Below are 54,973 nucleotides of genomic sequence, written 5' to 3'. Positions count from 1 at the left end.
CGCCCGCTCCGTGCCCTGCTCCCTGATCAACGCATCCAAAGACTCAACCCACTCGGCAGTCTCTTCCGGATCACGATCAGGCAGCTGGGAAGTCAACCCGCTAAGGATGTGTGAGGTCTCTTCTCCTGCAGCCACGTCCAACCTCTCTTTTGGCGCATTCATCGTCGCCTCAGGTCCGGCAGGGTAACTGCCCGTCATGAACGCGGCGTGTGCGACATATCGGTTACAACAGCCCGGTCATGTGCGCCGGGCAGGTTCTCTTGAGCTCAAGCTGCGCTATTCGCGGCGGGCGGTTGCCCTGCAGCCAAAGTCTTCACTGGCCACTGTAGCTTCGTAGGAGCCGCGATGCGTAGCCGCGCGGTCGTGAAGGCGTTGTATGTCACACTCAAGCTGTTACATCGTAGGCAGTTGTGGCTGCAGTCATGGCTATGGCCCCGAATGTAGCCATGGCTTTAACCGTGGCTGGGGCGCGGATTATGGTGGAACGCGGGACAATGGCTTGAAGCACACGCCCAAAGGGTGTTGGCTTGTAGTAATCGAAATCACTTCAAGAGGAGGAAACGTGAGCGAGGCCGACGCCGCCACATCGGTAAATGTGGCGGAAAGATTGGGTTTCAAAGATGGGGATCTAATTCAGGAACTCGGTTACGACGATGATGTCGATTTCGATTTGCGTGATGACATTGAGGAACTCACGGGTTCCGAGCTGCTTGACGAAGACGATCACGAGGTAGTGGATGCGGTCATTTTCTGGTGGCGCGATGGTGATGGAGACCTTGTCGACGCACTAGTTGATTCACTGACCACCTTGGGTGAAGGCGGCGTGGTCTGGGTGCTGACCCCTAAGTCGGGCCGCGACAACTATGTCTCGCCCTCGGATATTCAGGACGCTGCTCCCACCGCCGGCCTGCATTGCACTACCTCCGCAGGCGTCTCCAAGGACTGGAGCGCCACGCGGCTTGTAGCGCGCAAGAAGAACAAGTGACACACACGAGGTTGAACCCTCCCGGACTGCATCCGGGAGTTGCCGTTGCGGGCCAGGAAGCCCCGGATTTTGAGCTCGTGAACCAGTTTGGGGAGCCGGTTCGCTTGTCCGAGCTTCGCGGCCGCAACGTGGTGGTGGTCTTCTATCCCTTCGCCTTCTCTGGAATCTGCACCGGGGAGCTGTGCGAGATCCGCGACAACCTGGGTATTTTCGAACACGCCAACGCCACAGTCCTCGGGGTGTCGGTGGACAGCAAGTTCGCTTTGCGGGCTTACGCGGAGAAGGAAGGCTACGAGTTCGATCTCTTGGCCGACTTCTGGCCGCACGGGGAAGTAGCCAAGAAGTATGGCGTGTTTGATCCAGCTACCGGCATGTCCTTGAGGGGCACTTTCATCATCGATGCCGCGGGCATCATCCGCTATGTCGTCGTCAATCCGCGCGGCCAAGCACGCGACCTGGCGGAATATCGCGAGGCATTGTCCGCACTTGGCCAGGCCTAGCGGCGATGAGCGCCCAACGGCCCGGCGTCGGAATGACTGGCTTCGCCATACTTCCGCCGGCCCTCACAGTTGAGTTGGATGCCGACGACCTGGACCTTCTCCGCCAAGCCGCCGCGATTCTCAGCGGCAAGCGGCTTGCTGTCTTGACAGGAGCCGGCCTGAGCACGGACTCCGGAATCCCTGACTACCGCGGCCCGGGGGCCGCGCCGCGGAATCCCATGACCTACCAGGAATTCATCGGAAGTCCTGCCAACCGGCGCCGGTACTGGGCGAGGAACCACCTTGGATGGTCGCACCTCCGGCACGCGGACCCCAATGCCGGGCATGCCGCCGTCGCGCTCCTTGAGCGGCGCGGGCTGATCACGGGGCTCATCACGCAGAACGTGGACCGTCTACACGAGGACGCTGGCAGCATCAATGTGGTGGACCTGCACGGTCGCTACGATCGCGTGATCTGCCTTGACGAGGGACACGTCTTCACCCGGCGGCTCGTGGCGTCGATTCTCGAGGAAATCAATCCCGGCTTCCTTGAAGCCGCGCAGGCTTCCGGCGTCGTGGAAATGGCGCCCGACGCGGATGCCTCGGTGGAGGATCCCGAACTCATCCGATCGTTCGTCGTCGCTGTTTGTCCCGTTTGCGGGGGAACGCTCAAGCCCGACTTCGTGTACTTCGGTGAAAATGTGCCCAGGGACCGGGTGCAGCGCGCCTATTCCATGGTGGACGAAGCCGGAGCGTTGCTGGTGGCAGGTTCTTCGTTGACCGTAATGAGCGGGCTGAGGTTCGTGCGGCACGCAGCCAAACTCGGCAAGCCGGTGGTGATCATCAACCGTGGACCGACCCGCGGCGACGGGTTCGCGAACCTCAAGGTGGAAGCCGGAGTCAGCGGCGCGCTGGCCTGGCTTGCCGCTGAACTTCCCGATTTGCCGCCTCCAGGCCAGTCGATTGGTGTTCCAGGCGATTGATCCGGTAGAGTACATGTTCGTTGGTTGAAGCGCTGAGGGCGCTGAAATCAGTGTTTGGGTCTTTAGCTCAGCTGGTAGAGCGCCACGTTTACACCGTGGATGTCATCGGTTCGATCCCGGTAGGACCCACAGGCAAAAAGAGCCCCTGAACTGCGAAAACGCAGCTCGGGGGCTCTTTTCTTTTGATCTGGGGCGTATAGCCCGAACGTTGCCAGTCCGCTTATCCTTGGCTTGAAAGAGGGGATACGATGTGCCTGCGAGCGACGCTGATCCGCTGACCGTGATCGTTGCTGCCGTGCGGCGGTATTGGTCGGAACAGGTCGAACTTGTTGGGCTCTGGCGAGTAGGGGAGATCCGAACAATATCGGCATCGTTTACCGGCGGCGCCTCGATGAGACTCAGCAGCTTTTTGGGCGTCGTGTGAAGTTCTCAGCGCATGAGGCCGACGGAACCGTCGTAGGCATTGCTGCCGACCAGGCCATCAACATGGCGGAGCCCCCCGGTGCGCTCATGAGTACCGCACGCGTGGACGACCACGGAATCATGTGGTTCGGCTACCAAGCAGACGCGGCGTTGCCCGTTGTTCCCCGGCATGTGTATGAGGCCCTTCATCCAGGTGGTCCTTACTCATAGCTACTGTTGCGTAGGGCGGCTCGTGCGACCGCTTTGGAGTTGTCCCCGCGATGCTAATATGCATCGCGGGATGGATTCGGAAATGGACGCAGGTGACGTTGTGAGGGTGGCTGCCGCGCGTCCGAACGCCCGTTCCACGATGAAGGACGTCGCACGGGTCGCCGGAGTCGGTGTCGGCACGGTCTCCCGGGTCGTCAACGGCAAGTCGAACGTGAGCGAAGAGAGCGTCGCCGCGGTCAACGCTGCGATCGAGAGGCTCGGATTCCGTCGCAACGACAGTGCCAGGATGCTCAGAACCGGGGCGACGGCCAGCATTGGGTTACTGGTCGAGGATGTCGCTGACCCGTTCTTCTCCCTGCTGAACCGCTCCGTGGAGGAGGAGGTCCTGCGCCGCGATTCCGTGCTCCTGACCGCCTCCTCGGACAAAGACCCGGAGCGCGCCCGCAAGATGATCCTCACCTTCTGCGCCCGCAGGGTCGACGGCCTGGTGATTACCCTCCCCGAAGGCGGCGACGAGGAATACCTGCGTGCGGAGCTCGACGCCGGTACGAGCATGGTCTTCGTCGACCGCCCGCCGCGGGTGCTGGATGTCGACGCCGTGATCGTGGACAACCGCGGCGGCGCGCGCACCGGCGTCGCTCATCTCATCGGCTACGGGCATAGGCGGATCGCGTGCTTCACCGATCGGCCGGACCTCTACACCGCGAGCGAGCGCATCGCCGGCTACCGGGCCGCACTCGAGGAAGCGGGCATCCCCTTCGACCCCGAACTCGTCTACTCCAGCGCGACGACACGCGAACCGGTAGACGAGCCCCTCGGGCGGATGCTGGCGTCGGACGACCCGCCGACCGCGGTCTTCGCCGGCAACAACCGCACGAGCGTTAACGTGATCGGCGCGCTGCGCATCCACAACACCTCGCTGGCGATCGTGGGTTTCGACGACTTCGAACTTGCCGATGTCGTCGTGCCCGGGATCACAGTAGTGGCGCAGGACCCGAAGGCGATGGGACAGATCGCGATGAGGATGCTCTACAAGCGTCTGGATGGCGATGTCTCGCCCTCGCAGACGATCACGCTGAACACTCGTCTCATCGTGCGGGGCTCGGGAGAGCTGAGCCGCGACGCGGTGCTCGCCGCGCGCTGACGCCAGTTCAGAGTCCCCTGTAAATCCCCTTGACCGGTATTCATCTCGGTCACTATTTACTTCTCCGGCGTTGACTCGGTCGAGGTGTGCTGAGTAGACTCGGCCGCGTGGAAACGTTTCCACACATTGCATTGCTGTCCGTCATCGCTCGGCAACGGACAGCGGTGACGAGCGATGATGCTCGATACCCGTGAGCCAGGTCAAGGAGGACACCCCACGATGTCAAGCCCACACGACAGTCCGGCTGTACGCCCACGGAGCCTGGGAAGGCCTCGGCGATCGCGGCTCGCGCCAGCCATGGCGGTTGCGGCCGCGCTCGCAATCGGAACTCCGGCCGAGGCATCCGCAGGTCCGGCCGTCACCGACCTCTCCAGCGAGGTCAACCCGTTCGTCGGCACCGAGAGTGAGGGCAACGCCTTTCCGGGGGCGACGCTCCCGTTCGGAATGGTGCAGCTCAGCCCTGACAACACCAACACCTACGGTTCCACGTCGTACAGCAACAACGCCGGTCGCGTGTGGGGATTCAGCCACCGGCACGTCAACAGTGCGGGTTGCGCGGCCGCCGGTGAGCTCCTGGTCTCGCCCAGCACCACCGCCACACCCACCACCTCGCGGCGGTACACCAGCATCCAGTCCGGAAGCGAATCCGCCACAGCCGGCTACTACGCTGTCACTCTCGACAACGACGTCAAGGTCGATCTCTCGGCCACCACCCGAGTGGGCGCGCACCGGTACACGTTCCCGGCCGGCACGACCTCCAATCTCTCGTTCAACACTGGTCAGACGCTGCGCACCGCCGGTGCGAGTTCGGTCTCCTGGGTCGATGGGACCACCCTCGAGGGCTGGATCGACAACGGTGGGTTCTGCAGTGGAAGCGAGAAGAAGTCCCGCTACTTCTTCAGCGCCACCTTCGACCGCGCTCCGCTTTCGACGGGCACCTGGGGCACCAACGCCCAGTTCTTCGTCGACCGGAACTCCAGCGAGGTCACCGACGGCAACAACGGTTTCGTCGCCACGTTCGATACCACTACCGATCGCGATGTCGAGGTAAGCGTCGGGGTCTCGTACGTGAGCGTCGAAGGCGCCCGCGGCAACCGGATCGCAGAGGCGACCGCCGACGGCGCCCGGGTGCCGTTTGATCAGATCCGCGCGAAAGCCCGCGACGCCTGGAACGCGGAACTCGGCCGGTTCGACATCACGGCATCCGCTGAGCAGCGCAAGATCTACCCAGCTGTATAAGACGCTGCTGTCGCCAACCATCGGAAGCGACGTCGACGGCCGGTACACGGGAATGGACGCCAAAACGCACACCGCCAACGGGTGGAACTACTACCAGACGTTCTCGCTGTGGGACACCTACCGCACGCAAGCGACGTTCCACGCGCTGTTCGCAAAGAACCGCGCCGCCGACATCGTCAGGTCGATGTACCAGGCCCGGGTCGAGGGCGGCTGGTTCCCGCGCTGGTCGCTCGGTTCGGTCGAGACGAACATCATGGCCGGCGACCCGGTCTCGCCCTGGATCGCTGAGAACTTCACGCTCGGCACCGTGCCAGATGACATCGCCGGCCGGATGTGGGACTACCTCGTCGAGAACGCGACAACCGCGCCCCCCGTGGGCGTCGCATCCGTCGGCCGTCAGAGCGCCGCGTTCTACCTGGCCAACGGCCACATCCCCTACTACCCGGAGGGGGGCGGTGGCCTCGGCGCCCAGTTCGAAGAGTACCGTCACGGCGGCTCGGCCACGATGGAGTTCGCAGCTGCGGACGCCAGCATCGGCTCGGCCGCGCAGCGGCTTGGGAAGACGGGCCAAGCGGCAGAGTTTCTGGCCCGTGGCACCAACTGGTCGAAGCTCTGGAACCCGGATGTCACACTCAGCGGCGGCTTCAAGGGCATCGTCAACGCCGTCACTCCCGAGGGCCAGTTCGTCTCGGTTCCCGAACGCACGGATGTGACCAGGTCCGGTTTCCACGAGGGAACTCCGTGGCACTACCAGTGGATGGCGACGCAGGATGTGGTCGGTCTGCAGCAGAAGATGGGCGGTCGCGAGGAGTTCGTCAAGCGACTCGACTACTACTTCAACCAGCCAGCCCTCCAGTCCGCTCCGGGGGTCTCTCCGAGCAGCTGGGCGGCGGGTGGCAGCACGTACTACACGAGCATCGGGTACAACCCGGGCAACGAACCGATGCTGATGAACCCCTGGCTGTACGGCTTCGTCGGTGAGCCGGCCAAGACCAACGACGTGCTCGCGGCCAACCTCAACCGCTTCCCGAACACTCCCGGCGGCGGGGTCGGCAATGATGACCTCGGCACTCTCGCCGCTTGGTATGTGATGGCCTCGCTCGGCATCCAGCCGGTGATGCCCGGCTCGGGGATCATGGCTCTCAACGCTCCCAAGGTTCAGGCCGCCACGATTACCCTCGAGAGCGGTGAAAAACTGCGGATCACTGCTGCAGGCGCGAAAGAGAAGCTTCCGAGTTACATTGCTGGTGTGACCGTGAACGACAAAGTGCACACGGCTGCCTGGGTCGATGTGGACGAGCTCCGGAACGGCGGTCGGCTCGACTTCGCACTGTCCGGCACTAACGCAGGCCTCGACTGGGCCACGGCCCAGAAGGACTGGATCCCGAGCGTCTCCGCTCCGCGCAAGGCCACTCCGGTGATCGTGCCGGGTGCGGACCTGACCGCGATCGCGGGCCAGGAGAAGACCATCGAGGTCGCGCGGGTCACGTTAGCCGGCGCCGTCGAACCCATCACGGCAACGGTGTCGTGGGCAGGGGGAGACCCGGTCGCGGCAACTGTGACGGAGGACAACGGAGCCTGGGTCATCCGTTCCACGTCGACGTTCGCAGCGGCCGCATCCGTGAGCTGCGTGGTGAGCATCGCCAGCGCGGCGAACACGCCGAGGTTCTCGCCGCCCCTGTTCGCGCCGACCTCGACCAACCTCACGGTCTTGGTCACTGCCGCACCCGTCGATCCTCCGGTGGATCCGCCCGTCAATCCGCCCGTCGACCGGCCGGTCGATCCGCCCGTCGACTCTGGAGTTACCGTGGTTCCCCCAACCACCGGAACCGTTAAGGCAGTGAGCGGACTGGCCGACACCGGGATGGCCCCGACCATGTTCTCCCTGTTGTTCGCGGCTCTCGGCGCCATTGCACTCGGCTCGGCCTTCGTGATTCGCCGCAAGCGAGCGCACTCCTAGGAGGAGCCCCTGAACTGCGAAAACGCAGCTCAGGGGCTCTTTTCATTTATTCCGGGTTCGTTCGCCTCCATTGGTTGTCGCCAATCGTTTGGCGGTTCAGAATGGCAGCATGACAGCGTCCGGAGATGCAGCGCGCGACAAAAAGCTGGCGGAGATAGGTACGGCCGTGTTCGCCGCCGCCCCGGCAACCGTCGCCGGCCTGTTGCCTTGGGTGGTGACCCGCTGGAAAGTGCAGCAGCCCGTGCCAGGCGGACTGGCGGCCCAGTGCGCAGGTGTTCTCCTGATCGGCGTCGGCACGGCGGTGATCACCAATTCTTTTGCGCGGTTCGCCCTTGAAGGATTAGGCACGCCGGCGCCCTTTGCGCCGCCGAAGAACCTTGTGGTCAGCGGTTTCTACAGGTTCGTAAGGAACCCCATCTACGTGGGCATTGGCGCCGCGATCACCGGACAGGGCCTCCTGCTGGGACAGCCGAAACTGTTCGGCCTGGCGGCTTTGGGCGCAGTTCCCGTGGTGGCCTTCGTCAGGTTGTATGAGGAGCCGACGCTGGCACGCAAGTTCGGCGCCGAGTATGAGGACTACCGTGCCAACGTCCCGCGCTGGCTGCCACGGCTCACTCCTTGGCAGCAGCAGAGCTAGCGTCGAGCCTGATCCGCTGCCGGAAATTGGAAGAGTTCTCCACCGCGACTATTGGGGGATGCCGCGGTGGAGAACTCATAGATGAATATACAGAGAATTTTTGGATATGGAAAGGAAGCCGTTCTCCGTCCGGCGCGTCCCATCCCAGAACAAAGCCACTATGATGGTGGTTGTTCAGTGGATTGAACAAGCGTGATTGCCTCGGATCGGAGTTCCGCTGCCCCCGGGTAGTGTTTCTTCCTGGCACGCGCCCACTCTGCGCCAGACGCACGATTGCGAAGGAGAATCATGGCCGATTCCCGCACCCCCCGTTCCGCCGAAGGACTGGGGAGCTCCTCGCCGGCGCCTGCCGTGACCCGCGCGGCCGCGGTCCTGGATGCCTTGGCCGAGGCACCTTCCGGTCGCCTGACACTCAGCGATCTTGCGAGGGAGCTCGGGATTCCGAAGTCTTCCACGTCAAACCTGCTGATGGCTCTTGAAGAAGCCCGGCTTATTACCCGCGAAGGTGCCGACTTTTCACTCGGTCGGAAGCTGGTCGAACTTGGTGCCGCCTATCTCAGCCGGCTCGATGAAGTCCAGGAGTTCTACAAGTTCTGCGAGCAGGCACCAACGCTCTCCGGCGAAACAGTGCGGATTGCGATGATCGACGGCGATCACATCATTTACCTGGCGCGCTACGAAGGGCACCCGGCCGTCCGGCTCACGTCGAACATTGGCGACAAAATGCCGCTTTCCCTGAGCGCCGTCGGGAAGGTCCTCCTGGCCCAGCTTCACGACCATGACATCGAGGCGATGTTCCCGGACGACGTGGAGCTCCCTGTCATGACCCCGAAGTCCCTCCGGAGTGCCGCTGAGCTCAAGGCCCAGGTGGCCGCGATCCGCAAGCAAGGCTATGCCCTGGAGGACGAGGAATCCACGCTCGGCGTGGTTTGCCTTGCCGTGCCCGTGCCTACCCACGGGGCACATGGCCCCAGCCTCGGTCTTTCGGTGACAGCCCTGAAGGCCACCTTTTCCGAGGAGCAGGCTGCCCTGATGGTGAAGGAACTCAAGGAGCTCGCCCACTCGCTGGGCAACCCGATGGGCTAACTGATTTTGCCGCACGAGGGGTCATAAACCCGCCGTTCGGTGGGGTCATAATTAAATCTGATTACACCACTTGAAACTTGTACAACGTGCTGTACTCTGTTCACTATAGTGATTCACGCCATGGCGGCTGACACTATCTCGCCAGGCCAACGGGGGTCTGGAGTGTTCTTGAGGGAGTGCTTGTGACAACTCGTACTAAGACAAAGATTGCTGATATGGACGGCGCGGTAGTTGAGCCGGAACAGCTGCGAAGGGCAACTCTTGCCAGCTCCGTAGGATCCGCCCTGGAGTACTACGACTTCTACATTTATGGCCTGGCTTCGGCCCTGATCTTCGGACCGCTGTTCTTCAAGCCCTTGGGTGAAAGCGGCGCCCTGATCGCGTCGTTCGCAACCTATGGCGTTGGATTCGCGGCGCGGCCCTTCGGCGGTATCTTCTTCGGATTCATCGGAGACCGCTTCGGCCGCAAGATGGTCCTCCTGATGACCATCGGCATGATGGGCCTTGCCAGCTTCGCGATCGGCTTGCTGCCGACGTTCGACCAGGCGGGCATGCTCGGGGCTGTCCTGCTGGTGACGCTCCGCATTGTCCAGGGCCTGGGCGCTGGAGCCGAACAAGCAGGCGCAACCACGCTGATCTCCGAAGTCGCTCCGCCCAAGCGCCGTGGCTACTTCGCTTCACTTCCGTTCGTTGGCATTCAACTTGGAACCCTCCTCGGCGCCGGCACCTTCGCACTGATTGGCATGGCCAACAAGAGCGTGCTCGAAGGCTGGCTGTGGCGTGTGCCTTTCCTTGCCAGCATCATTTTGATCGTCGTGGCAGTCTTCATCCGTCTGAAGCTGAAGGAAACCCCGGTGTTCCAGGAGCTTGAGAAGCACAAGAACGTGGTGAAGAACCCCGTTGGCGAGCTCTGGAAGCACTCCAAAAAGAATGTGCTGGTGGGCATCGGTCTCCGCATGGGTGAGAACGGCAACTCCTCGATCTACTCGGCATTGCTCATCTCCTTCATGTCCGTCAAGGAAGGCGTCTTCCCTGGTGACAAGTTCATCGGCCCGGTCGGTCTGCTGATCGCTGCCGGATTTGCCGCCGTCATGGTGGTCACCTTCGGCGCCTTGTCTGACCGGATTGGTCGAGTCAAGGTCTACCGCTACGGGGCCCTGTTCCAGGCGATCTTCGCGATTCCCGCCTTCTACCTGGTGACCCTCGGCAACGTGACCCTTGTCTGGGCCGTCATGGTTGTCGGCATCGCCCTTGGCGTACAGTCCATGCTTGGCCCGCAGTGCCCGCTGCTGCCCGAGCTCTTCGGCTCGCAGTACCGGTTCACCGGTGTGGCATTGAGCCGCGAGCTGTCTGCTGTCCTGGCCGGCGGACTCGTGCCCCTGGTTGGCGTCGCGCTCCTTGCCGCTACGGGCAACTCCTGGGTGGTCCTGGCGGTCTACTCGCTGGTCCTGGCGCTGATTTCATACATCACCACGTTCTTCACCCCGGAAACAGCCGGCCGCGACCTCCTTTCCCTGGAGGACGCGAAGTAGGCTCCCCGTACCACGACGTACGCAAGCAGCGGCGGCCCCTTCCGAAATTCGGACGGGGCCGTCGCTTTTCGTGCCCCCGCCCGGCGCAACAAACCCGCCACACACAGCAAAGCGGCCCCTCCGGAAAACCGGAGAGGCCGCCTGGATGGCGCTGGGTTGTTGGCGGTTTAGTAGAAGTGCACCGTGTCCACGAGGTGTGGGAGTTCCCCGCCGTCGAGGAACGTACGCAGGTTGCTGGCGAAGCGCTCGGCGATGAGGCGGTTCTCAGCGGCACTGAGCGCCGAGGTGTGGGGAGAGACCATGACCTTCGGGTGGTTCCACAGCGGGCTGTCCTGGGGCAGGGGCTCGACGGCGAAGACGTCCAGGCAGGCGTATGACACCTGGCCGTTGTCCAGGGCTTCGAGGAGCGCTTCTTCGTCGACCACGGTTCCGCGGCCGACGTTGGCAAAAACCGTTCCGGGCTTCATTGCCGAGAAGACCTCGTGGTTGAAGAGTTTCTCCGTGTATGGCGTGCCGGGGAGGGTGTTGACGACGGCGTCTGCCGTAGCCAGGAGTCCCGCAAGGCCATCGTTGTCCGCGACCTCGTCGATTCCTTCGATGGCTTCGACGTTCCGCTTGGTTCCGCTCACCTTCATCCCAAGTGCGCGGGCGATGCGGGCGGTCTCGAGGCCGATTTCGCCGAGACCCGTGATGACCAGCTTGGAGCCGTTCACAAGTTTGGTGGGGGTGCGCAGCTCGGGCCAGACCTTGGCGGCCTGGTCCTGTGCAAGCTCCGCGCTGCGCTTGAATCCGTTGAGGATGCCCAGGGCTGCGAACTCGGCGAGTGGAAGGGCGTGCACGCCTGCGGAGGTGGTGACCTTGAACTTCTGCAAGGTCTCGCTGTCGAGGCCGGAGGCCTTCACGGCGCCACCGGCACCTGCGGCCATGGCGTGGATCCACTGCAGGTGCGGGTTGCTCCGCGCGATGCGGGCCAGGCCGGCCGGATTCTCATTGGGGAAACCGTAGAGGATCTGGGATTTGTTCAACATCGACCAGTAGCGTTCTTCTTGTTCGGGAGTCCGCTTGAAGTCCGGATCGCCCGAGTGGTCGGCCGGGAAGCGTTCCGGAGGAAGCAGCTCGGGTTCGTAGAGCACCGTAATGCTCGGATCTACGGCGCGGATACGCTCCACATGCTCAGCTTCGAGCGGGACTGCGATCGCGATGGTGAGTTCATCAGTCGTCATGGTGTTCATCATACTGAATTGAGGCTAGGATATTGAACAGTTTTTGAAAGATGAACCACAAAGAAGTGAGGTGCAAGCGAAAGATGACTTCCAAGACCGCAGGTTTTGTGGGACTCGGGCTCATGGGCTTCCCCATGGCAGCCAATCTGCTCGGCAACGGCTGGGAGGTGACTGCATGGAACCGTTCTGCCGAAGCGCTCGCCGAGCTGGAGAAGCTCGGCGGAAAACGTTCGGCGTCGGTTGCCGGACTCCGGGACCAACCCGTCATCATCTTCATGCTTCCGGATCTCTCCTACATCCAGGATGCGGCCGCGCCGCTCCTCGACTCCTGGCGCTCGGACGCGCCGCTTCAGGGAACCCTGGTCGTCATCATGAGCAGCGTGTCCCCGACCGCCGTGCAGGAATTCGGCCGGACGGTCCACAGGGCAAGTGGCGGGAACGCCGTCGTCGTCGATGCTCCGGTGAGCGGGGGCACCAAGGGTGCCCAGGACGGCACCCTGGCCATCATGGTGGGAGCCAGCGAAGAAGATTTCCAACGATCGCTTCCGGTGCTCCAATCCATGGGCACCACAGTTCGCCGCATGGGCAACCTGGGTTCCGGTTCGCTGGCCAAGGCCTGCAACCAGCTGATCGTCGGGACCACGACGGCGGCGCTCGCGGAAGCCGCCGAACTCGCCGAACGCTCGGGCATGGATGCTTCTGCCCTCTTCGACGTCCTGGCCGGCGGACTCGCCGGAAGCCGGGTCCTGGAGATTGTCGGCCCACGACTGGCAGCCAAGGATTACGCGCCCACAGGTCCCGCGAAGTTCATGCACAAGGACCTCAAGTTCGTGCTCGAAAGCGCCGAAGCGGCCGGTGCCGCTGTCCCGATGGCGACTGCCGGCGTCGAACTCTACCGCGAACTGATTGATCAGGGCCTGGGCGATCAGGACCTCGCAGTTGTCCGCCAGGCCATCGCCAACCTCAGCGACTCTTCCCTAAGCCCTCTGAACTAAGTAAGGAAACAACCATGAGTGGACTCTTCGATCTCACCGGGCGCGTTGCGCTCGTGACCGGATCCAGCCGCGGCATCGGCAACGCGCTGGCCCGCGGATTGGCCGACGCCGGTGCCACCGTTGTCCTCAACGGCATCAACACGGAACGGCTCAAGGACGCCGAAGCCGCCATGGCGGCGGACTTCGGGCCCGGCCGCATCCACAGCTGTGCGTTCGACGTCACCAGCGATGCTGAGGCGGCCCGCGGCGTTGCCTGGGTCGAGGAGAACGTCGGCCCCCTCGATATCCTCGTCAACAACGCGGGAATCCAGCACCGAGTCCCGATGTTGGACCTGGATGTGAAGGACTGGGAGCGGGTCATCACCACCGACCTGACGAGCGCCTTCCTCGTAGGACGTGAAGCCGCCCGCCACATGATCCCGCGGGGCCGCGGCAAGATCATCAACATCTGCTCCGTGCAGACGGACCTGGCGCGCCCCACGATCGCCCCCTATGTCGCGGCCAAGGGAGGACTGCGGAACCTGACGCGCGCCATGACCGCCGAATGGGCGGCCTCCGGCCTTCAGATCAACGGCATCGCTCCGGGTTACATCCACACCGAAATGACCCAGAACCTCGTGGACGATCCGGATTTCAACTCCTGGATCCTGGGCCGGACGCCGGCCCACCGATGGGGCACCGTAGCGGATCTTGCCGGTCCGGCGGTCTGGCTTGCCTCCGAGGCGTCGAACTTCGTCAACGGCCAGACGATCTTCGTCGACGGCGGAATGACGGTGGTCGTCTAATGAGCGGCTTTCAGCTTCCCCAGTCTTCACCCGCGGTTGTGGCCCACGCCGCCGGCGACCTTCGCATCGAGGACATAGCCCTCGTTGTGCCCACCCCTGAGCAGGCCGTCGTCGAGATCGCCTACGGTGGCATTTGTGGCTCGGACCTGCACTATTGGCTCCACGGCGCGGCGGGGGAATCGATCCTCAAGGCTCCCATGGTGCTCGGCCACGAAATCGTGGGCACCGTTGTCCAGCAGGCCGCCGATGGCAGCGGCCCGGCAGCCGGAACCGCCGTCGCGGTCCACCCGGCAACCCCGGCTCCGGGTGCCGCCAGGTATCCGGAAGACCGGCCCAACCTCTCCCCGGGCTGCACCTACCTCGGCAGTGCGGCAAGGTACCCGCACACTGACGGTGCTTTCAGCCGCTACGCGACCCTGCCGTCCCGCATGCTCCGGGCCCTTCCGGCCACGCTGGACTTGCGCACGGCGGCGCTTGTGGAGCCTGCGAGCGTTGCCTGGCACGCCGTCGCGCGAGCAGGAGACGTGGCCGGAAAGACAGCGCTGGTAATCGGTAGCGGTCCGATCGGCGCACTCGCAATTGCTGTCCTCAAGCGCGCGGGGGCAACCCGGATCGTGGCCGTCGACATGCACGACAAGCCTCTTGAGATCGCGCGTGCAGTGGGCGCCGATGAGGTTCTCAAGGGCGATGACGCCGAGGCAATCGCCGCAGTGGAAGCCGACGTCGTCATCGAGTCCTCGGGCAGCCACTTCGGACTGGCATCGGCCATCAAAGGCGCGGTACGCGGCGGGAAGGTGGTCATGGTCGGGCTGCTGCCCTCGGGACCGCAGCCCGTCTTGATTTCGCTGGCCATCACCCGCGAGCTCGAACTGCTCGGTTCCTTCCGTTTCAACAACGAGATCGACGAGGTCATTGCGGCGCTCGCAGACGGTTCGCTCTACGTGGACCCTGTAGTGACGCACGAATTCACGCTGGATCGCGGCCTGGAGGCCTTCGAGGTGGCAAGGAACTCTGCCGAATCGGGGAAGGTCCTGCTGAACTTCCAGCCTGTGGCCTAGGCCTTCAGGCGATCAGTCGATCAGTCGGGCGGCGCCGGCTCTCAGCCGTTAGCGCGCTCGACTGGAACAAATACCCGTGGCTGGCCCTCCCAGCCCGGTGACAGGTCCGCGATGGTCTCCCGCATGATGTTGTAGGAGGCCTCGCGGGCCTTGTCGCCGTCTCCGTCCCTGATGCCTTGGGCTACATCCAGATGCCATTGCAGGGCCGCTTCCTTCGGATGTTCCGGCATGAGGCCGTGAACTGTCCGGCCGGTGAGTGTCTCCGTAACCTGCCCAATCAGGTTCGCGAACATTTCATTGCCGGAACCGGAAAGCACCAGGGCGTGAAAGCGGATGTCGAGATCCAGGAAGGTGGGCATGTCGCCCGCACGGCCTGCTTCACGCATGGCCAGGGAGATGTCCACCAGTTCGCTGCGCAGGGACTCCGGGGCGTTTTCCGCGGCCAGTTCCGCGGCTACGGGCTCGACGGCGGAGCGGAGTTCGGCGAGGGAGCGCAACTGTGCGCCGCGGCCTTCTCCGGCCAGCCGCCAGCGGATGACCAGCGGATCGAAGGGATTCCAGCGGTGCGCGGGGAGGACCCGGATGCCAACTCGCTTGATGGTTTCCACCAGTCCCAGAGACTGCAGTACCCTGACGGCCTCACGTACCACCGACCGCGACACTTTGAGTTCCTCCTCAAGATGCTCAGCCAACATGACGTGACCGGTGGGGAGCTTACCGCCGACGATCCGGGTACCCAGGTGCTCGACAGCGCGGTAGTGGAGACTGGTTGACATAGTCGTAAGCATAGTGGCGTTGACCGCTCCGCCACCGGAAGCTCCGAGCGCTAGGGAACTCCCCACAGTACGAGCTCGCAACATAGACTCTTTTGTGACGCGGACGTTTCCAAAACGTGGGCGCAACTTTCCCCGACGTGGTCCAAATACGTATGGTTTATTGCAGCTACTGCTCTAGAAAGCGTTTCCTCGCTCCTAGCAGGACTCAATGCACAAGAATGAATTGGAGTTTTGATGTCAGCACACATCGGTGTCACCGGCCTCGCGGTGATGGGCGCCAATCTGGCCCGCAACCTGGCCCGCAACGGCTTCACCGTTGCCCTCCACAACCGCTCCGTCGAAAAAACCGACGCCCTGCTGGCCAAGCACGGCACGGACGGCGACTTCATCCGCACGGAAACCCTCCAGGAACTCGTGGACTCCCTCGAGAAGCCCCGCCGTGTCCTGATCATGGTGAAGGCCGGCAAGCCGGTTGACGCCGTCATCGACCAGCTCGTTCCCTTGCTGGAGCCCGGCGACATCGTGATCGACGCCGGTAACTCGCACTACGAGGACACCCGCCGTCGCGAATCCGCGCTGGCCGAGAAGGACCTGCACTTCGTGGGCGTCGGTGTTTCCGGCGGCGAAGAGGGCGCCCTCAACGGCCCTTCCATCATGCCCGGTGGTTCCAAGGAGTCCTACGACGCCTTGGGCCCGCTGCTCGAAAAGATCTCAGCCAAGGTTGACGGCAAGCCGTGCTGCGCCTGGATCGGGACCGACGGCGCCGGACACTTCGTCAAGATGGTCCACAACGGCATCGAATACGCCGACATGCAGGTCATCGGTGAAGCCTTTGATCTCCTGCGCTCCGGCGCGGGCATCGAGCCGGCCGATCAGTCCAAGATCTTCGCCGAATGGAACAAGGGCGAACTCGCTTCCTTCCTGATCGAAATCTCCGCAGAGGTCCTTGGGCACGTTGACGCCAAGACGGGCAAGCCGTTCGTCGACGTCGTCGTCGACGCTGCCGGCCAGAAGGGCACCGGCCGCTGGACGGTCATCTCCGCCCTCGAGCTGGGCTCCCCGGTTTCGGGCATCGCAGAGTCCGTCTTCGCGCGGGCCCTGTCTTCCCAGGCAGAGCAGCGCAAGCTTGGCCAGGAGCTGCTCGCCGGCGAGGAAATCGACGTCGAGGTCCCCGAGAACTTCGTCGAGGATGTCCGCCAGGCGCTCTACGCCTCCAAGCTGGTTTCGTACGCCCAGGGCCTGGACATGCTGACCTCCGCCGCGAAGGAATACGGCTGGGACCTCAAGCTCGATGAAATCGCTTCGCTGTGGCGCGGCGGCTGCATCATCCGCGCCGAGCTGCTCAAGGAAATCACCAACGCCTACGCAGCCGAGGAGAAGCCGGCCAACCTGCTGTTCGCCCCGGCCTTCACCAAGGCGATCGCCGGTGCGCTGCCGGCATGGCGCCGCGTGGTGGCAACGGCTGTCCAGCTGGGCATCCCGGTTCCCGTGTTCTCCTCCTCGCTGGCCTACTACGACGGACTTCGCCGCAAGCGCCTCGCTGCAGCAGTCATCCAGGGCCAGCGTGACCTCTTCGGTGCGCACACCTACGGCCGCGTCGACGCCGAGGGCACGTTCCACACCCTGTGGGGCGAAGACAAGTCCGAGATCTCGGCAGTCGACACCCACTAAGAACCCCACTGCCCCGCAGATTGGGGCAGGCCCTTTCGTGTCGACTCCGTCGCCACGTAGGGACCCTGCTGCCCCACTCTTCGGGCAGGCCCTTTCGTGTCGACTCCGTCGCCACGTAGGGACCCTGCTGCCCCACTCTTGGGGCAGGCTCGATTCGGTTCAAGTCAAAGGCCGGTGCTTCCGCGTTACTGTGGAGGCGCCGGCCTTTGCCGTAGGTACGTCCTGAAGGAAGACACCACCCGTAACACGAGGAGCAGTCCATGCCGCAACGCGTCGCATTTGTCACAGGTGCGTCAACCGGAATCGGTTTCGAAGCCGCCATCAAGCTCAGCAAGGCAGGAATGGTCGTGTACGCGGGGGCGCGGCGGGTCGAGAAGATGGAGCCGCTCAAAGCCCACGGAATCAAGGTGTTGTCCCTGGACGTCACCGAGGATGACTCGATGAAGGCCGCGGTGGAGCTTGTCCTGGCCGAGCAAGGACGGATCGACATACTGGTCAACAACGCCGGATACGGGTCCTACGGTTCTTTGGAAGAGGTTCCGCTGGATGAGGGCCGGCGCCAGTTCGAGGTCAACGTCTTCGGTCTCGCCCGGATGTCCCAACTGGTGATTCCCGTGATGCGTGCTGCGGCTTCCGGCAGGATCATCAACGTTTCCTCGATCGGCGGCAAAATGTATGAGCCCTTGGGCGTTTGGTACCACGCGACAAAATTCGCCGTCGAGGGCCTCAGCGACTCCCTCCGCCTGGAACTGAAGCCCCATGGCATCGATGTGGCAATCATCGAGCCCGCGGGCACGGACACGGAATGGGGAACCATCGCGGGGGAGAGCCTGCTGACGGTCTCGGGACATGGACCGTATCGCGAGCAGGCCGGGATCGTGGCGGCTGCCCTGGCGTCGACGTCGGGAACCGCTCTTTCGACGCACCCGCGTACCGTGGCGGGCGCCATAATCCATGCGGCGACTTCGCGAAGGCCCAGGACCCGATACCCGGTGGGCAGGGGAGCCTGGACCATTCTGGCCATGCGGAGGGTGCTTCCCGACCGGGCCTTCGACACAGTTTTCTGGAACGCCTACAAACGCTTTTCCAGCTAGATCCGGTACTCGATGTAGTACTCGGCGGGATCGACGGCGGGTTTCGTTTCGCTCTTGGCATCGCGGTGCCGCCACGTTGCGGGAACGCCGGTGATGATCGACTCAGGCGGTGCGTCCTTGACCACGACGGCGTTGGCCCCGATGGCACTGTCCGCGCCGATGGTGATGGGGCCAAGGACCTTGGCCCCGGCCCCGATGGTGACCCGATCCCCGATGGTGGGGTGGCGCTTGACCTTGGCCAAGGAACGGCCACCCAACGTCACGCCGTGGTAGATCATGACGTCTTCACCGATCTCGGCGGTCTCACCGATGACCACACCCATGCCGTGGTCAATGAAGAACCTGCGGCCGATGGTCGCGCCGGGGTGGATCTCGATGCCGGTCAGGAAGCGGGCAAGCTGCGAAATGAGCCGTGCCGGGAACCGCAGCTCAGGGTTTTGCCACAGTTTGTGGGTCACTCGATGCGCCCAGATGGCATGCAGGCCGGAGTAGGCAAAAAAGTTCTCAAAGGAGCCTCGGGCCGCCGGGTCGTGTGACCGGGCGGCCTCGAGGTCCTCCATAAGTCTTGCGAAGAAGCTCACAAAGACCTTTCTACAGGAAATGAAAGAAAGCGGTTGCGCGGGGTCCGCAATCAGCCGCGAATGTCGTCAAAAAGCACCGTGGAGATGTAACGTTCGCCGAAGTCGGGAACGATTGCCACGATGAGCTTGTCCTTGTTCTCCGGACGCTTCGCGAGCTCCAGTGCGCCCCAGACGGCCGCGCCGGCCGAGATGCCGCCCAGGATGCCTTCCTTGGTGCCGAGGGCACGTGCGGTGGCCACGGAGTCCTCAAGGGTTGCGTCGAGAACCTCGTCGTAGACGTTGGTGTCCAGGATCTCCGGAATGAAGTTCGCGCCAAGGCCCTGGATCTTGTGCGGGCCGGGGGCGCCGCCGTTCAGGATGGGGGAGTCCTTGGGCTCGACGGCCACGATCTGGATCTCCGGCTTGCGCTCCTTCAGGACCTGCCCGACGCCGGTGATGGTGCCGCCCGTGCCGACGCCGCCGACGAAGATGTCCACGCCGCCGTCGGTGTCTGCCCAGATTTCCTCGGCCGTGGTGGTGCGGTGGATCTCCGGGTTTGCCTCGTTGGCGAACTGCTGGGCCCAGACGGAGTTCTCGGTGTTGGCCACGATTTCCTGGGCCTTCTCGACGGCTCCGCGCATGCCTTCCGAGCCGGGGGTCAGGACAATCTCAGCACCGTAGGCGCGCAGCATGACGCGGCGCTCGGTGGACATGGTTTCCGGCATGGTCAGGATGACCTTGTAACCACGCGCCGCGCCGACCAGGGCCAGTGCGATTCCGGTGTTGCCGGAGGTTCCCTCGACGATGGTGCCGCCCGGCTTCAGCGCACCGGACTTCTCGGCGGCGTCGACGATCGCGACGCCGATACGGTCTTTGACGCTATTGGCGGGGTTGTAGAACTCCAGCTTCACGGCAACCGTGGCGCCCAAGCCTTCGGTGAGCCTGTTCAAGCGGACCAGGGGGGTCCCGCCGATCAGCTGGGTGACGTCGTCGTAGATCCGTGCCATGTAATCATGCCTATTCTCTGAATTCGCTGAAATAGCTACTGCTGAGGTCAGCCTAACGAGCGGTGCTACACGCTGCTACGCGCGGAGCCACGAAGAGTAATATTTCCGGGCCTTGGCGAGCTTGGGGTTGATGATCACCTGGCAATAGCCCTGCTCCGGGAACTTGGCGTAGTAGTCCTGGTGGATGGACTCCGCTTCGTAGAATTCCGGCAGCCTGCTGACTTCGGTCACAATCGGCTTGGACCACAGTTCCTGGTTCCGCAGGATGGCTTCCTCGAAGAGGATCTTTTCTTCCGTGGTGGTGTAGAACATCGAGGAACGGTACTGGGTCCCGACGTCGTAGCCCTGGCGGTTGAGAGTGGTGGGATCATGCAGCGCAAAGAACATGTCGAGGATGATGTCCGCCGGAATGATGTCCTCCTCGAAAGTCACGGCGACGACCTCCGCGTGGCCCGTCATTCCGGAGCAGACATCGTAATAGTCAGGGTTGCGGATGTGGCCGCCCGTGTAGCCGGAAACCACGGAACTGACGCCCTTGGTCTTCTGATAGACAGCGTCGAGGCACCAGAAGCAGCCTCCACCAAGTACAAAAGTTTTCATGATCTCTTCAATGGCTGGGAGTTCCGGATGATTCCCGCACAACCTTACGGGACTGTGACGGAGCAGACCCGGCCAGTGGCGACAATCTTGAACAGTCCGGTTGCCTCAAGCGCGATTTGGCCGTCGGATGCGTAAGAATGTAGTGCATGGAAGCTGTGAACACCGCGGTTGCAGGTACAGGATCCGGCGAGGAACCGGAGAATGGTGCGGCCGGGAGGCCAGGTACCCCAACACTCGGTCAGGTCTTATTGGCAGTGGAGGAGCTCTGGCCCGAATCGCTCGCCGAGGAATGGGACGAGGTCGGACTGGTGGTCGGACGGCCAACCGCCACAGTCACCAAGGTCATGTTCGCCGTGGATCCGACCCTCGCCGCGATCGAAGAAGCCATTGAATGGGGTGCCGAGCTCCTCGTGACGCACCATCCTTTGCTGCTCAAGGGCGTCACCTCCGTTGCCGCCACCACAGCCAAGGGCCTCGCGGTCCATCGGCTAATTGAGTCGGGTACCGGGCTGCTCACCGTACACACGAACGGGGACTCCGCCGTCGGAGGCGTTTCCGATGTCCTCGCCGACGCGTTCGGGCTGGACAACGTTGTGCCCCTGGCTCCCGCGGCCCACGGCTTGCCGGAAGAGGGGATCGGCCGGGTTGGCGACCTGCCCGAACTCATGACCTTGGGAGATTTCGCCGCGCGGGTGTTTGAGATCCTGCCCTCAGTGGCCGGCGGCGTGCGGGTTGCCGGGGACAAGGATGGACTCGTGCGCCGCGTGGCTGTTTGCGGCGGAGCCGGAGACAGTCTCTTCGAGGCCGTCCGCGCCAGCCAGGCGGACATCTACGTCACCGCGGATATGCGGCACCACCCTGCGTCCGAGGCCCGCGAAGCTGCCGTCGACGGCAGGCCGTACCTCGTTGACGTATCGCACTTCGCGAGCGAGTGGCTGTGGCTGCCCGCCGCGGCCGAAGCGCTCGGCAACGTGCTCGCGGACCAGGGTCACGACGTCGAGATCCGGGTGGCTTCCACCAACAGTGACCCGTGGGACTTCATTCTGACTCCCGGCTAAGCCCTGCGTGCGAGGTCCTTCGCCGGGCCCACACCGGCGAGGGACCCACCCCGGGCGCAGCGAGGTTTGGGGGCCGGTGGGGACGTAGCGAGGCAGGGGAGCGCCCTAGGCGATAGAGTCGAGACAAACAGGCCCAAGGCCTGGCTGGGGCTGAATATCATCCCCGGCACGATCAAGCGGAGGTAAGCGTGGCCAAGGCAGCACCGGCGGAACAGTTGAAATTGCTCGAACTGCAGGGGTTGGATGCGAAGCTCAAATCCTTGGCGAACCGCCGTCGCACTTTGGAGACCGACCCCCGCATCACCGATCTTCAGGACGCCCTCAGCGTGGCCAACGGTGCGCTCGGGACCGCGAAACTTGCTGTCCACGACGCCGAAGCCGAGCTGCGCAGATCAGAGGCCGACGTCGAGCAAGTGGCTAGTCGCATTGCGCGGGACGAAGCAAGGTTGAACAGCGGCACCGGACTTTCCAAGGATCTCGTTGCGCTGCAAAGCGATATCGCCTCGCTGAACAAGCGACGTTCGGACCTTGAAGATGTCGAGCTGGAAATCCTGGAACGACTGGACGGACTCAGGGAGCGTCAAGCCGCGCAACAGCAGATCGTCGATGACATCCAGGGTTCCTTCTCCGGGATCCGTGCCGAGCTGGACACCGCGATCGCCGAGATTGTTGGCGAAGAGACGCAAGTACGCGCCCAGCGGACCGCCTTCGCCGAAGGGCTCGACGCCGGGATGCTGGCTATCTACGAAAAGACCCTTGCCAAGCGCGGGGTGGGGGCCGCCAGGCTTTTCCACGGGAAGTCTGAAGGCTCGGGAATGACGCTCAGCCCCGGCGACCTTGCCGAAGTCAAAGCCGCGGCCGAAGACGAGATCGTGTTCTGCCCCGATTCCGGCTGCATCCTGGTGCGCTCCGCCGAGTGGAACTAACCATCTGTTCCCCACCCAACTAACTCGCATTTGATGTCGTTTTCAGCCCTCAGAACGACATTAACTGCTAGTCAGTTGGGGAGGATGATGCTGAGGGTATGCGGCTTGCGCGCCGTGCCTTCCGTCAACTCCGCAGTCCACAGTTCCGAGGCTGCCTTGAGCAGCTGTTCGGGCGTGCCGGGCGCCTTGCCTCGACGGCTCAGCAAGTGCCGGGCCAGTTCGCCGCGGGTGTGCTTGGCGAAGTGACTGACGACGGTGCGTTTGCCATTGGACTCGGAAAAGACGTTGACGGCGACAGTCTGCGCCGGGGGCGGTGCCCAAGCCGCGGCGTAGGTGCTTGAGCGGCAGTCCACGAGCAGCTCGGCCTCCACCCGCGCGGCGAGGGCCTGCGTAAGCTGCGGCTTCCAGAACGACGCGAGGCGCCCGACGTCGGGCAGTGCCGTCCCCATCGACAGGCGGTAGGCGGGCACTCGGTCGCCGAAGCCGATGGCGCCCCACAGGGCGGACAACACGAGGACCGACTCCACCGCCTTGCGGCGCTGCGCCGGTGTCAGGGACTTGTAGCCGAGCGCGTCGTAGAGAACACCGGAATACACCTGGTGCGCCGGGGCTGCGGGTTCGGCGTGGAGCCGGGTATTGCGCTCGACGTCGTCCTTCAACGACGCGCCCACCCCCAACAAGGCGAGGGCGTCCTCGTGCGCGCTGACCAGGCCGAGCGCGTCGAGCACTTTGGCCCGGTAGCTGTTGAGTTGCGGAAAGCTCAGGGACTCCCAATCGACGGCGGAGCCCTTGGCAGCGGGGGTCTTGCCTTCGGAAGGTGGCAGCAGAATCAGCACCAGTCGATATTAGCGGTATTGCTGCCGCTGGTTGTCCGGGCAGAACGATTCGGCAGTGCTGTCTGAAAATGCGGGGGGCCCGACGCCGGTAGACTATAGGGCGGATGGGTTGACTAGGCGGCCGCGCGCCACGCGAGTGGCTCGAGGAACGTCCGGGCTCCACAGGGCAGGGTGGTGGGTAACGCCCACTCGGGGTAACCCGCAGGCCAGTGCCACAGAGAACAGACCGCCCGCGTCTGCTTGTGCCAGCACAGGCAGGCAGCAGGTAAGGGTGAAACGGTGGTGTAAGAGACCACCAGCTCCTTGGGTGACCAGGGAGGCTAGGTAAACCCCACCCGGAGCAAGGCCAGACAGGGCACGATCGAGGGCTGCTCGCCCGAGTGTCCGGGTAGGCCGCTGGAGGGCGTCGGCAACGGCGTTCGTAGATGGATGGTCGCCACTCCTTCGCCGGCAACGGCGGGGGAGGACAGAACCCGGCGTATCGGTCAACCCATCCCACAGCCTTGTGTGAGTGATTTCACGCGTTCCGGCGGCCAAGAGGTCCCGCGCCAGACCTTAGAATGGACAGTGAACGTAGAAGTTCCACCGCCGGTTCTGCGTTCGCAGCCGGCGGTTTTTCTTTGCAACGTTCGTGGTGTCCGGGCAGACCGAAGTCCCGCCGATGCCAGTGCCGCAGGATTACTCCGGGCGGCCACCATCTACGTACGAGGACGTATGTAGCTGACCCTAGGAAGGTAGTTCTGTGAGCCAGTCATCAGATTCTTGTCTTGATACGTGGATGGGCCGCGAAGCGCTGGCCGAGGCCATGATTCCGGTGATCGGCCGGCTGTACCGTGAAAACAATGTGGTGACGAGCATCCACGGGCGCAGCCTCATCAACAAGTCGTCGATGAACATCTTGAAAGCCCACCGTTTCGCGCGGCGGATGAGCAAGGACGAACTCAGGCTCGAGGAAACCGCGCCGCTACTGAACACACTGGCCGAACTTGAACTCGGGGCCGCTGCGATCGACATCGCCCGCCTGAACGAGAAGTACAAGGCCGAAGCCCCCGGAACGCCCCTGGAAGACTTCCTCCGCGCCGAGCTTGCCGAGGTTGTCGGGCGCCGCGGCGCGGACGACCGGACCAGCACCGACGTCGTGCTCTACGGTTTCGGCCGCATCGGCCGCCTGCTGGCGCGCCTCCTGATCGAAAAGGCCGGCGGGGGCCACGGCCTGCGCCTGCGCGCGATCGTGGTCCGCAAGGGGGCCGAAAACGACCTTGTCAAGCGCGCCAGCCTGCTGCGGCGTGACTCGGTACATGGTTCCTTCGAGGGCACCATCCGCGTGGACGAGGCCGCCAACACGATCACGGCCAACGGTGTCCAGGTCCAGGTCATCTACTCGGACAACCCCTCCACCGTGGACTACACGGCCTACGGCATCAAGGATGCCCTCGTGGTCGACAACACGGGCCGCTGGCGCGACGCCGAGGGCCTGTCCCAGCACCTGCAGAGCAAAGGTGTCGCGCGCGTGCTGCTCACGGCTCCGGGCAAGGGCGAGCTGAAGAACATCGTCCACGGCATCAACCACTCCTCCATCGAGGACACGGACACGATCGTCACTGCGGCCTCGTGCACCACGAACGCCATCACCCCGGTGCTCAAGGCACTCAACGACAAGTTCGGCGTCATCCACGGCCACGTGGAAACCGTGCACTCGTTCACGAACGACCAGAACCTGATCGACAACTTCCACAAGGGCGACCGCCGCGGCCGCTCGGCCGCCCTGAACATGGTCATCACCGAAACGGGTGCGGCCAAGGCAGTGGCGAAGGCTCTTCCGGAACTGCAGGGCAAGCTGACCGGCAACGCGATCCGCGTTCCCACGCCGGACGTGTCGATGGCCATCCTGAACCTGAACCTTGAAAAGGGAACCACGAAGGAGGAAGTCAACAACTACCTTCGCGAAATGTCCCTGCACTCGGAGCTGCGGAAGCAGATCGACTTTATCGACTCACCCGAGGTCGTCTCCACGGACTTCGTCGGCTCCCGCCGTGCCGGCATCGTGGACGGCCTGGCCACCATCGCCACCGACAAGCACCTCGTGGTCTACGTCTGGTACGACAACGAATTCGGTTACTCCTGCCAGGTAGTGCGCGTCATGGAAGAAATGGCCGGCGTGAACCCGCCGTCGTTCCCGGCACGCGGCGTCGCTGTGAACCTTGAACCTAAGGCAACCTTGGAGCCAGCCGGCGTCTAGCCGGCTCCGGCCAACGCGAGGAAAGACACAGGGTATTCCCGGCTGATGCGCTGGTATCAGCCGGGAAACCTGACCAGAATGGACGCATGGAAAGCGAAAAGATTCTGGATCACGAAACAACCCTTGAACACGCACTGGACGTAGCGCGCGCCAACCTCAAGGAAGCCCAGCGGCTGCTCGACGAAGCCAAGGCCGCACACGCGGCGGGGGATATCTCCGAGGACAGGGTCATCCAATTGGGGTCCCTTCTTGAGCTGGCGGTCGAAGACCTGAAACGCGTCACCAAGGAGCAGTAGGCCGCCGCTGCAGCTTGCGCTGTAATTGTTCCGACATTCTGACCTGTCCTCCACACTGTGGATATCAGCGTCGGCGAACAGCGCCTCAACTAGTCTCAAGGGACGTATTCCTGCCCGAAAGGACGCAATCCCTTGAGCACCACCTGGGCCGCCTATCGACGCGCCCGCCGCCAGTCCCGACAGGCCTGGGTGCTGCTGATTCTCATCCTCGCCGGTGGACTTACGGGCATCGGGTGGTTCTTCACCAACGGCCAGTTCGCAGTTGGCCAGGACCCGATCAATGGACCAACGGAAGCTCCTGTCTTCGACCCGAACTGGATGAAGCCGGTAGAAGCTGTTCAGCCGGTACCGGCCGGTTCGGCCGCTGATGCCTTGGAGGCGCTTCCTGTGAAGGGGCGCGCAGCCAAGGACACCTACGACCGCAACGAATTCGGCCAGGCCTGGCTCGACCTCGACCGAAACGGCTGCGATACCAGGAACGACATCCTGAGGCGGGATCTTACGGCAGCGGAGTTCACGGCAGGCTCCAAATGCAGGATCGCGTCCGGGAAGCTGCGCGAGCCGTACACCGGCCAGGACATCCATTTCCGCAGGGGCTCCGAAAGCAGCTCGGCCGTACAAATCGATCATGTGGTGGCTCTCGGGGATGCCTGGCAGAAGGGCGCCCAGCAGCTCACTGCAAAACAACGCCAAAGCCTCGCCAATGACCCCCTCAACCTCATTGCCGTTGACGGTCCGGCCAACGTGAAGAAAGGCGCGGGCGACGCCGCGAGCTGGCTGCCTGCCAACAAGGGTTTTCGCTGCCATTACGTAGCCCGGCAGGTTTCCGTCAAAGCCGCGTACCGGCTCTGGGTCACCCAGGCGGAGAAAGACGCCATGAGGCGCGTCCTGGACTCGTGCCCCGGTCAGCGGACCATCAGGGCGATGTAGCCGCCTGAGGGCGCGGGGCGGCCGCGTCAGGCGTGGTTGGCCTGCGCTGGGGGAAGCATCAGGTGGCCGTGTCCGAGTTGCCAGGCCCCGCCGTCGTCGATCCTTTCCAGCACCACCCTCTGAAGCGACGTCTCGCGGGGGAGCCGATCAAGGTTTTCCATGCCCCGCTGCCGGAAGGTGAAGTAGACAGCGTCGCTCGGAGCGTCTGAGCAGCGGTCCAGAGTGAATCGGCGGGCAAAAGCGGCGATGTTGCTGTGCGGCAGTTTCCGGGCCAGGTAGGGATCCAGCATCCAGGAGTCGCAGCTCGCCACGGAGACCGCCTTGTCCGGAAAGTATCGGTCGAAGAACTCCCTGGCCTGGCTGAGGCTCGTGTCCACGAGGGCGGGGGAGAGGCCGCCATCCTCGGGGATGTGCACGCCCAGCACCCAGGAGTCGCTTGCGGCGGCGGATCCTCCTGCGTCACCGCGGACGAGGTGAAATTGCAAACGGCCGATCCGGAAGATGTTTCCGGCCATGTGGAGGGTCAGCCATGCCCACGTGTCCAGGCCGAAGCGACCGTGGACCCGTCGGTTGATTCGAAGATTCAGTCCTAAATCGGCCAGGATCGCGGCGGAGGAGTCCGGCGGGATGCCAAGGGAAAGATGATGGCGGTGGACTACCGGCGCGAAACGCAGGAGCGCCTCGATCCAGTCCGTTTCCGTGCAGTCGTCCATGGTGGCAGATTTGCTTGGAAAGACGCCCAGGCGGGCGTGAAGGCTGGCAAGGGCCCGTCGAGTGCCGTCGCCAGGAGGCGACTCCAGCAGCGAGGCACACTCAAAAGCGTCCTCGCCGTGGATGTCGAGAAGCTTGAACAATTCGTCCTGCGTTTTGCCGGTCATTGGTCAGTGTCCGAAGGGGTCCGGGTCGACACCCGGCATCCAGCTCAGTCCTGGAACTCCCCAGCCGTTCTTTTTGGCCTGCTTCATGGCCTTCTTGGCGTAGCGGTCAGCCAGGCGGTCCACATAGAGCTTGCCGTCGAGGTGGTCGAATTCGTGCTGCATGACCCTCGCGAACCAGCCTGTCGCCACGAAATCCACCGGTTTGCCGTAGCCGTCGAAGCCTTGGACGCGGGCCCATTCGGCCCTCTGCAGGGGGTAGTGCTCCCCGGGGAATGACAGGCAGCCTTCGATGTCTTCCTCGGGATCGGGAAGGGCGCCGGGGATCTTGGAGAGGGTGATGACCGGGTTTACCAGGACGCCTTCGTCCGGTGCGTCGTCGTCGTTCGCGTATTTGAAGATGAAGATCCGTTTGCCGACCCCCACCTGAGGTGCGGCCAGCCCGACGCCGTTGGCGGCTTCGTTGGTCTCGAACATGTCGGCAATCAAAGTGCGCAGCTCGTCGTCGAACTCTTCCACCTCGCTCGCCCGGCGGTGAAGCACGGGCTCGCCCCAGATGGTGACTGGCAGGACGGTCATGTCAGGTGTTCCTCTGGTTCTCGGGCCTGGAATGGCCGAAATCGGCCGGGACAACGCAAAGGCCGCACTGGATATCCAGTACGGCCTTTGGCTGCGATCGATAAAATGCTACCAATCTCATGAGGGTGAGCGACGGGGGTTGAACCCGCGACCTCCTGGACCACAACCAGGCGCTCTGCCAACTGAGCTACGCCCACCATGAGCCTTTTACGCTTTCGGAATGACCCGTTAGCTGCGAAGGCAACGACAAAAACTATACCCCGTCTTAGGGGGTGGTTTTGCCACTTTTGGCCGTTTGGCTGAAAATTCCCGAAAAGGTGCCCCAGATCACGTCCTTGCCGGAGTCTCCGCGTCGGCTGCAATCTGCTTGGAAATCTTCTGGGCCGTTGCTGTATCAGGACCGGGAGCCGGGACGAACACGGCCTCGCGGTAGTAGCGCAGTTCGTCGATGGAGTCCTTGATGTCTCCGAGCGCGCGGTGGCCGCCGTGTTTGGCGGGCGACTGGAAATACGCGCGGGGGAACCATCGGCGCGAGAGCTCCTTGATGGTGCTCACGTCGATGACACGGTAGTGGAGGTGTTCAACGATGTTGGGCATGTCCCGCGCGAGGAACATCCGGTCGGTTCCGACTGAGTTCCCGCCCAGCGGGGCCTTCTTCGGATCGGGTACCCACTTCTCGATGTACTCCAGAACGATCGCTTCGGCTTCGGCCATCGTCTTGCCGTGCGGAAGCTCGTCCAGGAGTTTCGAACGGGTATGCATGTCGCGGACGAAGTCGTTCATCTGCTCAAGTGCGGCGTCTTCGGGTTTGATGACGACGTCGACACCGTCACCCAGGATATTCAGCTCCGAATCGGTGACCAGGGCCGCGACCTCGATCAGGGCGTCGTTTACCAGGTCGAGACCGGTCATCTCACAGTCGATCCAGACGATGCGTTCATTAGTAATAGGCACTCGTCCAGCCTACCGTTCAGGCGCGCGGGGAGGGTGGCGGGGCGCTCCATTCCGCGCCTGCGGCGTACTGTGGCTGGTAAACTGGGCCGTTGTCGAGCGGTTGTTGCCTGCATCGATGAGCTGGACCAATGTACGTAGGGACTGGAATATCATGACGGCAGGCGGAATGGGCGTGGGCACCTCAAATAGCCGGGATGAGGCAAAGGAACCCGCGGTGCCGTCGGAGAAGGCCGCCGCGAGTCTCTATTCTCCGAACGCCGCGCATCTCGGCGCCGGCATCCCCGGCCAGACCAAGGCCTACGTGGCAATCTGGCAAGGGTTTTTTGGATCCCTGATGATCTTCGTGGGTTCGATCGGCGCCGGCTGGATCGCGAACGGCTCGCCCATGTTCAGGCACCCCCTTGTCATCGCCCTGCGCACGGAGGGCTGGGGCGTGACGACCTCCACCATCCTGCTGACGGCCGGGGCCATGCTTTTGGTCAGGTCATGGTTGAGGCTCGGGCAAAGGCTCAAGGACTGGGGACCCCGCTCGCTCAGATCCGTGGTTGTCGCTGTCGCCGCGTGGGCGGCGCCCCTGATGTTTGCCGTGCCCATCTATTCGCGCGACGTGTACGCCTACACCGGCCAAGGCAGGCTGGTGCTGGAAGGCCAGAACCCTTACACCGCGGGCATTTCCTCGCTCAGCAACTGGTTTTCCCTGGGTGCCGATCCTGCCTGGGCTGAAGCGAAGACGCCGTACGGTCCTTACTTCCTGTGGCTCGCCAGGTGGGTGGTGGGCATGACCGACGCCCAGCCCGATTTTTCCGTGTTGCTCTTCCGGGTGCTTGCGACAGTGGGAGTGCTGCTCTGCGTGGTGTATGTTCCCAGGCTCGCCGAACTGCACGGGATCAATCCCGGCCGCGCACTGTGGATCGCCGTCGCCAACCCCCTCTTTCTCATCAGCTTCGTCGCCAGCGCCCACAACGATGCCCTCATGGTGGGCCTGGCAGTGGCGGGAATGTACTTTGCAGCCACCGGGCGCCACATCACCGGCCTTCTGCTGGTCACGGCTTCCATCGGCATCAAGCCGATCACAGTACTTCTCTTGCCATTCATAGGCCTCATGTGGGCGGGTCCGGCAGCGAGTTGGGCCCGCAAGTTCCTGTTCTGGGGCGCGACTGCGGGTATCAGTTTTGCCGTCCTGGCGGTGAGCGGAATTCCTTACAACCTTGGCTTTGGATGGGTCTGGGCCATCCTTGATCCGACGCCGGGCTACACCGGATATTCGCCTTCGGGCTTCCTGGGCCAGCAGGTCGAGGTCATCGCCAATCTCCTGAGCCTGCCTGGGTCCACGGTGGCCACGGGGCTCCGGACACTCATGAAGTGGGCCGGAATCGGGCTCGTGGTGGTACTGATGTTCCGCGGCGACTATTCACGGCTGGTGCGACGCGCGGCCCTGGCGTTTGCCGCCGTCGTCATGCTTTCTCCGATTATCCAGCCGTGGTACATCCTGTGGTTCATCCCGCTGCTCGCGGTCACGGGCATCAGGGACGACTGGCAGATCAAGTCCCTCTATGTCGCCATCACGTTTTTCGTGGCCTTCGGCGCGCAGGACCAGATTTCGGTGTTGTCCTTCGTGGAATTGAACGTCAAAGTGTCCTCTCTGGCCTTCCTGGTGGCCTTGGGATTCACCGTCTACCTGATGGTGCTGGACGTTCACACCCGCAGATTGCTGATCCGCTCCAGCCCTGCGCAACTGCTCCGCAGGCTTGAGCAGCGGCTCAGGCGCTCCGGATAGCGGTTCTTGCGCCGGACTTGCGGCCCAGTTCCAAGGTCCGCTGCACGGACCACCAGAGCAGGACAACCAGAAGCACGTTCCGCGCGGTGAGTACTGTTGCCATCACTGGGTTGGCATGGATCAGCGGCGTGTAGAACAGCGGGTAGATCACGAAAGTCGTCATTGCGATCCCCATCAGGAGGGCGGCAGGAACCCGCCAGCGATTCCAGTCGTGGGTAAGTCCGGCGATCACCACCGGCGCAAGCCAGATGATGAATTGCGGCGAACCCACCTTGTTGAACACGATGAACGCGGTGGTCATCATGAGCGCGCCCTCAAGAAACAGCTCTTCCGGTTCGGCACCCCGCCGAAGCGCCCAAAGCAACAGGGCAGAGCCGGCGACGGCGGCAAGCACCAAGAGCGGCTGCATCATGAACGCCGCCACATTGGCACCCGGTCCGTACACCTCGGTGGAATTGATGGCGACGTTGTCGGCGATTTTGGAACCGCCGACGTTGAGCACGCTCAACCAGACCCAAGGGGTTGAGAACGTGGCTTCGAGTTGCATGCCGCGCTCACCCTGGTTTGTCAGGAAGTCGAGGATATGCGGGAGGCCCCCTAAAAGATAGGTGCCCAGTGCGACGGCGGCAGTTACGGCGGCGCCGCATGCGATGATCCGCAGCCTGCGGTGGCTCGCGATGATGATCGGTACCAAAACGGCGGCCGGCCAGACTTTGATCCACGTGGCGATGCTGAGGAGGATGCCCGCCGCCACGGGCCGCGTGGCGGCATACAGCAACGCGACCAACACGATGGGTGCCGTGATGCCTTCCACGCGGGCAAAGCTGAGGTAGCCCATAAAAGCGGTGAAAAACAGCCACCACCAGGCAGGGGCAATTCCGGTCGTCCTGCGCGGACCGCGGGTCAAGATGAACAAGCCGGCGGCATTGAGCGCAGTGATGATCAACGTCCACACCAGCAGGTAAGGACCCGGACCAGCGATGTTGGCCAGGAAGATCGGAATCTGGGCGAGCACCGGGTAGACCCACGGGCTGATGGCTCCATGGAGATCCGCAGGGTTGTAGCCGGCCGTCGCCCACTGGCGGTACTGCTCAGTGTCGCTGAACGTGTTTCCCGACAGGAAGAAACTTGCCATCCAGCCGAGGAAGTACACATGTACGGCGGCGAAACCCCACCAAACGCTGGACGGACGGCCGAACCAGGCGACAGCGGCAGGCGGCAGGGCGGCGTCGCGCACGCGGGCGAGGCCGTCAAAGAATCGAACGGAAATCTCAAGACTCCTTGGCAGCGGCGGCCGGTTCGTCGGCCGGGATCTTCTTGCCCAAAAGGTACAGGCGGCGTACAGACCAGCAGAGCAGAATCACCAGCAGGACATTGCGCACCGTCAACACCAGTGCCATCCAAGGGTTGTTGTGGCTCAGTGCGTCATAGAAGAGGGGATAGATGAAGTACGTGGCCACCCCAATGGCGATGAGCATCGCCGCGGGCACCCGCCATTCCTTCCAGCTGTGGGCAAGCCCGACGGCGACGGCAGGCGCGAGCCACACCATGAACTGGGGCGACCCGACCTTGTTGAACACGACGAAAGCCGCGGCCATGGTCAGGGAGCCAGCCAACAACAGTTCGGTGCGGTCCGCCCCGCCGGTTCGCTTGCCGTTGTGGAGTGCCCAGAAGGTCAAGGCAGCCACCAGGATCGCGGCCAGGGCGAGAAGGGGCTGCATAAGGAATGACATGAAGGCCGTGCCCGGTCCATCCACCTGCATCGAGTTGATGTCGGCGTTCATGTACATCCTCGAGTCGCCAACATGAAGGACCGAGAGCCACAACCAAGGAGTGGTGAAGGTGGCTTCCAGCTGCATGCCGCGATCGCCTTGCTGGGTCAGGAAGTTGAAGAGCTTCGGCAGTTGACCTACGGCGGCCGTGAGGGCGATGACCAAAACGCTGGTGAGAATTCCGGCGGCCACCACTTTGGTTCTCTGCTTGACCACAGTGAACAACGAAAGCATGACAGCGGCGGGCCAAACCTTCATCCAGGTGGCAACGCTCAGGAGGGTCGAGGCAATGAAAGGGTGTGACACCCCGTACGCCAAGGCGATCAGCACGATCGGCGCGGTCAACCCATCCACTCGGGCGAATCCCAGGCAACCCATGATGAGGACGAAGACCAGCCACCACCATGCTGCCGGGATGGCTTCGCGGCGACGACCCCACGCTGTGAGCTTGCCGACAGCCAGGCCGTCGAGCACGGTGATCATGAGTACCCACAAAAAGAAGAATGGACCGGGACCTGCGAGGCCTGCGATGGCCATCGGCATCAAGGCGAGAACGGGGTAGACCCAAGGGCTGGGCCCGCCGCTGAGGTTCTCATCCCGGAACCCCGCAGACGTCCAGTCCCGGTAGATGAAAGTGTCACTGTAGGCCTCGCCGCGCAGGGAGAGGACCAGCGCGAACACGAGGAAGACCAAGTGCACAACCCCGAAGAGCGCCAGCAGACCCTTGGGCGAGTTGAGCTTCGCTTCCCATGAAGAGGGAAGAACACTATGCCGGTACCGTGTGAGCGCGCTGAAGAATGAGTCCGTGGAAATGGGAGGATCCTTGTCAGGTAGTTATCGTCACAGGGTGCCGTAGGCCGCAGCGGCCGGAGCCGCCATACAATATTGGTTCCATTGAATTTCGTGCGGAACCAGCGTGGCTGTGGTCTTCGGCATCAAACCAGAGCCCCACCCATCTTATCTCAGGCCACTTTCGCGGGCAGACCCACGGTCCGGTTGGCCCCGGGAAGCCAAGGGCGGCGATGCTACAGTTGCACTAATCCATGGCAACCGGCAGCGCCACTTTGGCCCGGATGCGGCAGGGAACCAGACAGGATTTTGTTTGATGGTGACGTCGAAGTTTCGTGAGCGTGAGGTGGGGAGTTCGTTGGCTCATCCAGAGGCGCTTGGCGATTCCAACGCCCCGGTACACGGCACGGAGATAGCCAAAGCGGCGAGGACGGCGATCCTCCAAGGGTTCGTCGGGTCGTTGCTCATGGTGGCAGGCTCGATCGGTGTCGGCTGGATGGCGACAACCAGCGGCTCCCTTATCCGTACGCCCCTCTTCATCATGGCCAGGACATCTCCGGTTGGCGTGATCGTCTGCACCGTGATGCTCTGCCTCGGCGCACTCCTGCTCCTGCGTTCTTGGCTGCGCATTGCCCAGCGGATCGGCGGATGGAACCCGTCCTCGCGTCCTGTGCTCCGGCGCGCATTGTGGATGTGGGCAGTCCCGATGATGTTCAGTTTGCCGTTGTTCAGCAGGGACGCATATGCCTACATCGGCCAGGGCCGGCTCATGGAGCAGGGACTGAACCCATATACCAACGGCATCTCGGCCCTGAGCAACTACTTTTCACTCGGACCAGACAAATTGTGGACGGAAGCGCCTACGCCTTACGGCCCGCTATGGCTCTGGATCGAACAGGGTGCCGTGTGGGTGAGCGCCGGCGTCCCTGAGCTTGCGCTGATTCCCTTCCGCCTGGCTGCCCTAGCCGGGGTGGTCCTGCTCGCTGTCTACGTTCCCCGTTTGGCTGCGCTCCACGGCGTGAACCCGGACCGGGCGCTCTGGCTTGGGGTCCTCAACCCGGTTCTCCTGATCAACTTCATCGCCAGCGCGCACAACGACTCCTTGATGTTGGGACTGGTTGTTGCCGGACTGTACTTCGCCTCGGTCAAACGACCCGTGCTTGGAATCGTGCTGATCACGGCCTCGATCGCCATCAAGCCGATTACTTTGATTGCCTTGCCTTTTGCGGGGCTGCTGTGGGCGGGTGCCCGTGCCGGCTGGGGCCGCAGAATGCTCTGCTGGACGGCGACCTTGGGCTTGTCCTTAGGCCTGCTGGCGGCCGCAGGACTGGTGAACGGCCTGGGATTTGGCTGGCTTGGCGCCCTCCAGACTCCCGGCGCCGTCTGGATCTGGTACGCGCCAGTGGGTTTGCTGGCACATACGGCGGGATTCGTCGTCGGACTGTTCGGGGGTCCGGGCGTTCCCGTGACGGATATCATCCAAACCGCCGGAACGGCGGTCTCGGCGCTTGCTATCATCTGGCTCGCCGTACGGACGCCCGGCCGCGGGATCGGTATGCCTGCGCCGATCGACGACGAACCCGAGTTCAACAAGACCGTGCTTCGCCGAATGGCGTGGGCTTTCGCCGCCGTCGTCGTCTTGGCGCCCGTGATCCAGCCTTGGTACATGGTGTGGCTGCTCGTGTTCTTCACCGTGACGGGGATCGCGGACGGCGCCCAGCTCCGCACGGTCTTCTATTTGACGGCGTTCTTCACCCTTATCGCCCTGACAGACCAATTGAGCGTCTTCCAGTGGATCCCCATCGAGGTGGTGCGCGGAGTGGCCATCGCCATCGCGGTCTCCTTCATCGCCTACTTGGTGTTCTTTGACAAGAAGACCCACGTGCTGTTCCGCCCGCGTCGCGGGATTTTGAAGCTCAAGCTCAAACCGAAGTCCTGAGCCTTTCACCCAAGGTGTTTCATCGCTTCACGCAGGGATAACGGGCTCAGCATGGGCCGTCGGGTTTCCACGTAGCTCAGTACCCACTCAGGATCGGTCTTGGCGTACTCCCGCAGGGTCCAGCCGATTGCTTTCCTGATGAAGAACTCCTTGTCAGCCAGATTGGCGTCAAGAGCCGTGGCAAGAAGTTCTTGGTCCGTGGACGTCTTTGCCTTGAGCTGGGAGGTGATGGCTGCGCGGCGGATCCAGAAGTCCGGGTCGCTTGCCCATGTCCTCAAGAGCGGAGTCAGCATGCCCCGGTGGTGTTGCAGAAGGGCGCAAATACGGTCGGAAACGCCGTCAACGAAGTCCCACCATGCGCCGGTCCGGATGATTTCTTCATATAGGGGCAACATCTCCAGATCCGTGGCCACGGACTTGAGCGAGGTCAGATCGATGGCCGCGTAGCGTTCTTCCCGCCATGTAGCTTCCCGCCACAGCAGCTGGACATCGTCACGAAGTTCGGCGGGGGACTCGAAGGGGAGTTCTTTCGTGGTCGCGAGGACGATGCGGCGGACTGCGGGGACCTTGACCCCGAGCGAAGCATGGATGATTTCATGTACGCCTGTGCCGCTTTCGCACGGTCCGGGTCTGCCTCTGCCTGCAGGCGTTCACGAATGATGGCGAGTCTTCGGTGTCCCATACCGCGACTTTAGGACACTCGTGGGCGAGTTCGGACACGCCTCCCGGTTGACTGCGATGAAGAGGCCCCTAGAGTGGGTTGAAGAGTTCGTCCTGCGGCCGGTCCGGCCCCCTGTTCTTGATGCTTGGAGGCCTCTGATGTCCATGGTGAAGACGCCAGAAGAGATTGCGCTCATGCGCGAAGCCGGAAGGGTGGTTGCCAACACGCTTTCGGCGGTTCGTTCGCACGCCCGGGTCGGTGTGTCGCTCAAGGAACTGGACGAGGTTGCGGCCGCTTTCATGGAGGCCGCCGGAGCCAAGCCTGCGTTCCTGAATTACCGCCCGCGGTGGGCGTCCACGCCCTTTTCAGGGGTCATCTGCACGAGCGTCAACGACGCCGTGGTGCACGGCATCCCGGACGGATATGTGTTGCAGGACGGGGATCTGTTGAGCGTCGATTGCGGGGCATTCGTGGAGGGTTGGTGCGGGGACGCGGCAGTCAGTTTCATCGTGGGCGCCGCGGATCCGGTGGACCAGGAGTTGATCGATGCCACGGACGCCGCCCTCGCCCGCGGAATCGACGCTGCCCGGCTTGGAAACAAGATGGGCGACCTTGCGTACGCCATTGGAGGAGGAGCCAAGCGCAGCGGCTACGGGATCCTTGCCGATCACGGTGGGCACGGCATTGGCCGGACCATGCACGCCGAGCCGAGTGTGCCGAACATCGGACGGCCGGGCCGCGGGATGAAGCTCGTGGAGGGCTTGGTGATCGCCATCGAGCCGATGTTGATCCTCGGTGGCAGTGACGACTACTACCACGACGACGACCAGTGGACCCTGCGCTCCGCCAACGGCCGCCGTGCGGCGCATAGCGAACACACCGTGGCGATCACCGCGGACGGACCGCTTGTCTTGACGCTGCCTTAGCGGGGTTGCTTCTGAATGCGGAATCCCGGAAATCAGCGCCGCCGGCGCATGACCGCCCTACCGGGGACCGCCGTGGAAACTGTAGAGAAGCCAGCCGCACCGAACAACTTCACAGTTCCCTGGTAGAGATCGGCCGGACCGGCCTTGGGCCGCAGAGCGGGATCCACGGGGTATCCTTCGATGATTTCGGCGCCATGCGCGAAGGCATGCCCGACGGCGGCGTGCAGCAATGCGGCCGCCACCCCGCTCCGGCGGTGGCCGGGAGAAACCACGAAACAACTTACCGACCAAACTCCCGGGCCTTCCGCGGTACTTGCTCCGGCGGCCTTGAGGATCTGGGATCGCTCGATGCGCGGATAGCACTGGCGCGGTTCCACCGCGCACCAGCCCACTGCTTCGCCGCCCCGGAACGCCAGGACGCCAGGTTCGGGGCCGTCGTCGAATTTGGCTTTGAGCTGTTCCTTCCGAGCCTCAGGTGGAGTGGTCTTCCAATCCTGCCCGGTGAGGGCGAACTACCGGCACCAACAGCGCGAAGGCTCGCCGCGGACGCCGAATAGCCTTTCAACATCGGGCCAGCTTGCAGGGCCCGTCGTGATGGCTGCGGAGCCGGCGAGGTTCAGGACCATAGGAACAGCGTAGAACGCTGCGAGCGCGGACGGCACAGGCTGTCTTGGCCTCTGGCCGCGGGTCTTCACGGCCTGACGAAAACCAAGAGCGGCCCTGAACTACGTTTCCGCAGCTCAGAGCCGCTCTTTGCGTGCCCCGGGAGGGAATCGAACCCCCGACCAAGAGATTAGAAGGCTCCTGCTCTATCCTCTGAGCTACCGAGGCAGGCGACGCACGCACAGCACGTGGCTGAGGCGCCATCAAGAGTTTACATTGCGGCGGCTGCCTGTGAAGTCGGCTCGGTTTCGACCGTGACTCTTCCCCCACAGGCGGCCATTGCGTCGGGCTATCCACATACGTGAACTAGGTACTGCCGCGGAGGTTCGCGGCACGTGAAGCTGAAGGAGCCAGGCAGGCAGCTCAACTCACGTTAGGACAAGACCATGAATGACATCATCACAGTCCGGGGATTCGTTGCCACGGAACCCAAGAGTTCGACGACCCCCGGCGGAACGGGGACGGCCGCGTTCCGGCTGGGCTCCACGGCACGCAGGTTCGACCGCGCGAACGATGTCTGGGTGGATGGCAACACCAATTGGTTCAGCGTCCAGGCGTTCAGGCATCTCGCGGGAAACATCGGATGCAGCGTCAAGAAGGGCCAGCGGGTCATCGTGGTCGGAAAACTTAAGTTGAGGCAATGGGAACACGACGGCAAGATCTACCACGTTGCCGAAATCGTCGCCGAAACGGTGGGGCATGACCTCATGTGGGGCTCGGCGAACTTCATCCGGACCACCGGTGGCACCGGCCCGCAAAGCACGCCCGCGGCCACTGAGGCGGAGCCGGAGAACCCGTGGCCCTCGGCTGATGAAGAGGGTGAAGACGGCCCGCATGACGACGAGGACGGCAGTGCCGCAGCCGAGCGGGAAGTTATCTTTTCGGCCGGAGAAGGCGACGAGTCGGTTCTTGTTGATACTCACACCGGAGAACTTGTCGACGCCCGGGCTTGAAATGACGCGAGGCCTGAAATGACGCGGCGCCTGAAACAGTGGATGCCGCGGACATCCGCGGATGCCATGCGGCGCGGCGGATAGTACGCCGCATGGCAGAATAGCCGGGTGATGAGCAGGGGAATGCCGCAAAAGCCATTAGGACGCCGCCACGCGGCCGGGAGCCCGGGTTTGCTGCTTGCGGTGCCGTTACTCGTGGCCGGGCTGGTGGCCGGCTGCACGGCGCCTGCTCCGGTGTCAGGAAGCGCGCCGGTTTCATCGCCTGCTTCGTCGCCTTCCCCATCGAGTGCGGCCAGTGCCACTCCCGCTGTCACACCCGGTGCCGGAAGCCCGTCGGCATCGGCTTCGCTCAGCCCTGGCACTGCCTCCCTGAAGCAGACCATGGAGTCCGTACTCAAAACCATTGCCGCCGCAACCCCCAAACCGGCACAAGATGCATTGCGATCGCAACTCGTTTCGGCCGGCATCCCCGCGTCTGCTGTGGAGGTATCCGCGAGCAAGACACCGACGGGACTGGACGTCGACGCTGTCGAGGCCGCCGCCAGGCTGGACAAGGACTGCGTCATGGGCGAGATCAGGGACGGCCGGGTTTCGGTGTCGGTCCTGCCCGTGTTGGCCAGCGGCAAATGCTTCGTCGGGGATTCCCGCTAGCAGGGCCGAATGTGAGTTATGCCGTGCCACCCATTAGATTTAACGGCATGGCGGAATTCATTTATACGATGACCAAGGCTCGCAAGGCCGTTGGCGAAAAACTAATCCTGGACGATGTCAGCATGTCGTTCTTCCCTGGCGCGAAGATCGGCGTCGTTGGCCCGAACGGAGCCGGCAAATCCACGATCCTGAAGATCATGGCTGGTATCGACACACCGTCGAACGGCGAAGCCCGCCTCAGCCCCGGCTACTCCGTGGGCATCCTCCTGCAGGAGCCGCCCCTGAACGAGGAAAAGACCGTCCTGGGCAACGTCCAGGAAGGCGTGGGCGAGATCTACTCGAAGATCCAGCGCTTTAACGCGATCTCCGAGGAAATGGCCAACCCGGACGCCGACTACGACACCCTGCTGGAGGAAATGGGCCACCTTCAGGAAGCCATCGACGCTGCGGATGCTTGGGACATCGATTCCCAGCTCGAGCAGGCCATGGACGCACTCCGCTGCCCGCCGGGCGACTCCGACGTGACGGTCCTGTCCGGTGGTGAGCGCCGCCGTGTAGCGCTCTGCAAGCTCCTGCTGCAGAAGCCCGACCTCCTGCTCCTTGACGAGCCCACCAACCACCTGGACGCCGAGAGCGTCCTGTGGCTGGAGCAGCACCTCTCTTCCTACCCCGGTGCCGTCCTCGCCATCACTCACGACCGCTACTTCCTGGACCACGTCGCCGAGTGGATCTGTGAAGTGGACCGTGGCCGCCTTTACCCCTATGAAGGCAACTACTCCACGTACTTGGAGAAGAAGCGCGCCCGCCTCGAAATCCAGGGCAAGAAGGACGCCAAGCAGGCCAAGCGCCTCACCGAGGAACTTGAATGGGTCCGCTCCAACGCCAAGGGTCGCCAGACCAAGTCGAAGGCTCGTTTGGCCCGGTACGAGGAAATGGCGGCCGAGGCTGACCGCACCAGGAAGCTCGACTTCGAGGAAATCCAGATTCCGCCGGGACCGCGTCTGGGTGGCCTGGTCCTGGAAGCCAAGAACCTGCAGAAGGGCTTCGAGGACCGGACCCTGATCGACGGGCTTTCGTTCACGCTGCCCCGTAACGGCATCGTCGGCGTCATCGGTCCTAACGGTGTCGGCAAGACCACGCTGTTCAAGACCATCGTCGGGCTGGAACCGCTCGACGGCGGCGACCTCAAGATCGGCGACTCGGTCAAGATTTCCTACGCCGACCAGAGCCGTGGCGGCATCGACCCCAACAAGACCCTGTGGGAGGTCGTCTCAGACGGCCTGGACTTCATCCAGGTCGGCCATGTCGAAATGCCGTCCCGCGCCTACGTCGCCGCCTTCGGCTTCAAAGGACCGGACCAGCAAAAGAAGGCCGGGGTGCTCTCCGGTGGTGAGCGTAACCGCCTGAACCTTGCACTGACCCTGAAGCAAGGCGGAAACCTTCTCCTTCTTGACGAGCCCACCAACGACCTCGACGTCGAAACCCTCAGCAGCCTTGAGAACGCCTTGCTTGAGTTCCCCGGCTGCGCCGTGGTGGTCTCGCACGACCGGTGGTTCCTCGACCGGGTTGCCACCCACATCCTGGCCTACGAAGGCGACGAGGAGAACCCGTCGAAGTGGTACTGGTTCGAGGGTAACTTCGAGTCCTACGAGGAGAACAAGGTGGAGCGCCTGGGTGCGGACGCGGCCAAGCCGCACCGCGTCACTCACCGCAAGCTGACCCGCGACTAAGCGAATTGCACCACAAAAGGCCGGCGCCCTGGATATTTCTCTGGGGCGCCGGCCTTTTTGCTTCGATATTCCTGGCGGCGTTGTGGCTGCGACGCGAATAGCTACGACGGGATCCGGAGCATCCCCTCTTGCGCCACTGTGGCGACATGCTCGCCGTCGCGGCTGAAGATCTTGCCGGTGGCAAGTCCGCGGGCGCCTTGGGCGCTGGGGGACTCCTGCACGTAGAGCAGCCACTCGTCCACGCGCACGGGGCGATGCCACCACATGGCGTGGTCAAGGCTCGCGACGCTCATGCCGGGCGTCATCCAACTCAATCCGTTCTTGCGCAGCACTGATTCCAGGATGGTGTAGTCGCTTGCGTAGGCCAGGGCGGCCAGATGAAGGTTGGGATCGTCCGGCATTGGGCCAAAGGTCTTCATCCAGACGGCATTGCTGGCGACCCGGTCCTTCGGCGCTTCCACATAGATTGCGGGGTCGACGTGGCGGACGTCGAAGGGGCGCTCGAATGACATGTGGCGGGCGAGAGGATGGTCGTACTTCTGCAGGAGTTCCGCGGTGCTCGGCAGGGTTTCGGGATCCGGGATTCCGACCGGCATGGAGGACTGGTGTTCCACGCCCTCCGCTTCCGTCTGGAAGGAAGCGATCATCGACAGGATCGGTTGACCTTCCTGGTAGGCGTGCACCCGACGAGCGGAGAACGAGCGTCCGTCCCGAAGCCGTTCAACGCTGAAAGTGATGGGCTGGTTGGCGTCCCCGGGACGAAGAAAATAGCCATGCATGGAATGGACGGTTCGGTCCTCTTCCACGGTTCGCATACCGGCGACGAGCGACTGGGCGAGCACCTGCCCGCCGAACACCCGGTGGCGCGGCTGCTTCTGGGAGGGCCCAAGGAAGATGTCCTCGGCTGTCCTCGCGCCGTCGAAGTCGGCCAGGGACAACAGTTCAATGAGGGTGGATGTGGGGTCCTCCAGGGCAACCTGGTGTTCCAGGCCGGCGTGCGCGTCAGTCATGGTTCGACTCTAGACGCCCCCCTGACCCCTCTCAACCGCGGACATGCCGGTAGAGTCAATGATGTGTCCGATGTACTGACCCAGTCCTTCCATTTCGTCGATCCCCGTGATCTGGCGGATCTCCGCACTTATGTCACGCGTGCCAAGAGCATCGACGATGGCGCCATCCGGCTGCAGGCCTCCGGACGCGTCCTGGCTGCATATGTGTGCGTCCTGAGGCCGCGCCTCCTGGGCGAGTCGACGCCGACCATTCTCGGGCTCCGGACCATCGCCCTCGCCGATGACGCGCATGCGGACGTCACCGTGACCCTGTCTTCGGTCCTGGACCGCTTGGCGCGTTCTGGTGCCGACGACGTCGAGCTTCCGATCCCGCCGTCGACGGTTTCCGAATCGTGGGCGGGAGTCGGGGCACCCCGCAGCGGCTGGGAGCCTCTGGGTTCAGTGCCCGACGCCGAACTCAGGTCAGTCGCGAATGCCGGAATTGCCGAGGTGGCCGGGATTGTTCCCGATCAGCCCGGCGCATTGATCGTCAACAACGCCAGGGCCGCGGTGTGGGGCCGGGAGATTCCGGGACTCGACGGCGTGCCCGCCGGCGCGGCGTTCGCGGCCCTTGCGCTCGGTTTCCTTGGCGACGGCGAACACCGGCTCTTCCGCAACGGCCGTTGGTTCCGGCTCAGCGGCAGCCGGGGCCACATCCTCGCACGATCCGGATCAGGCCTGGGCTTCCAAGCCCGCTGAACCCGAACCAGGCCCGGCCCAATCCCGGGCCAATCCCATGGCTACGCAGCCCGCTCGCCTACAAGCTCAGGGCTGCTGGACCGACGGGCTGTTGACCATCGTGAGCGCTGCCCGCTCCATGTAGTCCCACAGCGTATCTTCGTGAAGCGGCGACAAGCCGAGCGAATCCACCGCCGCGCGCATGTGGAAGAGCCAGCGGTCCTTGGCTTCGGGCGTCACCTGGAACGGCATGTGCCGCATCCGTAGCCTGGGGTGCCCGCGTTCCTCGCTGTAGGTGCCCGGGCCGCCCCAATACTGCTCGAGAAACATGAGGAACCGCCGCTTGGCCGGGGCGAGGTCTTGTTCCGGGTACATGGGCCGGAGCAAAGGATCTCCGGCGACGCCGTCGTAGAAGACATCGATGAGTTTCACGAAAGTCTCGTGGCCACCGATGGCCTCATAGAAGCTGTCGGTGTAGGCGGGCTGGCTGAACGGATCGTTTTGCATCAACTGCCGCCGTTCGGCCGGCTGCGGCGTTGCTGATTCCGGTTGGCTGCCCATGTCACTCGCCTGCTTTCTGCTCTTGAATCTTGAGGGATTCCTTTGAAGATTGAGGCGCACCGGATGCAGCGGTTTCGGCGGGCGCAGTACCCGGGGGTGCTGGCGGAACGTCGTCCGGAACTGCGGGTTCCTCCGGCACGTAGTCGCCTTGCGAGCGGTTGCCCACCCGAAGGATTTCTCCGTTGCGCAGATACCAGATGGCGCCGTCTTCGGCCCGGAGCCGGGTGATCCGGAGGCCTACCGATTCAACGGTGCCAATCACTTCAGTGGTCACGATCACATCGCCGATCCCGAACTGGTCCTCGATGGTGATGAAGATGCCGGACAGGAAATCGCGGATGAGCTGTTGGGCGCCGAAGCCAATGGCCACACCCAAAATGCCGACGCTCGTGAGCAACGGTGCAATATCCACATTCAGGTACTTGAGGACGTAGATGATGACGATGACCACCACCACCACGCTAAGCACGCTTGTCAGCAGCGAGCCGATGGTGTGGGCGCGTTGGGCGCGCCGTTCATGGTCGAGCGCCCGGAAGGCCGGCTGGACCCACCTGAAATGCGGTTTCTTGAAGAAGCTCGTGCCCTCTGCCACTCGGCGGGTAATGCGCAAAATGATGAACCGGGCCACAACCCAGACCACCAGCCCAATGCCCAGCGTCACGAAGATGGACGCGTAATCGATCTTGGCTGCATCGGCCACGATGTTGTCGGTCGACGAGGCGACGTTCATATGCGGGAATGCTCCTCACGGGATCCAATGGTTCGCCGGGCCCTTGATTGCCGGGCGCTGAACACTCTGTCCACGGTCAACCCTATCGCCGTAGCGTGGCCGGATCCGCATCGTGATTCTTGGCGGAACAGCCTTCCCGTCATCCGGCTAGCCGGCGGCCGCCATCGTGCTTGGCTCATGCAGAACCGGAAAATTGACGCTCCGGGCGATAAAGCATACCTGGTTCGCCTCATGGTGCAATTCGTCCACGAGTGAAATATGCGCAGGGTCGGTAACCGTGACCTGCGGCTTCAAAGTGACGTTCTCGAACTGTCCGCTGCCATCGCGATTGAGCCTCATCAAGCCCTCGGCGTGGTCCACGTAATCGGTGACCACCACCCCGTGTTTGACCGCGACATGCAGGAAAGACAGCATGTGGCACTGGGAGAGGGCGGTGAGGAGCAGTTGTTCGGGGTTGTACCGGCTCCGGTCGCCATGGAAGGTGGGGTCCGAAGATCCCTTTAGGACCGGCAGGCCGGGGATCTCGACGTCGTGGTCCCTCGTGTAGCCGCGGTAGGTGGAAGTCCCGGTGCCCAGATTTCCGGTCCAGCGCACGGTCAGGGAGTAGCGGTGTTCGTCCAGGCTCATGCGGAAAGTCTAGCGGGGGTGCTTCGCGGGCGGGACACTGAACGGCCCCGGTTCCATTGAAGCGAAACCGGGGCCGGACGGTGATTTATCCGACGACCTTTAGACGTCTGCCGCGCGGGCCTTCAGGGCACGGGCGACGCCGTCGCGGTTTTCGAGCATCATCCGCCGCAGGGCGTTGCTGTCCGCCGGCAGCTCAGCGAGGAACTTGTCCGTGCGATCAACCGTGGCCTGCGTGGTCAGTTGCGCCGGGTAGAGCCCGACGACGATTTGCTGGGCCAGCGCAAAGGTGCGGTTGGCGACAATCCCAGGTACGGCCTCAAAGTACTCCTTGGCGTACGGCTCCAACAGGGAGGTGTCCGGAACCCGCGTGAAGCCCGTGACGGCGGAGCTTTGAATGGCGTTGGAGAGCTCGCCCGTGACCACGATCTTCTTCCAGGCGGCGGCCTTGGCCTCGGGAGTGGGAAGGGCTGCCGTCGCCAAGGCGGCGGCGTTCTGGCCATTGGCCGTGTGGTCGCGCCCAAGTTCGGCGTCGATCCGGTCCTGGCCTTCGCGCCCGCCCACCACCAGCGCGGTGAGGAGTTCCCAGCGTAAATCCTGGTCAACCGTCAGGCCATCCAGGACGGTGCTGCCGTCCAGGACCGCCTGGACTGTGTCCAGTTGGGAGCTGCTCGCGGCAAGCAGCGCGAAGGACTTCACGAATTGGAGCTGGGCGTCCGATCCGGCAGCCGCGGTACTCGAGAGTTCCCACAGTGTGTCAGCGGCGGCCACCGTGGCCGCATCCTTGTGCTCCGCTGCGACGTAGTACGTCAGGGTGGTGGCCAGCTGGCGGAGCTGGGTCAGGATCACGGAGGAATCGGTCTCGGACGCGATGTTCGCCAGGATCAGCTCGACGTAGCCGCGGGCCGGGGTTTCGCCGTCGCGGGCTGCATCCCAGGCCGAGCCCCATACGAGGGTGCGCGGCAGGCTGCCGGCGAAGTCCTTCAGGTGGGCCTTCGCAGTGGCCAAGGATGCGGGGTCGAGGCGGACCTTGGCGTAGGCGAGGTCGTCGTCGTTGAGCAGGACCAGGTCCGGACGCGCCATTCCGGCAAGGCCGGGAACATGGGTCCGGGGACCGTCGACGTCGAGCTCCTCCCTGTGGGTCCGCTCAAGTTTGCCTTCGGCCGAGAGGTCATAGAACCCGACGGCTAGGCGGTGCGGCCGCAGCGTGGGCTGCTCGTCGATAGCCGTCTGCACGATCGCAAAGGACGTGATGGTGCCGTCCGCGTCGACCTCAAGCTCGGGGGAGAGAGTGTTGACGCCGGCGGTCTCGAGCCAGAGCTTGCCCCACTGGTCCAAGTCGCGGCCGCTGGCAGCTTCGAGTTCCTTCATGAGGTCCACCAGTTCGGTGTTCTGCCAGGCGTGCTTTTGGAAGTATTCGCGGACGCCGGCCATGAAATGTTCCGGCCCCACCCAGGCAACCAACTGCCGGAGCACGGAAGCTCCCTTGGCATAGGTGATGCCATCGAAGTTCACCTCGACGTCCTGGAGATCGTTGATCTCGGCGAAAATCGGGTGCGTCGTGGGCAACTGGTCCTGCCGGTACGCCCAGGATTTCTCCACCGAAGCAAAGGTGGTCCAGGCCCGGTCGAATTCGGTGTTTTCGACGGCGGCCAGGTGTGACATGTATTCGGCGAAGGATTCGTTGAGCCACAGGTCGTTCCACCAGCGCATCGTGACGAGGTCCCCGAACCACATGTGGGCAAGTTCATGCAGCACGGTAATGGCGCGGCGCTCGATCTGGGCGTCGGTGACCTTGCCGCGGAAGACGTATCCCTCAAGGATGGTCACCGCGCCGGCGTTTTCCATGGCGCCGGCATTGAACTCGGGAACGAACAGCTGATCGTACTTCTCGAAGGGATACGGGAATCCGAACTGGGCCTCGAAGAACTCAAAACCCTGGCGGGTCAGTTCGAAGATGTTGTCGGCGTCCAGGTACTGCATGAGGGACTTGCGGGCGAACACCCCGAGCGGGATGACACGGCCATCGGAGCTGGTGACCTTGCTGCGGACCGATTGGTACGGTCCGGCGATCAAGGCAGTGACGTACGAAGAGATGCGTGGAGTGGGGGCGAAATGCCAGACGGAGCGCGCGCCGCCGTCGTCACCGGGAGTGGTTTCCACCGGTACCGGAGCGGGTGAGTTGGAGATCAGGTCCCAGTGCGAGGGCGCAGTGACCGTGAACGTGAATGCCGCCTTTAGGTCCGGCTGCTCGAACACAGCGAACATGCGGCGGGAATCGGGCACCTCGAACTGCGTGTAAAGGTAGACCTCGTTGTCCACCGGGTCCACGAAGCGGTGCAGGCCCTCACCGGTGTTCATGTAGGGGGCATCGGCGACTACCCTGAGTTCGTTCTCCGCGGCGAGCCCGGGCAACTGGATGCGCACGCCGTCGGACACCACTGCCGGATCGAGTTCGGCGCCGTTCAACGTCACGCTGTGCACGGTCTCCGTGATCGCGTCGATAAAGCTCGAGGAGCCCTCGACGGCGGAGAACTTCACCACCGTGGTGGAGCCGAAGACCGTGGCGCCCTTCGTCAAGTCGAGGGTGACGTCGTACGAGGTCACGGTGAGCAATTCTGCGCGCTGTCCGGCTTCGGTGCGCGTCAGGTTCAGGCCTGGCAAGGGTTGCCTCCAAGAATGGTTTCGAGAAGCCGGTTGGTTTCAGCCAGCGCCGGCGCTGTGAAGTCATTCTTTCACTTGATTCCGGCATGGCAAGGAAGCTCGATCACAGTGTCGCCGGCGCGGGGTAGCGTTGGAATATGGGAAAGATGCGCGATTCGTTGGACCTCCGGGCACTCCGCTTTGCAGTGGCATTTCCATTGCTGCTGGCCGGCGCATTTGCTGTGTGCGCACTCATGTTGCGCAACAACCTTCCCGATCCTGTCGCCATCGCGTGGAACGCCGACGGCGGCATCAGCTTCGCGCCGTTCCTCGCCTACGTCTTCGGCGGAGGAGGTTTCCTGGTCGTCGCGGGCTGGCTGGTGTTCATCCAGGCTGTTCCCCTTGCCCGGCCCGTGATCATGCGCAGAGTCATGATGGGCATGGGCCTGATGGTGACCCTCTTCATCACCTCCGTGCTGGCCGCCGGCCTCGTGGGGCAAACAGGCCTCACCGACGCCCGCAGCTCGCACGTTGATGCCACGGTCCTCGCGCTGGGCGCGGGCGCGGCCCTGCCCCTTGGCGTGGTCATGATGATGGCTTTCAAGCCCGACCCGCATTGGACGCCGGAGGACGACGCCGCCCTCGAAGCCGAAAGGATCCGGACGGAAGACCCCGGCCTGGCGGAGGATTCCATGTTGCTGTGGGTCCACGCGCGGAGTTCGGTGTTCGTGATGATCTGCGTGGCCACTTTGTTCCCCGCGATGTTGATCGCGATCGCGCTCCCGTGGTTGGGCGCATTGCTGGCGGTGGTCGCCGCCATCGGAGCGTGTTTCCTCTTCGTCCGCGTCAGGGCGGACAGGGGAGGAGTGCAGGTGTTTGTCGCGGGCGTTCTGCGGGTCCTCACAGTTCCCGCTGTCGATATCGCGGGCGCGGCCGCGCAGGAAGTCAGGGCCGCCGACTTTGGCGGCTGGGGACTCCGGCACCACGGAGGAGCGACGGCCATGCTCGTGAGCAGCGGTCCCGCCGTCGTCGTCCGCCAGGTCAGCGGCCGCAGGGTGGCGTTCAGCGCCGGGACCTCGGCCACTGCGGACCGGCTCGCAGGAATCCTGAACCGCGTCGCGGCGCGTGCCCAGCGCGGCGAGCAGCCTCCGGCCCCCTGAGCGCCGGAGGATTGTCCGGCCTGCTGTCTTAAGAGGTGAGCCGGGGCCCGATCCTAGTAACCTAGGAACCGCATCCCTCACCGCCGCGCCCGGCATTGCCGCGTTCGCGCGCCAGACCGAATGGACTTCCTGTGACCACATCCCGCGTCCACATTGCCACGGACCACGCCGGCATGGAGCTCAGCGCCCACCTCGTCAGCCACTTGACTGCCAAAGGCTACGACGTCGTTGACCACGGCCCCAAGGTGTACGACGCCCTTGATGACTACCCTTCGTTCTGCATCAACGCGGCCGCTGCCGTAGTTGCCGACCAAGAGGCCGGAGTTCACGCACTGGGCATCGTCCTGGGCGGATCCGGCAACGGTGAACAAATTGCCGCGAACAAGGTCAAGGGTGTCCGGGCCGCGCTGGCCTGGAACCTCTCCACAGCGAAGCTGGCCCGCGAGCACAATGACGCCAACGTGGTTGCCGTCGGCGGACGCCAGCACACCGTCGAGGAAGCCACCGAACTGATCGAGGCCTTCCTGGAAGAACCGTTCAGCAACGACGAACGCCACGTGCGCCGCATCGGAAAAATCGCCGTCTATGAGAACACCGGCGAAATCGTTGCGTAGTGCCTGAAGGGCATTCCATCCATCGCCTGGCACGCCAGTTCCAGGATGTTTTTGCCGGCCAGGTGCTGGAGGTCTCCAGCCCCCAAGGCCGATTCACTGCGGGCGCAGCGCTTTTGGACTGCCATGAACTGCTCGAAGCGACCGCGCACGGCAAACAGCTTCTCCTCCGTTTTGACCATGGGGTGCTCCTGCACGTCCATCTGGGTCTCTACGGTGCGTGGAGTTTCGGTGGCGATGAATCCTTCCGCGGGGCGTCGAGCATCGGGGCGCCACGCCGGATCGGCGAACGCGAGACCTTCCCACAAGACGGCAGCGCAGAGAGCCCCGGAAGTAGCTACGCGGGTCCGCCCGAGCCCGTGGGTGCCGTGCGCGTGCGCCTCGTTTCAGCGAACGGCTGGGCGGACCTGAGGGGCGCCACCACCTGCGCGGCGATTACCGAGGCGGAAGCCGCGGCCGTCCTGGCGCGTTTAGGTCCCGATCCCCTCCACAACAGCCCTGGCGACCGCGAGGAGTTCATCCGCCGCTTGCTGCGCCGCAAGACCGCCGTCGGGCTCCTCCTCATGGACCAGTCGGTCGTGGCCGGGATCGGCAACATCTATCGCGCGGAGGTGCTGTTCCGCCAGCGCGTTGATCCGTGGACTCCGGGCAACTCCCTGAACGCTGAAACCGCCGGACGCCTGTGGGATGACACCGTGGCGGCCATGTCCGACGGCGTCCGTGACGGGCGGATTGTTACGACCCCATCGGCTTTGTGGAGCGGCGGGAGGGGCGGAGCGCTCGATGGCGAGGCGCACTTTGTCTACAAGCGGCAGGGACAGCCGTGCCGGCGATGCGGCGAAGTCGTGGGGATGGCCGAGATCGGTGCGCGCAAGCTCTATTGGTGCCCCGGCTGCCAGAACTGAAGTCCGGCGCTAGCAGGTGAAAACAGGCGGAAACACGAAGGGCCCCTCGATGAGGGGCCCTTCGTTGTGTGGAGGGGACGACGGGAATCGAACCCGCGTAATCAGTTTGGAAGACTGAGGCTTTACCATTAAGCTACGTCCCCGGGCAAGACTGCATGCACCTCTCAGGGTGTTCCGCGCATCTTTCCGGTGGCTGTTGAAGCCGGATATAACTAAACCTAATTCAGGGGCCAAGTGTCAAATGTGCATTCTCCGCCGAGATGCCCGTAGACTGTCCTGTGCATTCACGGGGTGTAGCTCAGCTTGGCTAGAGCGCCTGCTTTGGGAGCAGGAAGTCGCAGGTTCAAATCCTGTCACCCCGACTCTGTGTGCCTGTTCCGATCCGGAACGCGGCAGAACCCCATCCCACAAAACCAGGAGTACTTAGACTGTGAAGAGCGCTGTCGAGAACCTCACCGCCACGCGGGTCAAGCTCAACGTTGAGGTTCCCTTTGAGGAACTGAAGCCGAGCATCGATGCCGCTTACAAGACCGTTGCTTCGCAGATCCAGGTTCCCGGGTTCCGCAAGGGCAAGGTTCCCTCCAAGCTGGTTGACCAGCGTGTTGGCCGCGGCTACGTCTTGGAGACCGCCATCAACGATGGCCTCAACGGCTGGTACCAGGCTGCCGTCCAGGAAGCCGGCCTCCGCCCGCTGAGCCGTCCTGAGGTTGAGATCACCGAGGTTCCGGACCCGTCCTCGACCGACGGCGAACTGAAGTTCCAGGTCGAGATTGACGTCCGCCCCGAGGTTGAGCTCCCTGACTACGCCGGCATCAAGGTAGAGGTTGCTGCAGCCGATTCCTCCGACGCCGACGTCGACAAGGCACTGGACGAGCTCCGCGGCCGCTTCGGCACGCTGAAGTCCGTTGACCGCCCGGCCGCCGATGGTGACTTCCTGACCATCGACATCACCGCCACGATCGACGGCGCCGAGATCGACTCCGCCACCGGCCTGTCCTACCAGGTTGGCGCAGGCACCATGCTTGAGGGCCTCGACGAGGCCGTCACCGGCCTTTCTGCCGACGAAGAAGCAATCTTCGACACCACGCTGGTTGGCGGCGAGCACGCCGGCGAAGCAGCCCAGGTCAAGGTTGCTGTCAAGACCGTCAAGGAGCGCGAGCTTCCTGAGGCCAACGACGACTTCGCCCAGCTGGCATCCGAGTTCGACACTCTTGCCGAACTGCGTGAAGACCTTGCCAAGCAGGCCGCTGAGTCCAAGGTCGTCGGCCAGGGCGTCGAAGCCCGCGACAAGGTCCTGGACAAGCTCGTAGAGCTCATCGAGGTTCCGGTTCCGGACTCTGTGGTCGAAGAGCAGCTCGAAGCACACTTCAACCCGGAGAACGCCCACGGTGAAGGCGAGCACGACACCGAGGAACACCGCGCCGAGGTCAAGGCCAATACCGCCCGCGCCTTCCAGAACGAGATCATCCTTGACGCCATTGCCGACAAGGAAGAAGTGAGCGTCAGCCAGAACGAGCTGATCGACTACATTGTCAGCACGGCAAGCCAGTACGGCATGGACCCGAACCAGTTCGCCCAGATCATCGATCAGAACGGCCAGGTTCCCATGATGGTTTCCGAGGTGCGTCGCCGTAAGGCCCTCGCAGTTGTCCTCGGCCAGGCCGAGGTTGTCGACTCCGAAGGCAACAAGGTCGACCTCAGCGACTTCGTGCGCCCCGCTGGCGAAGAAGTCTCAGTCGAGGAAGCCGAAGAAGCAGCCGTTGTTCCGAGCGACGACCCCGCTGCAGTGAAGTTCTAGTTTCACCTCCTGCCGCCCCCGGATCCTTGATCCGGGGGCGGCTTGGTTTAAGCCCGGGAGCGTGGAAAGCGCCCCCTTCCGCAATCGTGCGCCGTCAGCGAACAGCGCGATTTGGGAGAACAAATCGCCGTGGAAAACGGTTAGTGTCCAAGTAGTGAAGATCAGGGATGGCAAGTTCAGCAATGGCCCTGTCACCAGCGAGAGGTAAGTACTTATGTCACAGCACGCAGAGGCCCCCAGGATGGCAACCGTCGATCCAGCGGCCCAGGACAACTACATCTACAACCGCCTGCTGAAAGAGCGCATCATCTGGCTCGGATCCGAAGTCCGCGACGAGAACGCCAACGCGATCTGCTCCCAGCTCCTCCTCCTCTCGGCTGAAGACCCGGAGAAGGACATCTACCTGTACATCAACTCTCCTGGCGGCTCCGTGACTGCCGGCATGGCCATTTACGACACCATGCAGTTCATCCCGAACGACGTCGTGACGGTTGCCACCGGGCTCGCGGCCTCCATGGGCCAGTTCCTCCTTTCCTCGGGCACCAAGGGCAAGCGCTACGCCACGCCCAATGCCCGCATCCTGATGCACCAGCCTTCCGGCGGCATCGGCGGCACGGCGTCGGATATCAAGATCCAGGCGGAGCTGATCCTTCACATGAAGAAGGTGATGGCCGAGCTGACTGCCGAACAGACCGGGCAGACTGTCGATACGATCCTCAAGGACAATGACCGCGACAAGTGGTTCACGGCCGTCGACGCTCTCGAGTACGGCTTCTTCGACAAGATCGCCGCCCACGCAGGCTCGGTTGCCGGCGGTGGCGGAACGGCCAACGCCTCGAACTCAGAGAACTAACCGGCACCAAGAAACATTCAGATCAGGAGCAATAACATGAACTACAATTTTGGATGGTCTGCCGGTAATCTCCCGTCCAGCCGCTATGTCCTCCCGCAATTCGAGGAGCGCACGCCCTACGGCTTCAAGCGCCAGGACCCGTACACGAAGCTCTTCGAGGACCGCATCATCTTCCTCGGCGTGCAGGTTGACGACGCTTCTGCCGACGACATCATGGCCCAGCTGCTGGTGCTCGAGTCCACGGACCCGGACCGCGACATCACGTTGTACATCAACTCCCCGGGCGGCTCGTTCACGGCCATGACGGCGATCTACGACACGATGACGTACATTCGTCCGGAGATCCAGACCGTTTGCCTGGGCCAGGCGGCCAGTGCCGCGGCCGTGCTGCTCGCGGCGGGTACGGCGGGCAAGCGCCTCGCCCTGCCCAACGCCCGGGTCCTGATCCACCAGCCGTCGCTATCCGGCGGCCAAGGGGGCCAGGCCTCCGACCTTGAGATCCAGGCCGCAGAAGTCATGCGCATGCGCTCATGGCTTGAGGACACGCTGGCCAAGCACTCCGGGCGGACGCCGGAACAGGTCAACAACGATATCGAGCGCGACAAGATCCTCACCGCTGCCGAGGCAATGAACTACGGATTGATCGACCAGGTGCTCGATTCCCGCAAGATCAAGCCCCAGGCGATCGCCAGGTAACTGGCCAAAACTCGACGCCGGTGCGGTTCAGGAAATATGGACCGCATCGGCGTTCTGTTTCAACCCAAGCAGCCCATTGTGTCCTACAGTGGAAGTTGTCATGGTGGCGCCCCCGCTGCGATCGGCGCGAAATCGCGGATAGGTACGGGGCTGCACCACCCGCATGAAACGAAGGGAATCCCACATGGCTCGGATTGGCGAGAGCACGGATCTGCTGAAGTGTTCTTTCTGCGGAAAGAGCCAGAAGCAGGTTCGGAAGCTGATTGCCGGGCCCGGCGTGTACATCTGCGACGAGTGCATCGAACTCTGCAACGAGATCATCGAAGAGGAACTCGCCGAAGTATCGGATCTTGGCAGCTTCGAGTTGCCCAAGCCGCGGGAGATCTTCGACTTCCTCCAGGAATACGTCATTGGCCAGGAGCCCGCGAAACGCTCCCTCGCCGTCGCGGTCTACAACCACTACAAGCGCATCCAGGCTGGCCACGCGCCGAAGACCGGCCTCGGTGAAGGCGGACACCATGAAGACGTGGAGATCGCCAAGTCCAACATCCTGCTGATCGGCCCCACTGGCTGCGGCAAGACCTACCTGGCACAGACCCTGGCCCGTCGCCTGAACGTACCCTTCGCCGTCGCCGACGCCACGGCCCTGACCGAGGCCGGATACGTCGGCGAAGACGTCGAAAACATCCTGCTCAAGCTCATCCAGGCCGCAGACTACGACGTCAAGAAGGCCGAACAGGGCATCATCTACATCGACGAGATCGACAAGATTTCACGCAAGAGCGAGAACCCGTCCATCACGCGCGACGTGTCCGGCGAAGGCGTGCAGCAGGCGCTCCTGAAGATCCTCGAAGGCACCGTGGCCTCGGTTCCGCCGCAGGGCGGACGTAAACACCCGCACCAGGAATTCATCCAGATCGATACCACCAACGTGCTGTTCATTGTGGCCGGTGCTTTCGCCGGGCTCGAGGACATCATCGGATCGCGGTCCGGCCGGAAGGGCATCGGCTTCGGGGCCCCGCTCAACGAGGTCAAGGACAACGCGGACAGCTACGGCGAGGTGATGCCGGAGGATTTGCTCAAGTTCGGGCTCATTCCCGAATTCATCGGACGCCTGCCTGTGATCACCACCGTGTCCAACCTTGACCGCTCCGCGCTCATCCAGATCCTTTCCAAGCCCAAGAACGCCCTGATCAAGCAGTACCAGAAGATGTTCCAGCTGGACGGCGTGGAGCTTTTGTTCGACGAGGACGCCCTTGACTCGATTGCCGACCAAGCCCTTGAACGTGGCACGGGAGCCCGCGGCCTGCGTGCCATCATGGAGGAAGTGCTGCTGCCGGTCATGTTCGACCTGCCCAGCAGGGACGACATCGCCAGCGTCGTCATCACTGCCGACGCTGTGAACAAGAAGGGCCAGCCCACCATGATCGCGCACGAGGTCATTGCGAAGCGTCGGAATAAGTCCGCCTAGCCTGAGGTTGGCATCATAGGTGCCGGACACCGTTTTCGTCCGGCGAGCCGCGCCCCCTTACGCCTATCGAAGGAGTTCCCTGTGCCCGAGCAGACCGCCAACAAGGTTGATTTCTGGTTCGATCCCATGTGCCCATTTGCCTGGGTGACATCCCGCTGGATCGGTGAAGTGGAAGACGTTCGGGGGATCGAGA

53 protein-coding genes, 5 tRNA genes, 1 other RNA gene and 1 pseudogene (1 of these 60 running past the window's edge) are annotated in these 54,973 nt (G+C 63.4%); 37 read left to right on the top strand and 23 right to left on the bottom strand.

The genetic code is table 11. The features are described 5' to 3' along the window. Positions 1-562 precede the first annotated feature (562 nt). The 4 genes from AB4074_RS11910 (at position 563) to AB4074_RS11895 (ending at position 2,576) form a co-directional block, all read left to right on the top strand. Positions 563-985, top strand: a complete 423-nt coding sequence (locus tag AB4074_RS11910) for a DUF3052 domain-containing protein (protein WP_059387755.1) — start codon at positions 563-565, stop codon at positions 983-985. Next, the gene (locus AB4074_RS11905; RefSeq protein ID WP_441413546.1) at positions 982-1,485 is read left to right on the top strand and encodes a peroxiredoxin; all 504 of its coding nucleotides are present in this window, start codon (positions 982-984) and stop codon (positions 1,483-1,485) included. Before AB4074_RS11910 ends, AB4074_RS11905 begins: the two co-directional genes overlap by 4 nt. Positions 1,486-1,490: 5 nt before the next feature. Then, positions 1,491-2,447, top strand: coding sequence for an NAD-dependent protein deacetylase (locus AB4074_RS11900; protein WP_441413545.1), 957 nt, complete (start codon positions 1,491-1,493; stop codon positions 2,445-2,447). A gap of 56 nt (positions 2,448-2,503) precedes the next feature. Continuing rightward, positions 2,504-2,576: transfer RNA gene (locus tag AB4074_RS11895), tRNA-Val, on the top strand. Between the two features lie 300 nt (positions 2,577-2,876). On the opposite strand, the gene AB4074_RS11890 is transcribed toward AB4074_RS11895, so the two are convergent. Then, positions 2,877-3,059: a hypothetical protein gene (locus AB4074_RS11890; protein WP_441413544.1), complete on the bottom strand. Its 183-nt coding sequence runs from the start codon at positions 3,057-3,059 to the stop codon at positions 2,877-2,879. A 103-nt stretch (positions 3,060-3,162) separates the two neighbouring features. On the opposite strand from AB4074_RS11890, the gene AB4074_RS11885 reads away from it, so the two are divergent. The 6 genes from AB4074_RS11885 (at position 3,163) to AB4074_RS11860 (ending at position 10,678) form a co-directional block, all read left to right on the top strand. Next, entirely contained in the window at positions 3,163-4,224 is a 1,062-nt protein-coding gene (locus AB4074_RS11885; RefSeq protein ID WP_441413543.1) for a LacI family DNA-binding transcriptional regulator, read from the top strand. Between the two features lie 219 nt (positions 4,225-4,443). Further along, the gene (locus AB4074_RS11880; RefSeq protein ID WP_441413542.1) at positions 4,444-5,463 is read left to right on the top strand and encodes a hypothetical protein; all 1,020 of its coding nucleotides are present in this window, start codon (positions 4,444-4,446) and stop codon (positions 5,461-5,463) included. Continuing rightward, positions 5,360-7,423, top strand: coding sequence for a GH92 family glycosyl hydrolase (locus AB4074_RS11875; RefSeq protein ID WP_441413541.1), 2,064 nt, complete (start codon positions 5,360-5,362; stop codon positions 7,421-7,423). The genes AB4074_RS11880 and AB4074_RS11875 overlap by 104 nt, the downstream gene beginning before the upstream one ends. Before the next feature lie 109 nt (positions 7,424-7,532). Further along, positions 7,533-8,060, top strand: a complete 528-nt coding sequence (locus tag AB4074_RS11870; protein WP_441413540.1) for a methyltransferase family protein — start codon at positions 7,533-7,535, stop codon at positions 8,058-8,060. A 288-nt stretch (positions 8,061-8,348) separates the two neighbouring features. After that, complete coding sequence (locus AB4074_RS11865) at positions 8,349-9,146, top strand: IclR family transcriptional regulator (RefSeq protein WP_437770580.1); 798 nt, start codon at positions 8,349-8,351, stop codon at positions 9,144-9,146. A gap of 176 nt (positions 9,147-9,322) precedes the next feature. Then, entirely contained in the window at positions 9,323-10,678 is a 1,356-nt protein-coding gene (locus AB4074_RS11860) for an MFS transporter (protein WP_441413539.1), read from the top strand. 167 nt (positions 10,679-10,845) lie between these two features. Here AB4074_RS11860 and AB4074_RS11855 read toward each other — a convergent pair whose 3' ends face one another. After that, positions 10,846-11,913, bottom strand: coding sequence for a D-2-hydroxyacid dehydrogenase (locus tag AB4074_RS11855; protein WP_441413538.1), 1,068 nt, complete (start codon positions 11,911-11,913; stop codon positions 10,846-10,848). Between the two features lie 71 nt (positions 11,914-11,984). Here AB4074_RS11855 and AB4074_RS11850 point away from each other — a divergent pair, with 71 nt between their 5' ends. Genes AB4074_RS11850 through AB4074_RS11840 form a run of 3 tightly spaced genes read left to right on the top strand, consistent with a single transcriptional unit; the run spans position 11,985 to position 14,739 of the window. After that, on the top strand, positions 11,985-12,896 hold the full coding sequence (locus AB4074_RS11850; protein WP_441413537.1) for an NAD(P)-dependent oxidoreductase: 912 nt from the start codon (positions 11,985-11,987) through the stop codon (positions 12,894-12,896). Between the two features lie 14 nt (positions 12,897-12,910). After that, positions 12,911-13,681 (top strand): SDR family oxidoreductase, encoded by a 771-nt coding sequence (locus AB4074_RS11845; protein ID WP_441413536.1) that lies wholly within the window; start codon positions 12,911-12,913, stop codon positions 13,679-13,681. After that, positions 13,681-14,739: an L-idonate 5-dehydrogenase gene (locus AB4074_RS11840; RefSeq protein ID WP_441413535.1), complete on the top strand. Its 1,059-nt coding sequence runs from the start codon at positions 13,681-13,683 to the stop codon at positions 14,737-14,739. Before AB4074_RS11845 ends, AB4074_RS11840 begins: the two co-directional genes overlap by 1 nt. Before the next feature lie 41 nt (positions 14,740-14,780). On the opposite strand, the gene AB4074_RS11835 is transcribed toward AB4074_RS11840, so the two are convergent. Next, entirely contained in the window at positions 14,781-15,515 is a 735-nt protein-coding gene (locus AB4074_RS11835; protein ID WP_441413534.1) for a FadR/GntR family transcriptional regulator, read from the bottom strand. A 234-nt stretch (positions 15,516-15,749) separates the two neighbouring features. On the opposite strand from AB4074_RS11835, the gene gndA reads away from it, so the two are divergent. Both gndA and AB4074_RS11825 read left to right on the top strand, forming a co-directional pair. Continuing rightward, positions 15,750-17,186: an NADP-dependent phosphogluconate dehydrogenase gene (gene gndA, locus AB4074_RS11830; protein ID WP_441413533.1), complete on the top strand. Its 1,437-nt coding sequence runs from the start codon at positions 15,750-15,752 to the stop codon at positions 17,184-17,186. A 260-nt stretch (positions 17,187-17,446) separates the two neighbouring features. Then, on the top strand, positions 17,447-18,280 hold the full coding sequence (locus AB4074_RS11825) for an oxidoreductase (RefSeq protein WP_441413532.1): 834 nt from the start codon (positions 17,447-17,449) through the stop codon (positions 18,278-18,280). Here AB4074_RS11825 and epsC read toward each other — a convergent pair. The 3 genes from epsC to msrA all read right to left on the bottom strand — a co-directional run bounded on the left by epsC (position 18,277) and on the right by msrA (position 20,447). After that, positions 18,277-18,861, bottom strand: a complete 585-nt coding sequence (gene epsC, locus AB4074_RS11820) for a serine O-acetyltransferase EpsC (RefSeq protein WP_441413531.1) — start codon at positions 18,859-18,861, stop codon at positions 18,277-18,279. The genes AB4074_RS11825 and epsC overlap by 4 nt on opposite strands. A 50-nt stretch (positions 18,862-18,911) precedes the next feature. After that, entirely contained in the window at positions 18,912-19,847 is a 936-nt protein-coding gene (gene cysK / locus AB4074_RS11815) for a cysteine synthase A (RefSeq protein ID WP_441413530.1), read from the bottom strand. A gap of 75 nt (positions 19,848-19,922) precedes the next feature. Further along, entirely contained in the window at positions 19,923-20,447 is a 525-nt protein-coding gene (msrA, locus tag AB4074_RS11810) for a peptide-methionine (S)-S-oxide reductase MsrA (protein ID WP_441413529.1), read from the bottom strand. Positions 20,448-20,593: 146 nt separating this feature from the next. Here msrA and AB4074_RS11805 point away from each other — a divergent pair, with 146 nt between their 5' ends. Together AB4074_RS11805 and AB4074_RS11800 are read left to right on the top strand one after the other, a co-directional pair. Then, on the top strand, positions 20,594-21,505 hold the full coding sequence (locus AB4074_RS11805; RefSeq protein WP_441413528.1) for a Nif3-like dinuclear metal center hexameric protein: 912 nt from the start codon (positions 20,594-20,596) through the stop codon (positions 21,503-21,505). A gap of 188 nt (positions 21,506-21,693) precedes the next feature. Further along, a complete protein-coding gene (locus AB4074_RS11800) occupies positions 21,694-22,431 on the top strand; it encodes a zinc ribbon domain-containing protein (RefSeq protein ID WP_441413527.1) in 738 nt (245 codons plus the stop codon). A 71-nt stretch (positions 22,432-22,502) separates the two neighbouring features. Here AB4074_RS11800 and AB4074_RS11795 read toward each other — a convergent pair whose 3' ends face one another. After that, positions 22,503-23,267: a YaaA family protein gene (locus AB4074_RS11795; RefSeq protein WP_441413526.1), complete on the bottom strand. Its 765-nt coding sequence runs from the start codon at positions 23,265-23,267 to the stop codon at positions 22,503-22,505. 105 nt (positions 23,268-23,372) lie between these two features. Between AB4074_RS11795 and rnpB the strand changes: the two genes are divergently transcribed. The 4 genes from rnpB (at position 23,373) to AB4074_RS11775 (ending at position 26,732) form a co-directional block, all read left to right on the top strand. Then, positions 23,373-23,764, top strand: an RNA gene (rnpB, locus tag AB4074_RS11790) — RNase P RNA component class A. Positions 23,765-24,009: 245 nt separating this feature from the next. Next, positions 24,010-25,506 carry a glyceraldehyde-3-phosphate dehydrogenase gene (locus AB4074_RS11785; protein ID WP_441413525.1) on the top strand — a complete coding sequence of 499 codons (1,497 nt, stop codon included), beginning with the start codon at positions 24,010-24,012 and terminating at the stop codon, positions 25,504-25,506. A gap of 86 nt (positions 25,507-25,592) precedes the next feature. Beyond that, the gene (locus AB4074_RS11780; RefSeq protein ID WP_441413524.1) at positions 25,593-25,802 is read left to right on the top strand and encodes a hypothetical protein; all 210 of its coding nucleotides are present in this window, start codon (positions 25,593-25,595) and stop codon (positions 25,800-25,802) included. A 132-nt stretch (positions 25,803-25,934) separates the two neighbouring features. After that, positions 25,935-26,732 (top strand): HNH endonuclease family protein, encoded by a 798-nt coding sequence (locus AB4074_RS11775; RefSeq protein WP_441413523.1) that lies wholly within the window; start codon positions 25,935-25,937, stop codon positions 26,730-26,732. A 26-nt stretch (positions 26,733-26,758) separates the two neighbouring features. Here AB4074_RS11775 and AB4074_RS11770 read toward each other — a convergent pair whose 3' ends face one another. The 4 genes from AB4074_RS11770 to orn all read right to left on the bottom strand — a co-directional run bounded on the left by AB4074_RS11770 (position 26,759) and on the right by orn (position 29,140). After that, positions 26,759-27,610, bottom strand: a complete 852-nt coding sequence (locus tag AB4074_RS11770) for an acyltransferase domain-containing protein (RefSeq protein WP_441413522.1) — start codon at positions 27,608-27,610, stop codon at positions 26,759-26,761. Between the two features lie 3 nt (positions 27,611-27,613). Next, entirely contained in the window at positions 27,614-28,186 is a 573-nt protein-coding gene (def, locus tag AB4074_RS11765) for a peptide deformylase (RefSeq protein WP_441413521.1), read from the bottom strand. A 124-nt stretch (positions 28,187-28,310) separates the two neighbouring features. Beyond that, a tRNA-His gene (locus tag AB4074_RS11760) sits at positions 28,311-28,383 on the bottom strand. Positions 28,384-28,513: 130 nt separating this feature from the next. After that, positions 28,514-29,140 (bottom strand): oligoribonuclease, encoded by a 627-nt coding sequence (orn, locus tag AB4074_RS11755; protein ID WP_441413520.1) that lies wholly within the window; start codon positions 29,138-29,140, stop codon positions 28,514-28,516. Positions 29,141-29,291: 151 nt separating this feature from the next. Here orn and mptB (AB4074_RS11750) point away from each other — a divergent pair, with 151 nt between their 5' ends. Then, complete coding sequence (gene mptB, locus AB4074_RS11750) at positions 29,292-30,917, top strand: polyprenol phosphomannose-dependent alpha 1,6 mannosyltransferase MptB (RefSeq protein WP_441413552.1); 1,626 nt, start codon at positions 29,292-29,294, stop codon at positions 30,915-30,917. On the opposite strand, the gene AB4074_RS11745 is transcribed toward mptB (AB4074_RS11750), so the two are convergent. Both AB4074_RS11745 and AB4074_RS11740 read right to left on the bottom strand, forming a co-directional pair. Continuing rightward, entirely contained in the window at positions 30,901-32,154 is a 1,254-nt protein-coding gene (locus tag AB4074_RS11745) for a glycosyltransferase 87 family protein (protein ID WP_441413519.1), read from the bottom strand. The two genes, mptB (AB4074_RS11750) and AB4074_RS11745, sit on opposite strands and share 17 nt — an antisense overlap. 34 nt (positions 32,155-32,188) lie before the next feature. Next, positions 32,189-33,502, bottom strand: a complete 1,314-nt coding sequence (locus AB4074_RS11740; protein WP_441413551.1) for a glycosyltransferase 87 family protein — start codon at positions 33,500-33,502, stop codon at positions 32,189-32,191. 334 nt (positions 33,503-33,836) lie between these two features. On the opposite strand from AB4074_RS11740, the gene mptB (AB4074_RS11735) reads away from it, so the two are divergent. Then, positions 33,837-35,417: a polyprenol phosphomannose-dependent alpha 1,6 mannosyltransferase MptB gene (mptB, locus tag AB4074_RS11735; protein WP_441413518.1), complete on the top strand. Its 1,581-nt coding sequence runs from the start codon at positions 33,837-33,839 to the stop codon at positions 35,415-35,417. A 5-nt stretch (positions 35,418-35,422) separates the two neighbouring features. Here the strand turns inward: mptB (AB4074_RS11735) and AB4074_RS11730 are convergent, their stop codons facing one another. After that, a complete protein-coding gene (locus AB4074_RS11730) occupies positions 35,423-35,965 on the bottom strand; it encodes a DNA alkylation repair protein (RefSeq protein WP_441413550.1) in 543 nt (180 codons plus the stop codon). A gap of 271 nt (positions 35,966-36,236) precedes the next feature. Between AB4074_RS11730 and map the strand changes: the two genes are divergently transcribed. After that, positions 36,237-37,004: a type I methionyl aminopeptidase gene (gene map / locus AB4074_RS11725; RefSeq protein ID WP_441413517.1), complete on the top strand. Its 768-nt coding sequence runs from the start codon at positions 36,237-36,239 to the stop codon at positions 37,002-37,004. A gap of 32 nt (positions 37,005-37,036) precedes the next feature. Here map and AB4074_RS11720 read toward each other — a convergent pair. After that, positions 37,037-37,465: pseudogene (locus tag AB4074_RS11720) on the bottom strand (GNAT family N-acetyltransferase); the annotation flags it as partial. A 297-nt stretch (positions 37,466-37,762) separates the two neighbouring features. Then, positions 37,763-37,835: transfer RNA gene (locus tag AB4074_RS11715), tRNA-Arg, on the bottom strand. A 218-nt stretch (positions 37,836-38,053) separates the two neighbouring features. Between AB4074_RS11715 and AB4074_RS11710 the strand changes: the two genes are divergently transcribed. Further along, positions 38,054-38,620 (top strand): single-stranded DNA-binding protein, encoded by a 567-nt coding sequence (locus AB4074_RS11710; RefSeq protein WP_441413516.1) that lies wholly within the window; start codon positions 38,054-38,056, stop codon positions 38,618-38,620. On the opposite strand, the gene AB4074_RS11705 is transcribed toward AB4074_RS11710, so the two are convergent. Beyond that, a complete protein-coding gene (locus AB4074_RS11705; protein WP_441413515.1) occupies positions 38,587-38,982 on the bottom strand; it encodes a hypothetical protein in 396 nt (131 codons plus the stop codon). The two genes, AB4074_RS11710 and AB4074_RS11705, sit on opposite strands and share 34 nt — an antisense overlap. A gap of 19 nt (positions 38,983-39,001) precedes the next feature. On the opposite strand from AB4074_RS11705, the gene AB4074_RS11700 reads away from it, so the two are divergent. Together AB4074_RS11700 and ettA are read left to right on the top strand one after the other, a co-directional pair. Next, complete coding sequence (locus AB4074_RS11700) at positions 39,002-39,271, top strand: DUF6993 domain-containing protein (RefSeq protein ID WP_441413514.1); 270 nt, start codon at positions 39,002-39,004, stop codon at positions 39,269-39,271. A gap of 47 nt (positions 39,272-39,318) precedes the next feature. Further along, positions 39,319-41,001, top strand: coding sequence for an energy-dependent translational throttle protein EttA (gene ettA / locus AB4074_RS11695; RefSeq protein ID WP_236811427.1), 1,683 nt, complete (start codon positions 39,319-39,321; stop codon positions 40,999-41,001). 101 nt (positions 41,002-41,102) lie between these two features. On the opposite strand, the gene tesB is transcribed toward ettA, so the two are convergent. Next, positions 41,103-42,011, bottom strand: a complete 909-nt coding sequence (gene tesB, locus AB4074_RS11690) for an acyl-CoA thioesterase II (RefSeq protein WP_441413513.1) — start codon at positions 42,009-42,011, stop codon at positions 41,103-41,105. 63 nt (positions 42,012-42,074) lie between these two features. On the opposite strand from tesB, the gene AB4074_RS11685 reads away from it, so the two are divergent. Beyond that, on the top strand, positions 42,075-42,749 hold the full coding sequence (locus AB4074_RS11685) for a hypothetical protein (protein WP_345450409.1): 675 nt from the start codon (positions 42,075-42,077) through the stop codon (positions 42,747-42,749). A gap of 66 nt (positions 42,750-42,815) precedes the next feature. On the opposite strand, the gene AB4074_RS11680 is transcribed toward AB4074_RS11685, so the two are convergent. The 4 genes from AB4074_RS11680 to pepN all read right to left on the bottom strand — a co-directional run bounded on the left by AB4074_RS11680 (position 42,816) and on the right by pepN (position 47,307). Beyond that, the gene (locus AB4074_RS11680; RefSeq protein WP_441413512.1) at positions 42,816-43,289 is read right to left on the bottom strand and encodes a globin; all 474 of its coding nucleotides are present in this window, start codon (positions 43,287-43,289) and stop codon (positions 42,816-42,818) included. Position 43,290: 1 nt separating this feature from the next. Continuing rightward, entirely contained in the window at positions 43,291-44,019 is a 729-nt protein-coding gene (locus tag AB4074_RS11675; RefSeq protein WP_234749882.1) for a mechanosensitive ion channel family protein, read from the bottom strand. 147 nt (positions 44,020-44,166) lie between these two features. Further along, on the bottom strand, positions 44,167-44,646 hold the full coding sequence (locus AB4074_RS11670; protein WP_441413511.1) for an OsmC family protein: 480 nt from the start codon (positions 44,644-44,646) through the stop codon (positions 44,167-44,169). A gap of 99 nt (positions 44,647-44,745) precedes the next feature. After that, positions 44,746-47,307: an aminopeptidase N gene (gene pepN / locus AB4074_RS11665; protein WP_441413510.1), complete on the bottom strand. Its 2,562-nt coding sequence runs from the start codon at positions 47,305-47,307 to the stop codon at positions 44,746-44,748. A gap of 137 nt (positions 47,308-47,444) precedes the next feature. On the opposite strand from pepN, the gene AB4074_RS11660 reads away from it, so the two are divergent. The 3 genes from AB4074_RS11660 to AB4074_RS11650 all read left to right on the top strand — a co-directional run bounded on the left by AB4074_RS11660 (position 47,445) and on the right by AB4074_RS11650 (position 49,962). Continuing rightward, entirely contained in the window at positions 47,445-48,446 is a 1,002-nt protein-coding gene (locus AB4074_RS11660) for a hypothetical protein (RefSeq protein WP_441413509.1), read from the top strand. A 131-nt stretch (positions 48,447-48,577) separates the two neighbouring features. Further along, on the top strand, positions 48,578-49,060 hold the full coding sequence (locus AB4074_RS11655) for a ribose-5-phosphate isomerase (protein ID WP_441413508.1): 483 nt from the start codon (positions 48,578-48,580) through the stop codon (positions 49,058-49,060). Then, entirely contained in the window at positions 49,060-49,962 is a 903-nt protein-coding gene (locus AB4074_RS11650; RefSeq protein ID WP_441413507.1) for an Fpg/Nei family DNA glycosylase, read from the top strand. The genes AB4074_RS11655 and AB4074_RS11650 overlap by 1 nt, the downstream gene beginning before the upstream one ends. A gap of 69 nt (positions 49,963-50,031) precedes the next feature. On the opposite strand, the gene AB4074_RS11645 is transcribed toward AB4074_RS11650, so the two are convergent. Next, positions 50,032-50,105 (bottom strand) — tRNA-Gly (locus AB4074_RS11645). 144 nt (positions 50,106-50,249) lie between these two features. Between AB4074_RS11645 and AB4074_RS11640 the strand changes: the two genes are divergently transcribed. The 6 genes from AB4074_RS11640 to AB4074_RS11615 form a co-directional block, all read left to right on the top strand. Further along, a tRNA-Pro gene (locus AB4074_RS11640) sits at positions 50,250-50,324 on the top strand. A gap of 68 nt (positions 50,325-50,392) precedes the next feature. Then, on the top strand, positions 50,393-51,760 hold the full coding sequence (tig, locus tag AB4074_RS11635) for a trigger factor (RefSeq protein WP_441413506.1): 1,368 nt from the start codon (positions 50,393-50,395) through the stop codon (positions 51,758-51,760). A gap of 241 nt (positions 51,761-52,001) precedes the next feature. Further along, positions 52,002-52,613 carry an ATP-dependent Clp protease proteolytic subunit gene (locus AB4074_RS11630; protein ID WP_234749995.1) on the top strand — a complete coding sequence of 204 codons (612 nt, stop codon included), beginning with the start codon at positions 52,002-52,004 and terminating at the stop codon, positions 52,611-52,613. 36 nt (positions 52,614-52,649) lie between these two features. Continuing rightward, positions 52,650-53,309: an ATP-dependent Clp protease proteolytic subunit gene (locus tag AB4074_RS11625; protein ID WP_234749864.1), complete on the top strand. Its 660-nt coding sequence runs from the start codon at positions 52,650-52,652 to the stop codon at positions 53,307-53,309. Positions 53,310-53,493: 184 nt separating this feature from the next. Beyond that, positions 53,494-54,780 (top strand): ATP-dependent Clp protease ATP-binding subunit ClpX, encoded by a 1,287-nt coding sequence (gene clpX / locus AB4074_RS11620; RefSeq protein ID WP_441413505.1) that lies wholly within the window; start codon positions 53,494-53,496, stop codon positions 54,778-54,780. Between the two features lie 126 nt (positions 54,781-54,906). Further along, positions 54,907-54,973 carry the beginning of a mycothiol-dependent nitroreductase Rv2466c family protein gene (locus AB4074_RS11615; RefSeq protein WP_441413549.1) on the top strand. It continues 503 nt past the right edge of the window, so the window shows 67 of its 570 coding nt (coding positions 1-67); its start codon is at positions 54,907-54,909; its stop codon lies off the right edge, out of view.

The organism is Arthrobacter sp. 2MCAF14, from assembly GCF_052115645.1.
Lineage (GTDB): Bacteria > Actinomycetota > Actinomycetes > Actinomycetales > Micrococcaceae > Arthrobacter.
This window is presented reverse-complemented; position numbering and strand designations above follow the sequence as displayed.

Bases quoted from the DNA above. Each gene is read 5' to 3' on its own strand.
- AB4074_RS11850 (WP_441413537.1), top strand. From the start codon at position 11,985: ATGACTTCCAAGACCGCAGGTTTTGTGGGACTCGGGCTCATGGGCTTC.
- AB4074_RS11660 (WP_441413509.1), top strand. From the start codon at position 47,445: ATGGGAAAGATGCGCGATTCGTTGGACCTCCGGGCACTCCGCTTTGCA.
- AB4074_RS11670 (WP_441413511.1), bottom strand. From the start codon at position 44,646: ATGAGCCTGGACGAACACCGCTACTCCCTGACCGTGCGCTGGACCGGA.
- AB4074_RS11825 (WP_441413532.1), top strand. From the start codon at position 17,447: ATGCCGCAACGCGTCGCATTTGTCACAGGTGCGTCAACCGGAATCGGT.
- AB4074_RS11625 (WP_234749864.1), top strand. From the start codon at position 52,650: ATGAACTACAATTTTGGATGGTCTGCCGGTAATCTCCCGTCCAGCCGC.
- AB4074_RS11710 (WP_441413516.1), top strand. From the start codon at position 38,054: ATGAATGACATCATCACAGTCCGGGGATTCGTTGCCACGGAACCCAAG.
- gndA (WP_441413533.1), top strand. From the start codon at position 15,750: ATGTCAGCACACATCGGTGTCACCGGCCTCGCGGTGATGGGCGCCAAT.
- AB4074_RS11770 (WP_441413522.1), bottom strand. From the start codon at position 27,610: ATGACCGGCAAAACGCAGGACGAATTGTTCAAGCTTCTCGACATCCAC.
- AB4074_RS11700 (WP_441413514.1), top strand. From the start codon at position 39,002: ATGGAGTCCGTACTCAAAACCATTGCCGCCGCAACCCCCAAACCGGCA.
- AB4074_RS11675 (WP_234749882.1), bottom strand. From the start codon at position 44,019: ATGAACGTCGCCTCGTCGACCGACAACATCGTGGCCGATGCAGCCAAG.
- AB4074_RS11880 (WP_441413542.1), top strand. From the start codon at position 4,444: ATGTCAAGCCCACACGACAGTCCGGCTGTACGCCCACGGAGCCTGGGA.
- clpX (WP_441413505.1), top strand. From the start codon at position 53,494: ATGGCTCGGATTGGCGAGAGCACGGATCTGCTGAAGTGTTCTTTCTGC.
- AB4074_RS11835 (WP_441413534.1), bottom strand. From the start codon at position 15,515: ATGTCAACCAGTCTCCACTACCGCGCTGTCGAGCACCTGGGTACCCGG.
- AB4074_RS11855 (WP_441413538.1), bottom strand. From the start codon at position 11,913: ATGATGAACACCATGACGACTGATGAACTCACCATCGCGATCGCAGTC.
- map (WP_441413517.1), top strand. From the start codon at position 36,237: ATGTCCATGGTGAAGACGCCAGAAGAGATTGCGCTCATGCGCGAAGCC.
- mptB (WP_441413552.1), top strand. From the start codon at position 29,292: ATGACGGCAGGCGGAATGGGCGTGGGCACCTCAAATAGCCGGGATGAG.
- msrA (WP_441413529.1), bottom strand. From the start codon at position 20,447: ATGAAAACTTTTGTACTTGGTGGAGGCTGCTTCTGGTGCCTCGACGCT.
- AB4074_RS11630 (WP_234749995.1), top strand. From the start codon at position 52,002: ATGGCAACCGTCGATCCAGCGGCCCAGGACAACTACATCTACAACCGC.
- cysK (WP_441413530.1), bottom strand. From the start codon at position 19,847: ATGGCACGGATCTACGACGACGTCACCCAGCTGATCGGCGGGACCCCC.
- def (WP_441413521.1), bottom strand. From the start codon at position 28,186: ATGACCGTCCTGCCAGTCACCATCTGGGGCGAGCCCGTGCTTCACCGC.
- tesB (WP_441413513.1), bottom strand. From the start codon at position 42,011: ATGACTGACGCGCACGCCGGCCTGGAACACCAGGTTGCCCTGGAGGAC.
- AB4074_RS11885 (WP_441413543.1), top strand. From the start codon at position 3,163: ATGGACGCAGGTGACGTTGTGAGGGTGGCTGCCGCGCGTCCGAACGCC.
- AB4074_RS11890 (WP_441413544.1), bottom strand. From the start codon at position 3,059: ATGAAGGGCCTCATACACATGCCGGGGAACAACGGGCAACGCCGCGTC.
- AB4074_RS11840 (WP_441413535.1), top strand. From the start codon at position 13,681: ATGAGCGGCTTTCAGCTTCCCCAGTCTTCACCCGCGGTTGTGGCCCAC.
- AB4074_RS11680 (WP_441413512.1), bottom strand. From the start codon at position 43,289: ATGGGCAGCCAACCGGAATCAGCAACGCCGCAGCCGGCCGAACGGCGG.
- ettA (WP_236811427.1), top strand. From the start codon at position 39,319: ATGGCGGAATTCATTTATACGATGACCAAGGCTCGCAAGGCCGTTGGC.
- AB4074_RS11900 (WP_441413545.1), top strand. From the start codon at position 1,491: ATGAGCGCCCAACGGCCCGGCGTCGGAATGACTGGCTTCGCCATACTT.
- AB4074_RS11870 (WP_441413540.1), top strand. From the start codon at position 7,533: ATGACAGCGTCCGGAGATGCAGCGCGCGACAAAAAGCTGGCGGAGATA.
- AB4074_RS11805 (WP_441413528.1), top strand. From the start codon at position 20,594: ATGGAAGCTGTGAACACCGCGGTTGCAGGTACAGGATCCGGCGAGGAA.
- AB4074_RS11845 (WP_441413536.1), top strand. From the start codon at position 12,911: ATGAGTGGACTCTTCGATCTCACCGGGCGCGTTGCGCTCGTGACCGGA.
- AB4074_RS11865 (WP_437770580.1), top strand. From the start codon at position 8,349: ATGGCCGATTCCCGCACCCCCCGTTCCGCCGAAGGACTGGGGAGCTCC.
- AB4074_RS11780 (WP_441413524.1), top strand. From the start codon at position 25,593: ATGGAAAGCGAAAAGATTCTGGATCACGAAACAACCCTTGAACACGCA.